General features: G+C 35.3%; 66 protein-coding genes, 2 pseudogenes and 2 riboswitches (2 of these 70 running past the window's edge). Of the genes and pseudogenes, 34 read left to right on the top strand and 34 right to left on the bottom strand.

Translation table 11 applies throughout. From position 1 onward, the window contains the following. Together JFU23_RS11990 and JFU23_RS11985 are read left to right on the top strand one after the other, a co-directional pair. On the top strand, window positions 1–531 hold the 3' portion of the coding sequence (locus JFU23_RS11990; protein WP_000041840.1) for a response regulator transcription factor. Its footprint begins 159 nt before the window's first position; only the last 531 of its 690 coding nucleotides appear in the window; its start codon lies beyond the left edge, outside the window; its stop codon occupies window positions 529–531. Continuing rightward, the gene (locus tag JFU23_RS11985) at window positions 528–2381 is read left to right on the top strand and encodes a sensor histidine kinase (protein WP_201031965.1); all 1854 of its coding nucleotides are present in this window, start codon (window positions 528–530) and stop codon (window positions 2379–2381) included. Before JFU23_RS11990 ends, JFU23_RS11985 begins: the two co-directional genes overlap by 4 nt. A 221-nt stretch (window positions 2382–2602) precedes the next feature. Here JFU23_RS11985 and thiT read toward each other — a convergent pair whose 3' ends face one another. Continuing rightward, window positions 2603–3226, bottom strand: coding sequence for an energy-coupled thiamine transporter ThiT (gene thiT / locus JFU23_RS11980; protein WP_201032278.1), 624 nt, complete (start codon window positions 3224–3226; stop codon window positions 2603–2605). A gap of 65 nt (window positions 3227–3291) precedes the next feature. Beyond that, window positions 3292–3393: riboswitch (TPP riboswitch) on the bottom strand. A gap of 194 nt (window positions 3394–3587) precedes the next feature. Between thiT and JFU23_RS11975 the strand changes: the two genes are divergently transcribed. From JFU23_RS11975 to JFU23_RS11965, 3 genes are read left to right on the top strand one after another with little or no spacing between them, the layout of a single operon-like run. Further along, on the top strand, window positions 3588–3815 hold the full coding sequence (locus tag JFU23_RS11975) for a FeoA family protein (RefSeq protein ID WP_201031964.1): 228 nt from the start codon (window positions 3588–3590) through the stop codon (window positions 3813–3815). Beyond that, on the top strand, window positions 3812–5800 hold the full coding sequence (gene feoB / locus JFU23_RS11970; RefSeq protein WP_201031963.1) for a ferrous iron transport protein B: 1989 nt from the start codon (window positions 3812–3814) through the stop codon (window positions 5798–5800). Before JFU23_RS11975 ends, feoB begins: the two co-directional genes overlap by 4 nt. 16 nt (window positions 5801–5816) lie before the next feature. Next, on the top strand, window positions 5817–5984 hold the full coding sequence (locus JFU23_RS11965; protein ID WP_033708410.1) for a FeoB-associated Cys-rich membrane protein: 168 nt from the start codon (window positions 5817–5819) through the stop codon (window positions 5982–5984). A gap of 35 nt (window positions 5985–6019) precedes the next feature. Here JFU23_RS11965 and JFU23_RS11960 read toward each other — a convergent pair whose 3' ends face one another. Then, window positions 6020–6598, bottom strand: coding sequence for a lipoprotein BA_5634 family protein (locus JFU23_RS11960; RefSeq protein ID WP_201031962.1), 579 nt, complete (start codon window positions 6596–6598; stop codon window positions 6020–6022). Between the two features lie 402 nt (window positions 6599–7000). On the opposite strand from JFU23_RS11960, the gene JFU23_RS11955 reads away from it, so the two are divergent. From JFU23_RS11955 to JFU23_RS11940, 4 genes are all read left to right on the top strand, one after another. After that, entirely contained in the window at window positions 7001–7666 is a 666-nt protein-coding gene (locus JFU23_RS11955; RefSeq protein ID WP_002015754.1) for a PspA/IM30 family protein, read from the top strand. A 230-nt stretch (window positions 7667–7896) separates the two neighbouring features. Further along, window positions 7897–8301, top strand: a complete 405-nt coding sequence (locus JFU23_RS11950) for a DUF350 domain-containing protein (RefSeq protein ID WP_137058501.1) — start codon at window positions 7897–7899, stop codon at window positions 8299–8301. Between the two features lie 21 nt (window positions 8302–8322). Continuing rightward, entirely contained in the window at window positions 8323–8829 is a 507-nt protein-coding gene (locus JFU23_RS11945; RefSeq protein WP_201031961.1) for a DUF4178 domain-containing protein, read from the top strand. Between the two features lie 13 nt (window positions 8830–8842). Beyond that, window positions 8843–9661 (top strand): DUF4247 domain-containing protein, encoded by an 819-nt coding sequence (locus JFU23_RS11940; protein WP_002129590.1) that lies wholly within the window; start codon window positions 8843–8845, stop codon window positions 9659–9661. Between the two features lie 729 nt (window positions 9662–10390). Here JFU23_RS11940 and JFU23_RS11935 read toward each other — a convergent pair. Further along, window positions 10391–11263 carry a YitT family protein gene (locus tag JFU23_RS11935; RefSeq protein WP_002138778.1) on the bottom strand — a complete coding sequence of 291 codons (873 nt, stop codon included), beginning with the start codon at window positions 11261–11263 and terminating at the stop codon, window positions 10391–10393. Between the two features lie 187 nt (window positions 11264–11450). Then, window positions 11451–12485 carry a YdcF family protein gene (locus JFU23_RS11930; RefSeq protein ID WP_201031960.1) on the bottom strand — a complete coding sequence of 345 codons (1035 nt, stop codon included), beginning with the start codon at window positions 12483–12485 and terminating at the stop codon, window positions 11451–11453. A gap of 744 nt (window positions 12486–13229) precedes the next feature. Between JFU23_RS11930 and JFU23_RS11925 the strand changes: the two genes are divergently transcribed. Both JFU23_RS11925 and JFU23_RS11920 read left to right on the top strand, forming a co-directional pair. Continuing rightward, window positions 13230–14042 (top strand): S-layer homology domain-containing protein, encoded by an 813-nt coding sequence (locus tag JFU23_RS11925; protein ID WP_016092497.1) that lies wholly within the window; start codon window positions 13230–13232, stop codon window positions 14040–14042. A gap of 84 nt (window positions 14043–14126) precedes the next feature. Next, the gene (locus tag JFU23_RS11920) at window positions 14127–14360 is read left to right on the top strand and encodes a spore germination protein (protein WP_002015747.1); all 234 of its coding nucleotides are present in this window, start codon (window positions 14127–14129) and stop codon (window positions 14358–14360) included. Between the two features lie 165 nt (window positions 14361–14525). Here JFU23_RS11920 and cydB read toward each other — a convergent pair whose 3' ends face one another. Both cydB and cydA read right to left on the bottom strand, forming a co-directional pair. Further along, the gene (gene cydB, locus JFU23_RS11915; protein ID WP_002164909.1) at window positions 14526–15554 is read right to left on the bottom strand and encodes a cytochrome d ubiquinol oxidase subunit II; all 1029 of its coding nucleotides are present in this window, start codon (window positions 15552–15554) and stop codon (window positions 14526–14528) included. Beyond that, a complete protein-coding gene (gene cydA, locus JFU23_RS11910; protein WP_201031959.1) occupies window positions 15544–16893 on the bottom strand; it encodes a cytochrome ubiquinol oxidase subunit I in 1350 nt (449 codons plus the stop codon). The genes cydB and cydA overlap by 11 nt, the downstream gene beginning before the upstream one ends. Window positions 16894–17117: 224 nt before the next feature. Between cydA and JFU23_RS11905 the strand changes: the two genes are divergently transcribed. After that, entirely contained in the window at window positions 17118–17681 is a 564-nt protein-coding gene (locus JFU23_RS11905) for a beta-class carbonic anhydrase (protein WP_002089163.1), read from the top strand. Here JFU23_RS11905 and yidD read toward each other — a convergent pair. Next, window positions 17678–17914 (bottom strand): membrane protein insertion efficiency factor YidD, encoded by a 237-nt coding sequence (yidD, locus tag JFU23_RS11900; RefSeq protein ID WP_137058126.1) that lies wholly within the window; start codon window positions 17912–17914, stop codon window positions 17678–17680. The genes JFU23_RS11905 and yidD overlap by 4 nt on opposite strands. A 128-nt stretch (window positions 17915–18042) precedes the next feature. On the opposite strand from yidD, the gene luxS reads away from it, so the two are divergent. Continuing rightward, on the top strand, window positions 18043–18516 hold the full coding sequence (luxS, locus tag JFU23_RS11895) for an S-ribosylhomocysteine lyase LuxS (protein ID WP_001141371.1): 474 nt from the start codon (window positions 18043–18045) through the stop codon (window positions 18514–18516). A 64-nt stretch (window positions 18517–18580) separates the two neighbouring features. On the opposite strand, the gene JFU23_RS11890 is transcribed toward luxS, so the two are convergent. The 6 genes and pseudogenes from JFU23_RS11890 to ytzI all read right to left on the bottom strand — a co-directional run bounded on the left by JFU23_RS11890 (window position 18581) and on the right by ytzI (window position 20275). Further along, window positions 18581–18811, bottom strand: a complete 231-nt coding sequence (locus JFU23_RS11890; RefSeq protein WP_201031958.1) for a YczI family protein — start codon at window positions 18809–18811, stop codon at window positions 18581–18583. An 11-nt stretch (window positions 18812–18822) separates the two neighbouring features. Next, window positions 18823–19046: pseudogene (locus tag JFU23_RS31055) on the bottom strand (hypothetical protein). A gap of 29 nt (window positions 19047–19075) precedes the next feature. Beyond that, window positions 19076–19309: a hypothetical protein gene (locus JFU23_RS11885; protein ID WP_201031957.1), complete on the bottom strand. Its 234-nt coding sequence runs from the start codon at window positions 19307–19309 to the stop codon at window positions 19076–19078. Window positions 19310–19649: 340 nt separating this feature from the next. After that, complete coding sequence (locus tag JFU23_RS11880) at window positions 19650–19880, bottom strand: DUF3953 domain-containing protein (protein ID WP_201031956.1); 231 nt, start codon at window positions 19878–19880, stop codon at window positions 19650–19652. Window positions 19881–19893: 13 nt separating this feature from the next. Further along, window positions 19894–20124, bottom strand: coding sequence for a DUF3953 domain-containing protein (locus JFU23_RS11875; RefSeq protein ID WP_201031955.1), 231 nt, complete (start codon window positions 20122–20124; stop codon window positions 19894–19896). Between the two features lies 1 nt (window position 20125). After that, window positions 20126–20275, bottom strand: a complete 150-nt coding sequence (gene ytzI, locus JFU23_RS11870) for a YtzI protein (protein WP_201031954.1) — start codon at window positions 20273–20275, stop codon at window positions 20126–20128. A gap of 83 nt (window positions 20276–20358) precedes the next feature. Between ytzI and JFU23_RS11865 the strand changes: the two genes are divergently transcribed. From JFU23_RS11865 to JFU23_RS11855, 3 genes are all read left to right on the top strand, one after another. Beyond that, complete coding sequence (locus JFU23_RS11865; protein WP_002089150.1) at window positions 20359–20676, top strand: hypothetical protein; 318 nt, start codon at window positions 20359–20361, stop codon at window positions 20674–20676. An 84-nt stretch (window positions 20677–20760) separates the two neighbouring features. After that, window positions 20761–21240 carry an antimutator 8-oxo-(dGTP/GTP)ase gene (gene mutTA, locus JFU23_RS11860; protein WP_002015736.1) on the top strand — a complete coding sequence of 160 codons (480 nt, stop codon included), beginning with the start codon at window positions 20761–20763 and terminating at the stop codon, window positions 21238–21240. A 112-nt stretch (window positions 21241–21352) separates the two neighbouring features. Beyond that, a complete protein-coding gene (locus JFU23_RS11855; RefSeq protein WP_078184686.1) occupies window positions 21353–21889 on the top strand; it encodes a DUF3267 domain-containing protein in 537 nt (178 codons plus the stop codon). Between the two features lie 89 nt (window positions 21890–21978). Here JFU23_RS11855 and JFU23_RS11850 read toward each other — a convergent pair whose 3' ends face one another. Continuing rightward, window positions 21979–22653 carry an HAD family hydrolase gene (locus JFU23_RS11850; protein WP_085312584.1) on the bottom strand — a complete coding sequence of 225 codons (675 nt, stop codon included), beginning with the start codon at window positions 22651–22653 and terminating at the stop codon, window positions 21979–21981. Between the two features lie 93 nt (window positions 22654–22746). On the opposite strand from JFU23_RS11850, the pseudogene JFU23_RS11845 reads away from it, so the two are divergent. Further along, window positions 22747–23864, top strand: a pseudogene (locus tag JFU23_RS11845) (recombinase family protein). Window positions 23865–24090: 226 nt separating this feature from the next. Continuing rightward, window positions 24091–24318, top strand: coding sequence for a hypothetical protein (locus JFU23_RS11840; RefSeq protein WP_060750083.1), 228 nt, complete (start codon window positions 24091–24093; stop codon window positions 24316–24318). Between the two features lie 34 nt (window positions 24319–24352). Here JFU23_RS11840 and JFU23_RS11835 read toward each other — a convergent pair whose 3' ends face one another. Genes JFU23_RS11835 through JFU23_RS11825 form a run of 3 tightly spaced genes read right to left on the bottom strand, consistent with a single transcriptional unit; the run spans window position 24353 to window position 26935 of the window. After that, a complete protein-coding gene (locus JFU23_RS11835) occupies window positions 24353–25159 on the bottom strand; it encodes an ABC transporter permease (RefSeq protein WP_002138764.1) in 807 nt (268 codons plus the stop codon). After that, window positions 25152–25916 carry an ABC transporter ATP-binding protein gene (locus tag JFU23_RS11830; protein ID WP_201031953.1) on the bottom strand — a complete coding sequence of 255 codons (765 nt, stop codon included), beginning with the start codon at window positions 25914–25916 and terminating at the stop codon, window positions 25152–25154. The genes JFU23_RS11835 and JFU23_RS11830 overlap by 8 nt, the downstream gene beginning before the upstream one ends. A gap of 11 nt (window positions 25917–25927) precedes the next feature. Next, window positions 25928–26935 carry an ABC transporter substrate-binding protein gene (locus JFU23_RS11825; RefSeq protein ID WP_201031952.1) on the bottom strand — a complete coding sequence of 336 codons (1008 nt, stop codon included), beginning with the start codon at window positions 26933–26935 and terminating at the stop codon, window positions 25928–25930. Window positions 26936–27055: 120 nt separating this feature from the next. On the opposite strand from JFU23_RS11825, the gene JFU23_RS11820 reads away from it, so the two are divergent. From JFU23_RS11820 to JFU23_RS11810, 3 genes are all read left to right on the top strand, one after another. Beyond that, on the top strand, window positions 27056–27352 hold the full coding sequence (locus tag JFU23_RS11820; protein ID WP_002112440.1) for a DUF3986 family protein: 297 nt from the start codon (window positions 27056–27058) through the stop codon (window positions 27350–27352). An 11-nt stretch (window positions 27353–27363) separates the two neighbouring features. Beyond that, complete coding sequence (locus JFU23_RS30560; protein WP_201031951.1) at window positions 27364–27594, top strand: hypothetical protein; 231 nt, start codon at window positions 27364–27366, stop codon at window positions 27592–27594. 193 nt (window positions 27595–27787) lie between these two features. Next, window positions 27788–28411 (top strand): YwbE family protein, encoded by a 624-nt coding sequence (locus tag JFU23_RS11810; protein WP_201031950.1) that lies wholly within the window; start codon window positions 27788–27790, stop codon window positions 28409–28411. Window positions 28412–28476: 65 nt separating this feature from the next. On the opposite strand, the gene JFU23_RS11805 is transcribed toward JFU23_RS11810, so the two are convergent. From JFU23_RS11805 to JFU23_RS11795, 3 genes are all read right to left on the bottom strand, one after another. Then, a complete protein-coding gene (locus JFU23_RS11805; RefSeq protein WP_201031949.1) occupies window positions 28477–29358 on the bottom strand; it encodes an IS3 family transposase in 882 nt (293 codons plus the stop codon). 8 nt (window positions 29359–29366) lie between these two features. Beyond that, window positions 29367–29663 (bottom strand): transposase, encoded by a 297-nt coding sequence (locus JFU23_RS11800; RefSeq protein ID WP_201031948.1) that lies wholly within the window; start codon window positions 29661–29663, stop codon window positions 29367–29369. A gap of 94 nt (window positions 29664–29757) precedes the next feature. Next, window positions 29758–31011, bottom strand: a complete 1254-nt coding sequence (locus JFU23_RS11795; protein WP_060750080.1) for a glycosyltransferase family 39 protein — start codon at window positions 31009–31011, stop codon at window positions 29758–29760. Window positions 31012–31302: 291 nt separating this feature from the next. On the opposite strand from JFU23_RS11795, the gene JFU23_RS11790 reads away from it, so the two are divergent. Together JFU23_RS11790 and JFU23_RS11785 are read left to right on the top strand one after the other, a co-directional pair. Beyond that, on the top strand, window positions 31303–33369 hold the full coding sequence (locus JFU23_RS11790) for an LTA synthase family protein (RefSeq protein ID WP_201031947.1): 2067 nt from the start codon (window positions 31303–31305) through the stop codon (window positions 33367–33369). A gap of 152 nt (window positions 33370–33521) precedes the next feature. Next, a complete protein-coding gene (locus tag JFU23_RS11785; RefSeq protein WP_307838750.1) occupies window positions 33522–33806 on the top strand; it encodes an ABC transporter permease subunit in 285 nt (94 codons plus the stop codon). A gap of 49 nt (window positions 33807–33855) precedes the next feature. Here JFU23_RS11785 and JFU23_RS11780 read toward each other — a convergent pair whose 3' ends face one another. Then, entirely contained in the window at window positions 33856–34665 is an 810-nt protein-coding gene (locus tag JFU23_RS11780; protein WP_201031946.1) for an alpha/beta fold hydrolase, read from the bottom strand. A 21-nt stretch (window positions 34666–34686) separates the two neighbouring features. Then, window positions 34687–36714, bottom strand: a complete 2028-nt coding sequence (locus JFU23_RS11775) for a catalase (RefSeq protein ID WP_201031945.1) — start codon at window positions 36712–36714, stop codon at window positions 34687–34689. 172 nt (window positions 36715–36886) lie between these two features. On the opposite strand from JFU23_RS11775, the gene JFU23_RS11770 reads away from it, so the two are divergent. The 4 genes from JFU23_RS11770 to JFU23_RS11755 all read left to right on the top strand — a co-directional run bounded on the left by JFU23_RS11770 (window position 36887) and on the right by JFU23_RS11755 (window position 41020). Then, window positions 36887–38116: an ATP-binding protein gene (locus JFU23_RS11770; RefSeq protein WP_201031944.1), complete on the top strand. Its 1230-nt coding sequence runs from the start codon at window positions 36887–36889 to the stop codon at window positions 38114–38116. A 25-nt stretch (window positions 38117–38141) separates the two neighbouring features. After that, the gene (locus tag JFU23_RS11765) at window positions 38142–39359 is read left to right on the top strand and encodes an ATP-binding protein (RefSeq protein WP_201031943.1); all 1218 of its coding nucleotides are present in this window, start codon (window positions 38142–38144) and stop codon (window positions 39357–39359) included. A 318-nt stretch (window positions 39360–39677) separates the two neighbouring features. Next, window positions 39678–40001: an iron-sulfur cluster biosynthesis family protein gene (locus JFU23_RS11760; protein WP_002089124.1), complete on the top strand. Its 324-nt coding sequence runs from the start codon at window positions 39678–39680 to the stop codon at window positions 39999–40001. A 113-nt stretch (window positions 40002–40114) separates the two neighbouring features. Further along, window positions 40115–41020, top strand: coding sequence for a DMT family transporter (locus tag JFU23_RS11755; protein ID WP_201031942.1), 906 nt, complete (start codon window positions 40115–40117; stop codon window positions 41018–41020). 28 nt (window positions 41021–41048) lie between these two features. Here the strand turns inward: JFU23_RS11755 and JFU23_RS11750 are convergent, their stop codons facing one another. Next, window positions 41049–41270: a hypothetical protein gene (locus tag JFU23_RS11750; RefSeq protein ID WP_002034446.1), complete on the bottom strand. Its 222-nt coding sequence runs from the start codon at window positions 41268–41270 to the stop codon at window positions 41049–41051. A 292-nt stretch (window positions 41271–41562) separates the two neighbouring features. Between JFU23_RS11750 and JFU23_RS11745 the strand changes: the two genes are divergently transcribed. Next, on the top strand, window positions 41563–41946 hold the full coding sequence (locus tag JFU23_RS11745) for an ATP synthase subunit I (RefSeq protein ID WP_002129542.1): 384 nt from the start codon (window positions 41563–41565) through the stop codon (window positions 41944–41946). A gap of 472 nt (window positions 41947–42418) precedes the next feature. Here the strand turns inward: JFU23_RS11745 and JFU23_RS11740 are convergent, their stop codons facing one another. After that, a complete protein-coding gene (locus JFU23_RS11740) occupies window positions 42419–42616 on the bottom strand; it encodes a hypothetical protein (RefSeq protein WP_078180110.1) in 198 nt (65 codons plus the stop codon). Between the two features lie 313 nt (window positions 42617–42929). Further along, a complete protein-coding gene (gene pckA, locus JFU23_RS11735; RefSeq protein ID WP_201031941.1) occupies window positions 42930–44516 on the bottom strand; it encodes a phosphoenolpyruvate carboxykinase (ATP) in 1587 nt (528 codons plus the stop codon). 228 nt (window positions 44517–44744) lie between these two features. Then, a riboswitch (SAM riboswitch) is annotated at window positions 44745–44866 on the top strand. A gap of 169 nt (window positions 44867–45035) precedes the next feature. Here pckA and metK point away from each other — a divergent pair. Beyond that, window positions 45036–46235, top strand: coding sequence for a methionine adenosyltransferase (metK, locus tag JFU23_RS11730; RefSeq protein WP_002015707.1), 1200 nt, complete (start codon window positions 45036–45038; stop codon window positions 46233–46235). Between the two features lie 191 nt (window positions 46236–46426). Here metK and JFU23_RS11725 read toward each other — a convergent pair whose 3' ends face one another. Together JFU23_RS11725 and JFU23_RS11720 are read right to left on the bottom strand one after the other, a co-directional pair. Beyond that, window positions 46427–46609: a hypothetical protein gene (locus tag JFU23_RS11725; protein ID WP_201031940.1), complete on the bottom strand. Its 183-nt coding sequence runs from the start codon at window positions 46607–46609 to the stop codon at window positions 46427–46429. 6 nt (window positions 46610–46615) lie between these two features. Continuing rightward, window positions 46616–46795, bottom strand: a complete 180-nt coding sequence (locus JFU23_RS11720) for a hypothetical protein (protein WP_201031939.1) — start codon at window positions 46793–46795, stop codon at window positions 46616–46618. 237 nt (window positions 46796–47032) lie between these two features. Here JFU23_RS11720 and JFU23_RS11715 point away from each other — a divergent pair, with 237 nt between their 5' ends. The 3 genes from JFU23_RS11715 to JFU23_RS11705 all read left to right on the top strand — a co-directional run bounded on the left by JFU23_RS11715 (window position 47033) and on the right by JFU23_RS11705 (window position 48720). After that, a complete protein-coding gene (locus JFU23_RS11715; protein ID WP_016102921.1) occupies window positions 47033–47176 on the top strand; it encodes a hypothetical protein in 144 nt (47 codons plus the stop codon). Between the two features lie 435 nt (window positions 47177–47611). After that, entirely contained in the window at window positions 47612–48121 is a 510-nt protein-coding gene (locus tag JFU23_RS11710) for a MogA/MoaB family molybdenum cofactor biosynthesis protein (RefSeq protein ID WP_085312575.1), read from the top strand. Beyond that, window positions 48118–48720, top strand: a complete 603-nt coding sequence (locus JFU23_RS11705; RefSeq protein ID WP_137058693.1) for a molybdenum cofactor guanylyltransferase — start codon at window positions 48118–48120, stop codon at window positions 48718–48720. The genes JFU23_RS11710 and JFU23_RS11705 overlap by 4 nt, the downstream gene beginning before the upstream one ends. Window positions 48721–49001: 281 nt before the next feature. Here the strand turns inward: JFU23_RS11705 and JFU23_RS11700 are convergent, their stop codons facing one another. The 3 genes from JFU23_RS11700 to JFU23_RS11690 form a co-directional block, all read right to left on the bottom strand. Next, the gene (locus JFU23_RS11700; protein WP_201031938.1) at window positions 49002–50144 is read right to left on the bottom strand and encodes a glycosyltransferase family 4 protein; all 1143 of its coding nucleotides are present in this window, start codon (window positions 50142–50144) and stop codon (window positions 49002–49004) included. Between the two features lie 12 nt (window positions 50145–50156). After that, the gene (locus JFU23_RS11695; RefSeq protein ID WP_061688339.1) at window positions 50157–50687 is read right to left on the bottom strand and encodes a phosphatase PAP2 family protein; all 531 of its coding nucleotides are present in this window, start codon (window positions 50685–50687) and stop codon (window positions 50157–50159) included. 145 nt (window positions 50688–50832) lie between these two features. Further along, window positions 50833–51345: a gamma carbonic anhydrase gene (locus JFU23_RS11690; RefSeq protein ID WP_002015678.1), complete on the bottom strand. Its 513-nt coding sequence runs from the start codon at window positions 51343–51345 to the stop codon at window positions 50833–50835. A gap of 74 nt (window positions 51346–51419) precedes the next feature. Here JFU23_RS11690 and JFU23_RS11685 point away from each other — a divergent pair, with 74 nt between their 5' ends. After that, entirely contained in the window at window positions 51420–52223 is an 804-nt protein-coding gene (locus JFU23_RS11685) for an alpha/beta hydrolase (protein WP_002129529.1), read from the top strand. A 37-nt stretch (window positions 52224–52260) separates the two neighbouring features. After that, window positions 52261–53325, top strand: coding sequence for a tetraprenyl-beta-curcumene synthase family protein (locus JFU23_RS11680; protein ID WP_201031937.1), 1065 nt, complete (start codon window positions 52261–52263; stop codon window positions 53323–53325). Window positions 53326–53359: 34 nt separating this feature from the next. Here the strand turns inward: JFU23_RS11680 and JFU23_RS11675 are convergent, their stop codons facing one another. The 4 genes from JFU23_RS11675 to JFU23_RS11660 form a co-directional block, all read right to left on the bottom strand. Beyond that, a complete protein-coding gene (locus JFU23_RS11675) occupies window positions 53360–54661 on the bottom strand; it encodes a PepSY-associated TM helix domain-containing protein (protein WP_201031936.1) in 1302 nt (433 codons plus the stop codon). A gap of 155 nt (window positions 54662–54816) precedes the next feature. Continuing rightward, window positions 54817–55491, bottom strand: a complete 675-nt coding sequence (locus tag JFU23_RS11670) for an aspartate/glutamate racemase family protein (protein WP_201031935.1) — start codon at window positions 55489–55491, stop codon at window positions 54817–54819. Window positions 55492–55515: 24 nt separating this feature from the next. After that, complete coding sequence (locus JFU23_RS11665; RefSeq protein WP_201031934.1) at window positions 55516–56196, bottom strand: ABC transporter permease; 681 nt, start codon at window positions 56194–56196, stop codon at window positions 55516–55518. Between the two features lie 18 nt (window positions 56197–56214). Further along, window positions 56215–57026 carry the 3' portion of an ABC transporter ATP-binding protein gene (locus JFU23_RS11660; protein WP_002034419.1) on the bottom strand. It continues 22 nt past the right edge of the window, so the window shows 812 of its 834 coding nt (coding positions 23–834); the start codon falls outside the window, past its right edge; the stop codon is at window positions 56215–56217.

Here is a 57026-nt window from a genome sequence, read left to right as displayed (position 1 = left end):
ATTATGTTGCCGGAACTTGATGGATGGTCTGTTTGCCGAAGGATCCGTAAGACGTCCGGGGTCCCAATTATTATGCTGACGGCACGTGTAGATGAAGATGATACGTTACTTGGATTTGAGCTTGGGGCAGATGATTATGTTGCGAAACCATATAGTCCGCCTATTTTATTAGCGAGAGCGAAACGATTATTAGAAAGTAGACAAGCATCAAAGAAACCTTTAGAAAATGAAGATGATACGTTATCAATTCATGGCATTCACGTCCATTTTCCGTCACGTACTGTTACTGTTGATGAGGCAGACATTACTTTAACACATACAGAATTTGAAATATTAGCTTATTTCATGAAAAATCAAGGGATTGTTTTAACAAGAGAACAGTTAATTTCAAGAATTTGGGGGTACGAATTTGCTGGCGATGATCGAACGGTTAATAGTCATATTCGTAATTTGCGAAATAAATTAGGAGAGAAAGCAAAGTACATTACAACTGTAGTGCGAACCGGTTATAAATTCGAGGGGAACATATGAGAAAAGGGATTGTACTTAAATTATTTACCCTTACAACAGCTCTATGTATGTTGATTTTAGCGACGATATTTATTGGTCAAACGATATTTTTTAAACAATATTATGCGAACCGAAAAGTAGAAGATATTAAAGTGAATTTAAATTCCTTTGAGAAGAATTATTTGAATTATGTAGGAAATGCAGAAGGAATTCAGAAGCTGGAGCAAGATTTTTTAAGAGAAAATAATACGTGGATTACGATATTAGATCAGAATGGGAATTTAAAACATGTGGATGATTTTTATTTTGAAGTAACGATAGACCGTAGGCAACAAAAGAGCTTTGGACAACAAATATTCAAGATTCCCTTAGGTAATCTCGTCAATATAGAGGAGATTGATAATAAATTATCAGAGAAGTTTTTAGGACAAGAAATTTATTTTTCTGGAGTGAGAAAAGAAGAAAGTTTTATTCCATTCTCTTTCTCGTTAGGTAAGCAAAATTTAAGTGGATCTAATAAACCGTTAGAAAAAGCATTTAATGAGAAAATGCTTAAATTAGATCAGGAGAAAAAGAAAGCAGCTGAGGAACAAGTTGTTAAGGAAAAGAAGCCGGCCGTTCAGGAGCAAGCTGCTCAGGAATTAGATGCTGTCATAGTAGGACGTGTTACGAAAGTACAGTTCCCCGATGTAAAAGGTCCTGTGAATCCAATTTATAAAAATAGTTTATTCTTAGATAGCATAAAGGAATTTCAAACTGATTTATTATTAAAAGAGAATAATCATATACAGTATTCAACACAAATAATGGACTATGAAAAAAATGATATAAAATATAAATTATTAATTAAACCAAAAAAAGAAAAAGACGGATCGGTAACATATATATATGCGATGGCTTCTTTACAGCCTGTAGATGAGGCTGTACAAATGGTGCAAGATTATTACATCTATATTGTTGCATTTGTAGTCATTCTAATTTTTCTAGCTTCGTTTTATTACTCAAAACAAATTGCAAAACCGCTACTAAAAATAAATGATACAACGAAGAAAATAGCTCATTTGGATTTCACAGAAAAAATTCCGATTACTTCAAAAGATGAAATTGGTGATTTATCGCAAAATATTAATACATTATCTAATAAACTACATTCACATATTGGACAGTTAGAACAAGATATTGAAAAAGAAAGAAAGTTAGAAAACACAAGGAAAGAATTTATTGCGGGTGTATCGCATGAACTAAAAACGCCGCTGAGTATTATGAAAAGCTGTATTTCCATTTTAAAAGATGGGGTAGCTGAACATAAGAAAGACTACTATTTTCAGGCGATGGAAAAAGAAGTAGACAAGATGGATATACTAATTTTGGATATGCTTGAATTAGCTAAATTTGAGTCTGGCACATATAACATGAAGATGGATTCTTTCTATATAGATGGAGTGATTGAAGAAATATGTGAACAGCTTTCAGCGGAGATAGAGAAAAAAGAACTGAGTGTGCACAAACATATATGTCCAGCAGAAGTGATTGGGAATCAAAATAGAATTGAACAAGTAATTGTGAATTTTATTACGAATGCAATACGTTATACACCAGAAAAAGAAGATATTATTATTTCCACAATAGACGGGAAGGATCATATAAAAGTATGTATTGAAAATAAAGGTGCTCACATTGAAGAAGAACAATTAGATAAAATTTGGGATCGTTTTTATCGGGTGGATGCGGCACGGAAACGTTCACAAGGTGGAACAGGGCTTGGTCTTGCAATTTCAAAGAATATTTTAGAATTGCACGATGCTGAATATGGGGTGAAGAATACCGAAGATGGTGTGTTATTTTACTTCTATTTACCGAAAAAAGCGTAGATAATACATGTTACGCTTTTTTTAAGTTATTTTCATATTATCTTTACCTAATCTTTATTTTTAAGCAGTATAATTTGGATAGAAAATGAGGTTATGTAAGGAGTAGATTAGCCATGAATAGCAATTTACTAGGTGTGATGGTATTTATTTTCTTTTGTGCATTTATTGTATTTATTATTGATATTACTCATTGAGAGCTTTGATAAAAAAAAGAGCGCCATTTAGGCACTCTTATTTTTCTTATTCATTTGATAAGTACCAATGCTTTTGAATAAGCGTGGTGAAGTTGTAAATAAAAGGAGTAATAATACAGTACATAATGTGAAAGAAGCGAGCATTGTACTACCGTTTACAATTAATGAATATAAGACGGCTGATTGCCCTTTTGGTGCATATTGGCCCCAAAAGATAATACCTGCAATAAAGTGCCAGAAATAACGTGCAAGGCTACCAATAAATGTAGCAAAAATAATATAAGCAATGGTTTTCTTTCTTTGATTATTCATTAATGTTTGCTGAATGGGCTTATAAAATAGTCCAGCAAATCCAATGAATGCAAAGGCAACGAAGTATTCAATTATTGTTTGAGTCGGTGTGACGATAATTGCATCTCCAACAACAATTTGTAATAGTCCCCAAATTAAACCTCCTAAGAAAGCCGTTTTGAAGCCCCAGCGGTATGCGATAATAAAAATAGGAATCATTGCAAATGAGATGGAACCGCCTGTTGGAAGTTTAATTGATAATGGTAGAATGTCGATAATCAAGGCGAAGGCTGCAAGAATAGCAGATTCGATCATCGCTTGTAAATTGGTGTTACGCATGTTGTCTCCCCCTATATCCAAGTTGCACAAAAAAGAACATTATCATAGGAGGATACGAAATACGTAAATAAAAAAAGAGGTGTGTATTTCGGACGTTTGCACAATTCCTGCGTTAGCATTAACTAACAGGTTCAAAGGGTCGGAACGAATTGTTCCCTCTCAGCGGTAAGGCTCCCCCTGTGATAACGAGATTCTTTATTTGCTATTGTTCATTGTAAGCGAAATGGATGAGAATGGCAAATGAATACCGTATGACAATTATTGAAATAGAATTGTAGCGAAATGTTAATAAATATGAAGCAAAAGGGTATAGTCCAATTGAAATAGAGTATGATATAATTTTTCTGAAAATAATTATCATTCTCTTCTGAGGGGGAAGGTTATGAGCTTAGTAGATATTAAAATTGGCGAGAAAGTCTTAGTAAAAAGTATTCAGTCGTTAGATCAGTTATTAAAGCGTAGACTAGCTGCCTTCGGTCTCGCGGAAGGAAGCGAACTTCGCTTGAAACAGAAAGCGATGTTTAAAGGTCCTTGTACATTGGAGTGTCGTGGACAGTTAATTAGTATTCGTTATTGTGACGCGAAAATGATAAAGGTGGAATTAGCGTGAATAAGGTTGCTTTGCTAGGGAATCCGAATACAGGGAAAACATCATTATTTAATGCACTTACTGGTTCTTATGAATATGTAGGAAACTGGAGCGGTGTAACAGTAGAAAAGAAGGTTGGTAAATTAAAAGATAAGCAAGGAACATTAATTGATTTACCAGGCGTTTATGATTTGAATCCAGTTTCACGTGATGAAGGTGTCGTTACGAATTTTCTACTAACAGATGAATTTCATCATATGTTAAATATAGTGGATTCTTCTCAATTTGAGCGAAATATGCATTTAACATTGCAATTACTTGAATTTGGTAAGCCCGTTTCAATTGGTTTAAATATGATTGATGTGGCAAAGCAAAGAGGAATTGTGATTAATGTAAAACGGCTATCAGAAATATTAGGTGTAACAGTCGTTCCTGTCATCGCAAGAACCGGAAAAGGCTGTGAAGAATTACTTACTACTCTTCATGAAGAGAAACAAAAAGAGAAAAAACCATTCATTATTTCATATGGTGTACAAATGGATGAAGGAATTGGAGAGGTAATCGCTCTTTTAGAGACAGCGAATTATGAGCATCCGAGATGGTTAGCCCTTCAATTTTTAAGCAATAACGAAGTAGTAGAAAAAGAAATGAAAGCATTACCAATTTATAAGGAACTTATAGCCATTCGATCTCGTTTAGATGGAAAACTTGATTGTACGTTGGAAGAGCACATTTACAAGACTCGTGAAGCGTATATTGAAAAGTTAAAAACAAATGTTATGCAACATGAGAAAGAAGAGGAAATTCCTTTTTCAGAAAAAATTGATAGGTTAATTACACATAAAATTTTAGGACTTCCAATCTTTTTAGCAGTTATGTTTTTTATTTTTCAGGTTACGTTTACGTGGATTGGTACACCTTTATCTGATATGCTTGATGGATTTTTTGGCGGACAACTTACTGATTGGGTTACAGCTGGGCTCACAAGTGTTGGGGCTTCTGACTTTATTCAAGCACTCGTTACAGAAGGTATTATTGCTGGTGTTGGTGCGGTATTAGTATTCGTTCCACAAATCTTTGCACTATTCTTCTTCATTTCATTATTAGAAGACTCAGGATATATGGCACGAATTGCAGTTGTTATGGATAGAATTATGGAGTTTTTCGGTTTAAACGGAAAAGCATTTATTCCGATGATTATCGGCTTTGGATGTAACGTTCCAGGTATTATGGCAGCGAGAACGATTGAACAAGAAAAAGAAAGGTTACTTACAGTTCTTGTAACACCGTTTATGTCTTGTTCGGCACGTTTACCTGTATATGCACTATTTGCGGGAGTATTCTTCCCTAATAGTCAGGCGACTGTTGTGTTCTCTTTATACATTGCAGGTATTGTTCTTGCATTACTCGTTACAAAAATTATGTCACTTACTATTTTAAAAGCGGAAAAATCTATTTTTGTAATTGAGCTACCGCCTTACCGTGTGCCACAAGCAAAAACGTTATGGCTCAGCACGTGGGAGAAAGGTGAAGGATTTGTTCGTAAAGCGGGTACATTCATCTTCGGTGGTTCTGTTGTCATTTGGTTATTAAACTATGCAGGTCCATCAGGATTTGGTGTTGATATGGGAGACAGTTTCTTAGCGATGATTGGTGGATTTATCGCACCACTATTTGCACCGCTCGGTTTTGGAACGTGGCAAGCTGGGGCATCCCTTTTAACAGGATTTTTAGCGAAAGAAGTTGTCGTTTCTACAATGGCAATTATTTATGCGGTTAAAGAAGATGTGCTAGGAAATGTAATGGGAGCACATTATACTGCGCTATCAGCATATGCATTTATGTTCTTTGTTTTATTATATGTTCCTTGCTTAGCGACAGTAGCTGTTATTAAACGTGAAACAGGATTGATGAAATGGACAGTTTTCTCTGTCGTTTATCCGCTCGTTGTTGCTTATGTATTAACGCTCATTATATACCAAGTTGGGTCCTTACTCGGATTCTAGAAGGAGATGTATTAGGGTGATGGTCAATATTATAATTGGAGCTATCATTTTTGGTTATGCAGCATATACGTTAGTTAATTTTGTAAAGAGAAGTAAAAAGGGAAAATGCGCAGCATGCTCTTTAAGTAAGTCATGTCAATCGCAAACTTGTAGTCCAGATATGGAGCAAATTGCTCAGAAATAGAAAAAAGCTTTGCGCATTTCGCAAAGCTTTTTTGTTTACTTTTTAATTTTTACAAGTTGAGAAGCTTCTACGCCGTTGTAGCCAGGGAATTCTTTACTAGGGTCTTTATCAAATTTTAATACCCCAACAGATTTTTCATCGCCTTTTACATTTACGTAAGTTGCATCATCAACAATAGCGAACATGTCGGCATATGCACGGCCACTTCCGATAATTGTATTGCTTTCGTATTTTAATTTTGCTCCATCAAGTGTAGCATTTTCTACTTTTTCTTTAGCAAATAATACACCTTGCTCTGCTGTTACAGCTGGTAATTTATCAAGTGGTTTCGTGTCGTCTTTTTCATTAACTTTGCTAAGTAACTCTTTCTTCACCAGTTCTTCACCAGTTTTCTTATCCATGACAAGAACTTTTTTACCCTCTAATGTTGTCATTTTCATTTTATAGAAGTCTTTTTCTTTCACTTCTTTTTTATTTTGATCTGTAATTTTCTGAACTTGCTCATCTGTTCCATATAGTACAAAGCCGTTCGCTTTTTCTCCTAATAAAGAACAACCTGATAATGCTCCGAATGAAATTGCTGCTGCTAATCCGATTCCTACTAATTTTTTCATGATGATTTCTCCTTTTATATGTTTTATAGTAAATACATTTTTGTATTAGTTCTGAAATGATGAGAAGCTTGTTCGTTGCTTCTGGTATTAGTGTATAAGAAATATTGCAACGTAACTATCGAGTTAGCTTACAGTAACATTACAATAATGTAATTTAGTGAAATTGCATAAAAATAAGTCAATTCTGAAGAGGGTTAATGAGAATATATTAGGAATACAATGTTTTATCTAGAATGTCATATTATATTGGCTGTATTTTGGAAATAACATGTAAGGACATATTAGTTTTGTTATAATAAACACATAGGCTGTAAAAATGAATATTCTTTACTGTTAAGGGAGATTTTTCAGTTTTCCAAGTAGTGAATTTGAAATATGAGGTATATCATAGGAGGAATTTGGATGTCTGTATTTAAACGATTAAGAGATTTAACAATGTCGAATGTGTATTCATTAATTGAAAAAGCGGAAGATCCAGTTAAGATGACGGATCAATATTTACGCGATATGCAAGCGGATGTACAAGAAGCTGAGAAAAGTGTAGCAGCTCAAATCGCACTTGAGAAGAAATTTAAAATATTATTTGAAGAGCAAGAAGCACTTGTGAAAAAACGTGAAGAGCAAGCTCATATGGCTGTTCAAGCTAGTAACTTAGATCTTGCGCGCCGTGCTTTAGAAGAAAAACAAAATGCAGAGCAAAAGATGAATGAGTATAAAGCAAGCTATGAGCAAAACAAAGCTGCTGCTGATAACCTTCGCCTTAAGCTAGAAGAAATGCGTAAACAATTAACAGAGCTGAAAAATAAGCGTGAAACACTTGTAGCACGTGTAAATGCAGCGAAAGCACAAAAGAATATTAATCAGGCGATGTCTGGATTCGATTCAAATTCAGCAAAAGCTGGTTTAAGCCGTATGGAAGAGAAAGCACTTCAATTAGAGGCTGAAGCAGAAGCAAGCGGTGAAATTTACAAGAAAGAAAAGTCGTTAGATGATGAATTCGCAAGCTTAAACAAAAATTCTGTTGTTGACGATGAATTAGCTCGTATTATGAAGCAGTACGAGAAATAATATAGAATAGACAAAGAAACCGACATGTCTGAAGAGAATTCATGTCGGTTTTCTATTACCCCGCTATTTGCGGGCAAAGACTCCCACCTCAACATTTTGTGAAAGCAGAGAGATTGGTGGGAGTCGGGCTGCCCGTAAATGCCCGATTGGTGTGGGCTAATAATTAGTAGGGGATGGAAAACTCCCCACTGATTAAAGTTTCACTTTACTTTTTTAGAGGAGGTTTTGTAATGACGTGGATGAATGTTTTAGCTATGCTTGTATGGACTGGAGCGAGTGCAGTACTTTTATTTGCAATTATGTGGGTTGATTCGATTTTTACAAAATACAATGATTTAAAAGAAATGAAAAATGGAAATACAGCAGTGACAACGCGTTTCGTTATGAAATTATTTGCGCAAGGGTACATTTTATCTCAATCTATAACGAAAGCGAATGACTTATGGCAAGCGCTTCTTGCCTCAGCAGTTTCATTCGCTATTTTATTAATTGTAGAAATGTTCATTGAGTTTGTGTTAAAGAAAGTGTCTGGTTTAGATTTAGAAGAAGGAACGAAAGAAGGCAGCGTAGCACATGCGTTGTTAGCTGGTTCATTACATATCGTTGGTGCACTTATTTTAGGTGCTTGTTTATAAAGAGAAAAGGAGGGGTAGATTGTGAGTTTATTTAAACGTATTAAAAATATAATGAAGAGTCCGGAGCCGCCAAAGCCAGAAAAGAGTCTTTTAACGTTGGCTCCTGGCGATATGATTGAAGTCTCGTTAGTCATGTACGAATTAACTGGGAAAACGAGCATGCATTCTCGCAAGGAGATTATTTTAACTTTGCAGGATGGGAAAGATATTCGTTATTTGAAAATCGAAGACCGTGAAAATACGTATTACAAATTGTATACACCGATTGATGGTCGTTTAGATTCAATCGATGAAATTCCGACGACGATTGAAATGGATAATATAGAGTATCATATGGAAGAACAATATAATGGACGTGTTGTTGTTATGGGGAAAACACCATTCGCTGCTTCAGAAGAACAGTACGTATGGGAATTCCAATCTGATAACCGCAAATTATTACGTGTTGAATGGCAAAATGGTCGCACAATGATGTATGAGGGAGAAGTAATTATTCCTGCTGATGTACAAATCATAAGAGCAACATAAGGGGGGCGTAATCATGTCAAACCGATTGTTTACCATGATTAAATCGTTCGTGATCCCTATACTTGCTATCGTTACATTACTTGTTATTGCCGGTTATGCTTTATCGGGCTGTCAAAGTGGTCAGGCGAAGTCAATTCAGGACCGTTACCCACTAGAGTCTGTCGCAAAGGATGGTAAACAAGAATCTTACGTGTATAGGGCCGCCAATCGGTCAGTTCCTGAAGTTGCAAAGGAACTTATAGCCGAAAGGAAACCGAAGCAAGCATCTAAAGAAGACGAAAATCAAATGTTCCTCGTTTATTCTGATAAAATGTATAATTTACAAAAGGATAAAGAGAAACCATCTGATACATTAATTGAAATAAGTAATGAAGAATTTGTCCGTCAAAATTACCAACCATCCTTCTTACAAGGATATATTATGGGGAGTATATTAAACGATATATTTGGTTCACGCAAATCATCATACGGTGATTATCGCGGATATAATGACAGACAAAATCATAAACCGGTGATCCCAGAAAGACCACCTACGAAAGAGGAAAAGAAAACCCCGCCTCCAATTACGAAGGAAGGGAAAGGATCTATTATTAAGCGAGGCGATAATGTAGATCCGAAATCATCTGTAGGTGATAAAGGAAGTATTACGGAAAAAGGAAGTAAAACGACGCCACCGCCTTCTACCGGAAGCAAGGGGAAAATTACGAAAAACCCGGGTGGCTCGAGTGGATCTGATGTGAAGCCGAAATCATCCATTAAAACCCCACCAAAGAATACGTCGCCCCCGAAAACAAGGGTTGGCGGTTCAGGGAAAATTATGAAGAGAAGATAGTATAGAGACTGAAAAGTGGAATTTGCTTTTCGGTCTTTTTATTATGGGAATTAATTCCTTATAGCTGGTACAATTAAGTTATAAGGAGGAGATTATTATGACTATATATAAAAGGTTTAGTTTGATTATGTTCCTCGTCTTATTCCTCAGTTTGTTTATTAGCACAACGATGAAATTTCACTTTATCCCGCATTAACGGGCAGTAAAACTCCCACCTCAAAATTCGGTTGGAGCAAAGAAGTTAGGTGGGAGATCAACTGCCCGTAAACGCCCGATTGGTTCAACTAATAATCAGTGGGGGATGAACAAAACCCCCACTGATTATAGTTTCACTTTATAGTAGGTATTCTATGGATACTGTGTACATGTACTCTCTTTCTATATATTCCGCTTCGCTTTCAACATGAAGTGAACGCCTTTCAAAAGTACGTCGATTGGATTAAAAGCGGGGGGAGATGGAGGGAGTAAAATATATCAACGGTTTTTCGATTATATCTATCGTAGCTCAAAATATATCAACGGTTTTTCGATTATATCTATCGTAGCTCAAAATATATCAACGGTTTTTCGATTATATCTATCGTAGCTCAAAATATATCAACGGTTTTTCGATTATATCTATCGTAGCTCAAAATATATCAACGATTCGAAAAGGAATATCGATTTACCAACTTCATAATAAAAAGAGGCTGAACCAATATTTTGGCACAGCCTCTTTTTTCATAATGATTAATGAATATCACGTTTCTTAAAGTTACCGCCTTTTACTTCAGCTACGTCATAAACTGTAATAAAGGCATTAGGATCGATTTCATTAATCAGGTCCTTCATTTTACTTTCTTCTAAACGGTTAATTACACAAGAAATTTCTTTGAATTTCTCTCTTGAATAACCACCGTATACTTCGTTATACGTTGCGCTTCGGCCTAAACGATCGCGAATTGTTTCTACCATTAATTCAGGCTCTTTCGTGATGATTTTAAATGTTTTCGAACCACTTAAACCAACTTCAACGATATGAATCACTTTCGAAGCGATAAAGTAAGCAATTGCCGAAAGGATAGCCCCTTGAAGACCAAATACTGTTGAAACAAAAATAAAGACAAACATATTTAAGAACAAAATAAGGTCACTTGTTCCAAAAGGTAACTTACGAGAAAGTAATACAGCTAGCATATCGATTCCATCTAATGCGCCGCCGTTACGTAAGGCTAGTCCCATACCGAAACCGATAATAATACCACCAACAACTGTAACGAGTAGTGTATCACCTTCAATAATAGTTGGTATTCCGTGCATGACAACGGTACCTATTGCTAATGAAGCAATCCCGATGATGGAATAAATTGCAAAGCTTTTACCGATTTGTTTATATCCTAACCAAACGAAAGGAATGTTAATAACTGCGATTAGAGCTCCTAATGGCAATCCAAATAATCTTGAACTAACGATACTTAAACCAGTCACACCACCGTCGGACACGTTATTTGGAATTAAGACAGCTTCTAATCCGTACGCTGTGATAAATGCCCCAATAATAATCATCAAAGCTTTTGAAGCAATTTTTAGCTTATTGGGCTTACTCTTGACAATTTTCTTCATGTAATTTCCTCGTTTCAAACTAGTTTCTTATTTGTTACGTAATTCACACCTAAATTTCATTTTAACATTTAATTTGAAAAAATTCTCCTTTAATGGATGTATGCAGGGAATATTATCACCATATTACCTTTAAAATATTTTTGAAATGAGTATAAGAAATCCCATCCTTTCAAAGGATGGGAGGGTATTAAGAAATTATAAAACTAAGCACGGATAGGAATAAAGCGAATCCTAAAATAGCTCCGCAAACTTTCATATGACGTTTACGTCCCATTACGACAATCGCAACATATTCACGAATCATTGCGTTAGGCCAGTAATAAAACGCAGTTTTGGAGCCAATTCCTTGGCTATTAAGACCAGCTTGTCTTGCATATATACCAGCACGGAAAAGGTGGAAATTGTTCGTTGTAAAAATACTTTTATACTTACCTTCAGGCTTTAAAGAATCCATAATTTCTTTAGAGAACGACATATTTTGATATGTGTTTACAGAGCGATTTTCTTGCACTGTATGTTCAAGAGGAATTCCGTTTTCAACAGCGTACTTTTGCATCGCTTCTGCTTCTGGAAGGCCTTCATCCGGACCTTGTCCACCAGAGAAAATGATTGTTGGTGGTGTATTCACAGCAGCTTGTTTCCAATAAAAGTCGATTGCTTTATTAATACGACTTGCAAGTAAAGGCGGTACTTTATCATTAATTAAGCCGCTACCAAGAACGATGATGAAATCTTGATTACGTCTTGGTCTGTTGAATTGGTATAAAAAATAAGCGGTTAAGAAGTTAGATAAGTGTATAAAGAAATATAAAGTTATAAGAGAAATACCAGTGAAAATAGGCCTTAAATGTGATGAGAATAAACTTGCTGGATTTATAATAGGGAGTAACATCAAGAATAAAATCCCTAAAGCAGCAATGAGTGTTAAACAGTTAGTGAAACGTCTTCCTTCTCGTTTCATTAAAATTCTTGCGTTAAGAAATAACCCAAACATTAAAGCAACAATACCGAAAGGAATCATAATGATAAGTGCTAAAATAGGTAAAAACATGATGTAGTGTAGAGTATCATTACCTGAGTCATAAGCTACAAGCATACAAAAAATAAGGGAAAAACAGAAAAAGGCATTAAATAAAAAGCCGTTTATTATTTTTCGTGGATCCTTTAAGTAAGAGATAAGAAAAATAATAAACAATATAAGAGGAATAATTCCGAAATACATAAATATAGTACACCTCAATTTGTATAATGTTTTATTGCATCCTTAATATTACATGATTTTGAAGATGTTGATAAAAAAATAACGATTTCGAATTTTCTAAACAACAGATATAGTTAAATATGGTAAAATGTATTCAAAGCGATATATTAAAAGTAAAATGGTTGAGGAGGCACTCTGTGGAGTGTCTTTTTCTTTTTGGTATGTAATTATGCATATTATGTTTATTTTCAAGAGAAGAGGATTAAAATATAAGTTGTGGATACACGCTATAAAGCAGAATTTTATATTAATATTTACCTCTACTCTTTTTGTACCTAACAATCTTGTAATAATTCATGATTCTGTTTTCTAGTGTGTGTTTACAAAAAGCGGGATGGGGTATATATAAACAGGGGAAAGGACGTCTTCTTGAAAGGCGTCTTTTTGTTTCTTAGTATAGATAATTTCCACTATTAACGTAGTGCAAACTATCTATACTAAACATTAGCAATCTTCCGTATAAACATTATCAATTTACTATATATTCCAGTGGTGTTAAGTTAAATATGAAAGGCTTTCTTTTTCAAAATATTACCCCTAATAAATTTTTGAAAAAGTCAACTGTCTCCAAAATTGCCATTTGTGCTTAGCAAAAAAGAATCCTTCGGGGTTCTTTTTTGTATTCGACAGAATATGACAAAATGAAGCTATATAATTTGTTATATTGTTAAATGGTTATTATGGAAAAGAGAAGGAGACTTAAGTATGGGATTTAAAAAATTACTTTTAACAGGTGCAATTGTTGCAACTACAGCATTTACTTCAATCGGGACAGCGCAGGCAAGTATAGAGTTTAAAGATGTTCCAAACAATCATTGGGCTTATAAGGCAATTATGGATTTAGCAAATAAAAACATTGTTGCTGGATATGGAAATGGAATTTTTGGATTTGGTGATGATGTAACTCGTGAGCAAGTTGCAGCCCTTATGTTCCGTCAATTAAAGCCAGCAGTAAAAGAACAGTATAATAATCCGTATAAAGATGTTACTGATCGTTCGACTCAGTTTAAAAAAGAGATTCTTGCTTTAACAGAGATCGGTGTATTCGCTGGAGATGACACAGGGAACTTTAGGCCGAAAGATTCGTTAACTCGCGATGAAATGGCACAAATTTTAACAAAAGGGTTTCAATTGCAAATTAGAGGGGATCATAATTTCCCGGATGTAGATAGAAATGGATGGGCGAATCCTGCGATTACTGCAGTTAAATCAAATTATATTACAGCTGGAACTGGTGATGGTAAATTCGCACCTAGAATGCATGTAAGTCGTGAGCAATATGTTCAGTTCTTATATAACGCGACATTACCACTTGAAGAAAGACCAGGAGCAAGACAAGAACAACCACAACCAGAGGTGAAGCCGGAACAAAAGCCAGAACCAAAACGCTTTGCTAACTGTAAAGAAGCAAATGATGCTGGAGTTTACGATATTACAAGAGATAGTCCGTATTACGGTAAGCATTTAGATCGTGATGGCGATGGAATTGCTTGTGAGAGAAAGAAGAGCGGTAAATAAGAAAAAAGCACTCAGCCTGAGTGCTTTTTTCTTATTTACACATGCTATTTTTGTAGGCGTTTCTCATAGAATGGGAGTAACGAAATGAAAGTAGGTGACAAAATGCCAGCTATTGTGGAAGGGGTTATTATTGAGAACTGTAACGGGACAATTAACTTAGGTGATAAATATAACGTACATCCAATTGAAAAAACGAAAGCTTATAATGGATCTGGATCTTCAAATACGGGACTAAATGTGAGGACATTCAGTGGTATTAGTACGGCAGATGTAACGGATAACGATGTGTATGACCAAGTAATTCAATCTACGTTATAATTTTTGTATGTAAAATTGCATAAAATGATGTGCTTGCCCTGTGATACAATTTAGTTGTGAGCTGTTAGTGATTCTTCTTTATCATAGTTGTTAGATTAGAAATGTAACATCTTATCGAAAATCATACGTAAAAAAAGACACTTCAAGCGAAGTGTCTTTTTCATTTTAGTGATATCCTTTAGCAGAGTCTTTATGAATTTTATTTTTAAATATGCTGTAGCTCCAAAGCTGATATCCAATAACGATTGGTACCATGACGATTGCAACGAAGAACATAATTTTTAAGTTTAATTGACTACCAGCTGCGTTATATAACGTTGTACTGTATGCGTCGTTAATACGTGATGGTAACATTCTCGGGAACATACCTGCAAAACCGGTTGTCATAAACATTGCGATTGTTAAGCAAACGAATGTGAAGGCAAGGCCGATTTTATGTTTGTACACCATAATAAGTGTGAGTACACTCATTAACATTGCAAGTACTGGAAGAATGAATAGTACAGGATATTCCGTGAAGTTTTGGAATAAATTTGTACGATTTGCAGTTGCTACGTAGAAAATAGCTAAAATGATAGCAGCTGCCATTGAAAATGGTCTTGCGATTTTATAAGCACGATCAGATACTTCGCCAGTTGTTTTAATCATAATCCAAAGGGCACCAGATACGACGAATATAGCAGTGAAGAAAAGACCACCTAAAATACCATAATGGTTTAGTAAGCTAAGTAAAGTTCCTTCATAACCATCTTTTCCGATTTGCAGCCCGTAATATAGGTTAGCGAATGTAACGCCGAATAAGAAGGCGATTAGGAAACTACCAATTGTAAATGCCCATTTACAAGTTTTTTGCCAAATTGGTGAATCGTCTTTATGCATAAATTCAAGTCCAGCGGCACGAGCAAATAGTGCAAGTAATACTAAAAACAGTGGTGTATATAGGTAACTAAACATATTTGCATATGTGATTGGGAAGGCAGCAAATGTTGCGCCACCAGCTGTAATTAACCATACTTCATTACCACCCCAGAACGGGCCGATAGCTTCTTGTAATTGATTTCGTTCTTGTCGGTCTTTCGCCACGAATGGGAAAATCATCCCGTTACCGAGTGCGTAGCCATCAAGAATGAAGTAAACTGTCCAAATTACGCCCCATAAACCGAACCAGATAATTGCAAGCATATCATGAGACATGAGCCGCACCTCCTTCAGTAGCAGGCTCTTCTAATGCAGCAGGTCCTTTTTTCGCGAACTTTAGCATTAAGTATACGTCTGCAATTAAGAGTAAAGTGTAGAACAATATTAAACTAATTAATGAGAACCAAATTTGTGGAACTGATATAGGTGACACGGATTCTGCTGTACGCATTAGTTTATAAACTGTCCACGGTTGACGACCTACTTCAGCGACAATCCAGCCAGCGTTAATTGCGATATATGGAAATAAAACAGACCACATTGTAATTTTTAAATAACGTTTTGAGTTTTCTAGTTTTCCTTTTCGGTTTAAATAGAAACCGTACCAAGTTAATGCCATAAAGAACATGCCAAGTGCAACCATTAAGCGGAAGCTATAGTACACGAGGTTAACATTTGGACGATCCTCTTTTGGAATATCTTTTAAACCAACAATTTCTCCATCAAATGAGTTTGTATAGAAGAAACTTCCGAGCTTTGGAATAGTAAGTAGTTCAAAGTTTTTTTCATTTTTCACATCAGGAATTTGAATGATTGAGAAGCCTTGTCCTTTTCCGGTTTCCCAAACAGCTTCCATCGCAGCTCCTTTTGCTGGTTGATATTTAGCAGCTGATACACCGGATTGATGGCCCATAAATGGTGTAATTGTTGCGGCGAATAAACCTAACATTAAACCAAATTTAAATGATTTTTTGAAGAATTCCACTTCGTTTTTACGTAGTAAGTGATATGCACTAATTGCCATAACGAAGAAAGCACCGACAATATAACAACCAATTACAGTGTGGAAGAACATATTCCATGCATATGGATTTGTAACAAGTGCCCAGAAGTCATTTAATTCAGCGCGGCCATTACGTACTACGTACCCAACAGGATTTTGCATGAATCCGTTTGCAGTAATAATCCAAAGGGCAGAAATATTTGTTCCAAGTGCAACCATCCACATACAGAAAGCACGGAATTTTGGTGAGATTTTGTCTTTACCGAATAACCATATTCCCATGAAAGTAGATTCTAAGAAGAAGGCAACGAGTGCTTCGATTGCGAGAGGTGATCCGAAAATATCCCCCATATATTTGGAGTACTCAGACCAGTTTGTTCCAAATTGGAATTCCATCGTAATCCCAGTTATAATCCCCATTACGAAGTTAATTGTAAAAAGTTTTCCCCAGAAATTTGCCATTTTGCGGTATGTTGGATTCAATGTGCGGGCGTATTGAGTTTCCATACATGCTACTAAAATAACAAGTCCGATTGTCAAAGGTACAAATAAAAAGTGATAAAAAATAGTAATTGCAAATTGAAAACGACTTAGTAACAGAACGTCGGACATAATAAATATTCACTCCTTTTTTACATTATCTACAATCAGTTTATAGTGAAAAAACGTTTAAAGTATGTGAGACTTGTTACAAAGGTGTGTGTATATTTTGAAAGAATTATGTCGATTATCTGAAAAAATCCTATTTTTACTATAAAGCAATATCCTTTTTGAGTTTTTCAAATTTTGGTACACTATATATGTAGTGTAAATGAGAGAAAAGAGGGTTCTTTACTATGAAGTCATTAGAAGAGATTTTACAATACAATGAAAAATTCGTTGAAGAGAAAAAATACGAAGAGTATGAAACAGGAAAATTTCCAAATAAAAAAATGGTAATTATCTCTTGTATGGATACTCGTCTTGTTGAATTATTACCGAAAGCTATGAATATGCGTAACGGTGATGTAAAAATTATTAAAGTAGCAGGCGCTGTTATTTCACATCCATTCGGAAGTATTATGCGTAGTATTTTAGTCGCTGTATATGAGCTTGGAGCTGATGAAGTATGTGTTGTCGGTCATCATGATTGTGGTATGGCAAAAATTCAAGCAAGCAGTACAATTGAGAAAATGAAAGAGCGCGGCGTAACAGAAGAGAAATTAGATACACTTCGTTATTCTGGAATCGATTTAGAAAGATTCCTACAAGGGTTCTCTAGTGTAGAAGAAAGTGTAGAACATAGTGTGTCAATACTTCGCAACCATCCGTTACTTCCGGAAGAAGTACCTGTTCACGGTCTTGTTATAGATCCTGACACAGGAAAATTAGATTTAGTTGTAAATGGTTACGAAAATTAAGAATTTACTTTGTCATCCTTTTTATCTGGGACAGGATCAAATCCTCCTGGATGGAAAGGGTGACATTTTAATATACGCTTACATGTAAGCCAAAATCCTTTTAGGGCACCGTGTTTTTGAAACGCTTCTAATCCATAATGAGAGCAAGTCGGATGAAAGCGGCACGTTGGCGGTGTCATCGGAGAAATGAAATTTTGATAAAAGCGTATAATACTGATAAAAATCTGTTTCATAATGGTCTCCTTTTCAGCATAGTCTTAAAGTATTATAGCACGACAGTACATAATTCTTTACTAATGTCGATTTCCGTTATATCATATTGGATATAACGGAATTAAATTAAAAGCGGGAGAGATGTTGTATGCCATCAGTAGAAAGCTTTGAATTAGACCATACGATTGTAAAGGCGCCTTATGTAAGACATTGTGGAGTCCACAATGTAGGTAGTGACGGTATTGTAAATAAATTTGATATTCGTTTCTGCCAACCGAATAAACAAGCAATGAAACCAGATGTTATTCATACGTTAGAACATTTATTAGCATTTAATTTACGTAAATATATTGATCGTTATCCGCATTTTGACATTATTGATATTTCGCCAATGGGCTGCCAAACAGGATATTATCTTGTAGTAAGCGGAACACCAACAGTTCGCGAAATCATTGATTTATTAGAACTAACATTAAAAGATGCGGTTCAAATTACAGAAATTCCAGCTGCAAACGAAACACAATGTGGCCAAGCGAAGCTTCACGACTTAGAAGGAGCACAACGCTTAATGAACTTCTGGCTAAGCCAAGATAAAGATGAACTTGAAAAAGTATTTGGATAAGAATGAAAAACTGCCTGTGAAAGGGCAGTTTTTTTATTTTGTTAAGAGAAAACTTGCTCTTCTTTTATGAAAGTATACTAGACACTGCAACATATAAAATAAAGACAGAACCGAGAAAATAAACAAATGCTTTTGCTTTTTGCCGCTCTTTTATTTCATCAATTCCAAAAAGGATAAACATAATACTTAAAAGGATAAATATGAATGGTAAAAGCATAGAGAAGTTTGAAAAGAGGCTAAATAGGGCGAGAATAAGAGCGATAGTCGCTATTATAATTCGAATGTTTTTTAACATGAAATCCTCCTTTAGAAGAACAGTATAAATGGAATGACAAAAATAATGGTAAACATACTTAAACCGATGCTAATAGCTCCAATTTGCTTTTACTGCTTTTGAATCATCTCAATTCCTACTAAAATGCCATACAAATGGTAGGTGAAAAGATTTGAAAGTTCATTGTAAATGTACTGTATAAACATAGAATCAAAGTAATAAAAACGATGATTAGTTGTATTTGTTTTATGTGCATTTTAGCCCCTTTTAAGTAGAAAGAGTTAGTTACCTGGAGATAATAATTATAATAGCGACGATTAAAGTAAATACGCCAGAAAAGAAGGAGAGTGTACTATGTACTTTCTTTCCTTTCTGTTTTTCTTCTGCGCTCATGATGAAAGTCATAATAGATAAGGCAATAAGCATATAGGGCATCGTAACAAGCGGGTTTGTAGATATTCTATATAGAGCGAGAGAGATGACAATAAGAGCGGATATGATGCGAAATGTTTTTAGCATACTACCACCTATCTTCTTGTAGTTTTAAATTAGCCTTCAATGTAATAACAGTTCGTAGTTGGTATTTAAAGTTTCATTCTACATGTAACGAAGGTAGTTCGATATTACAATGAAGAGCATAAGAATAGAAACGAAAAAATGCGAGATACCCATTGATTTTCTTCCGGATTTCAGTTCATTAATTCCTAGAAGAATAAAGAAACAACTGAGAGCAAATTGCATGTATGGGAGAAGTGTGAAATTATCGGTAGCAAGAGAATAAGTGCAAAGAGAGATTGTGAGAAGCATGAAAAAATAGCGTATTCCAGTTAGCATCGAATTCCTCCTTTAAAGAGACTATTTATCGAAATATTTCTGAGAAGCCAAGAAATAAAGCAACAGCTCCTGCTAACAGAGCAAGTATGCTACCACCTTTTTGCTGTTTCAAGATTTCCTCTATACTAATAATGAAAGCCATCCCCCCTAAAAAGATGAACATATAAAGCATGATTTCCCTATTACCAGTAAAAAAGCTATAGATTGCTATAGATAAAGCAATAAGTGATAAAGTAATCCGTAATCCTTTCAGCATAAAAGACCCTCCTCTATTTTATGTAGGTAATGATAAAAACAAGCCAAATGAAAGCACCAGCAACAATGCAAATAAATCCGGTTCCTGAATCCTTCTTTTTTATTTGCTCAATTGCGATGAGAAACATTAAAGCTCCTAATAGAAATTGTGAAAGTGGTAGAAAGTTATTTTGACCTGTATAGAGCCCAATTGCCGACATAATTATCACAGTGAGTGCGAATGCGATGCGAAGTATACGAAGCATACTATGATTCCTCCTTATTATTTTTCGAGTAAGGGTTATCTTCGGGCTTATCAACAGAATGTTTATATGCGTAGCCTTTATTAATCGTCATAACGGAGAGTACTAATATGATCAGTACGATTATAATGCCGATAATTAATATTTTGAACATGAAATCCCTCCTTTTCTTTATTTTACATAATTTTGTAATTGATGAAAACAATAGAAATTAAAAGGATGAAAGAAGGGTGTTACATGGAGAATAAAAAAACATATTATATATCAGTTGGAAATGGTCAAATTTCGCAAGTGAAGACGGCGGATACGTATAATTTTGAAATTTATGCAAATGACGAAGAGATTACGGAGTTAAGAGAGTATTTTGATCAAGCGTATGAAGAGGACTTAGGTTCGTATGTACGCTCCCACGTTCCATTCGTTGAGTATCATCACGATTCGAATAATGATCGATATGATGAACAACTACAAAAAGCATATAAAATGATTTATGATCTAGGGAATCATGAAACGAAAGAATTAGTCGCACAAATGGGAATAATCAATGGATTGTAATTGGATAATATTATGCAGAAAAGCGAGAATATGCTACAATTTGTGGTAGGAAAAACTTGTAATCATCAATAGGGGAGTAATGGCATGTACAAATTTAAAGATTATTACCACAACACTGTACAATTATCGTTTGAACGTTACCCATTTTCTCCTGAGCCAAAGCATGTTTGGGTTGTATGCCGGTACGGGGATCAATGGTTATTAACGCATCATTTACGCCGTGGTCTTGAATTTCCAGGTGGTAAAGTAGAACTCGGGGAAACACCGGAAGAAGCGGCAGTTCGAGAAGTTCATGAGGAAACCGGCGGCATAGTTTCTGATTTAACTTACTTAGGGCAATACAAAGTATCCGGAAAAGACAAAATAATCATTAAAAACATTTATTTTGCAACAATTAGTGCGGTAGAGCAACATACGCATTACGAAGAAACGAAAGGGTCTGTTTTATTAAAAGACATTCCTGATAATATTAAAACTGATAGAAAATTTAGCTTTATTATGCGCGATGATGTATTAGCGCGTACGATGAAACATATAGAAGAAATCGGCTGTTTTACGAAGTAAAATGGCCGGTTTCTTTTTTATGTGTAAGAATGAATGTAAATATGTCTTTATATCGTTTTAGATATATTATACAATTTCATAAAGGTATATTTACATTTTAGGAGGTGAAAAGGTGGATAACAGAAAAGAAACAACTGTCTCTGTTTCAATGGTTAAATTAAATGTTTATTCATTTTTTATAATATTCGCTCTGGCGATTGGAATTGGTTATTTACATGCGCTTTTTTCAGGCGAGTTTCAAATTGAAATTACATTGCCGATTATGTTTCTTTTGATTATTGGAATGATTATCCTCGTTTGTATTCATGAGGCAATACATTTAATTGGATTTCGTTATATCGGAGGTGTTCCGTGGAGTGAACTAAAATGGGGCGTCAATTGGAAATTAGGTGCTGCATATGCTCATTCTAAACAGGTGATTACAGTAAAGCAAATGAAGACAGTGTTAATGCTTCCGTTTTTACCAACTGGAATTTTACCAATTGTATTGGGATTAGCTATGAATTTGGAGCCACTCTCATTTTTAGGGATTCTACTAACAGCAGGTTGTATCGGTGACATTGCTTTATATAAAAAAGTTTCAAAGTTTCCAGATGATGCGCTAGTTAAAGATCATCCGAGTAAACCGCAGTTTACAGTATATGAATAATAAAGGAAGAGGAGGCGTTTTTGAACAACGGCCTCCTCTTTTTGTTGGTAAATCGATATATTTCAAAAATCGCTGATATAATTTATTTACTATTGTATTGTTTTTACCTCCACCTCTAAAAACGAAAGCACCTCTAATAAATCATCCACGACACGTGAATGTTCAAAGTCACCCCAAAATGAATCTCTCTTCCAAACGCCAAGAATCCCTACTTGTTCAGAACCAAGCACATCATTTTCTGGATGGTCCCCAACGTAAAGGCATTCTTCTGCTTTTACGTTTAGCTTTTGTAAAGCCCGTTCGAAAATCTCAGGGTGAGGCTTTTTAATTCCTTCTGCTTCTGAAACAAGAATCGTGCTTGTATACGTATGTATGTTTAGTGCTCGAAGGTTGCTCATCTGAAATGTAGTAAAGCCGTTTGTAATAATACCAATTTTAATGTTTCGCTGTTTTAATTGTTGAAGTAGTTCATGCATGTTTTGGAAAGGAATACAATGATGTTGGAAGTTTGTAATGTAGTCGTGCAGCAGTTGCTCTTGCGTTAAAGTGGTAATGTTGTATTCGCAAAGGAGAGTGGAATATACCTTATCTTTCCACGTGTAACCATTATTGTCGAGTTCGAGAAAACGAGAGCAATACTCGAATTTTTCTATGTTTATCAAATGAAAGGCGAAGCGATTATATTGATCACGAATAAATTGCTCTAAAGATTGACGACGATCTAATAGTGTTCCATCTAAGTCAAATAAGACTGCTCGAATCATGGGAAACCTCCATACAGTTTTTATAATTAATTATCGCATATTCGTTAAAAAATGATTATGATATTTTTGTAGAATGGAATAATGGAGGGGCGTATGAAGAAACTGTATGGCAAGTTAATGTGTTTTATGATTTCAATGGGCTTAGTAGCTGGATGTGATATGTCGGAGCAAACTTCGAAAAGAGAGAAAAAAGATGTGTGCGAAACGACAGAAGAATGCACACAAATAGGTGATAAAACACTTCAAAAAGTATATAAAAAGATAGATGGACTTTCAGAACTTGAAGTACTAGAGGATTATGATTTAGAAGGACATTCAAGTAACGATATGAAAGAAGCAGAAATGAAAAAAAGGATGATGAAAATTATTTCTTTTTAGCTTCTTATTATATTGATGGTGATGAAATTGTAGATCCTTATTTCGATAAACTAGATCGCAAACGATTGAATAAGGCTTTTGCGGAGGATAAGGACGCGAAAGAAGAAGTATTAAAGCAACGTCAAGATAGGGATTATCATGAATCGTTATGGGAGATGTATAGCACGCTTATTCCTGCTAAGTATCGCACTGACATAAAAGAGTTTGATATGGTAACAGATGGATACGATGGAATTGTCGCTCATGTTATGCCGAGTATGGAGTATCCGAAAGAGTGGACCATTAGCTTAGATACGCTTGATTCTGCAGTAAATATCGATCAAGTGATGAAAACATTAATACATGAGACGGCTCACGTATTGACACTGGGACATAAACAAATACCAGTAAATGAAAAGTACTTAAAGGCTTTTGAAGAAGATAAAGATATTTCATCATACAAAAATAAATGTAAATCTCTTTTCTTACAAGAAGGATGTGCGAAGGAGAGCTCTTATATAAATCAATTTTATAATTCTTTCTGGAAACCAATTGACCAGGAGTGGACAGAAAAGAAAGTGGAAGAAAGCGAAGAAGCTCAAATTGAATTTTTTAAGGAAAAGCATGGTGAGTTTGTTTCACTGTATGGGACGACAAATGTAGCAGAGGATATTGCGGATACATTTACAGCGTTTATTTTACAAGATTCAAAAAAGGTGAAAGAAGGAATAGAATTAAAATATAAAAAAATTGCCTTCTTCTATCAATTCTCCGAGCTTGTAAAAATGAGAGCGGAAGTGTTAGCTGGGTTATATGATGTGTCGAAAACGATGGAACAACCAAGTGGACACTAATGCGAATTATGTGTTCGATATATTTTAGCCAAGGGAAAACGCGAAGAATTGTAGTTCTTTGCGTTTCTTCATGTTGATAAAATTGAAAATTCTGTCTTTATTAAAAAAAGAAGAAGGAACTGAATCATTAAAATAGAATTAGTATAAAAACGTCACAAATTAGACACAATTATAATGCGCATAGTATAGGGGCTATAAGTTTACTCTCGAGGAGGTAATGAAACGTATGAAAACGATTCTTGCTGTTGCTGGTCTCATTTGGGTAATGTCTCACGGTTTTCCGATTTTTGAAGGGGAGCAAATTCGTAGTGCATTAAATAAAGAGTTTAATGATTATCATATTATTGATCGAAAAGATAATGTCGTTACGGTGCGTGTGAAAGATTGTTTCCATACAGTTACGGTTGCTAATGGGAATATTGCAGATGATTCTAAAATTTGTGATAAAAGGTAGAAGAAAGAAGCTGACTCTAGCATAGCGCTCTAAGTCAGCTTTTTTTTCGTTTTCCAATAAGGAGTTTTTCAAATGCCTCGACAAATACATACATAAGAGTTGCGAGGACGCAAGTGAGCAATACACTGAGCAAGACGAGTGTGAAGTTAAAGACTTGGAATCCGTAGCTAATTAAATAGCCAAGTCCTTGTTTAGAAACGAGGAGTTCCCCGAAAATAACACCGACCCATGATAAGCCAACATTCACTTTTAACGTTGAAATAATTGCAGGGAAAGATGAAGGGAGAATAACGTGCTTATAGCATTGCCATTTATTTGCGCCGAATGTGTCCATGACCTTAATATAGTTGGAATCGACTTCTTGAAATGCGCTGTAAATAACGAGAATGGTAATGATGATAGAGATGATTACCCCCATTGCGATAGAGGATGAAATATTTGGACCGAAAATAACAATGATGATTGGACCGAGTGCAACTTTTGGCATTGCATTTAGGACGACGAGATAAGGATCAAGTACGCGGGCCAAAAGTGGCATCCACCAAAGGAGAGTAGCAATAATAGCTCCAAGTACAGTTCCGAGAATAAAACCTACTCCTGTTTCAAGTAATGTCGTCCATATGTGGACCCAAAGTGAACCGTCAATCCATTTCGTTAAAAAGAGATCCCAAATACTTGAAGGAGAACTAAAGAGTAAAGGATCAATCCATTCTTTTTTACTAGCTATTTCCCATAGTGCAAAGAAAAGAACAAGAAGTACAAGTTGTAAAGAGCGAGCTAACCATGCATGTTGTCTTTCTTTTTTTCGAAACTGTTCATGTAGTTGTTTTATATTATCCAAGTCGTTCCAGCTCCTTCCATATTTCTTGGAAGAGGGATGGGAAGTCATGGTGGTGGCGTGCTTCTAACGGCGATAAGGAACGGATACTTTCTGGGACGATGAATGTTTTTGCGATTTTTCCAGGGTTCGCCTGCAGTAAATAAATACGATCACTCATCGCAATTGCTTCTTCAATATCATGTGTCACAAGTAGGGATGTTTTCTTATAGTTACGTAGTAATGTGAAGACGAGATCTTCTAGTTTTAATTTTGTTTGATAATCAAGAGCGGAAAATGGTTCATCTAACAATAAAATTTTTGGGTCGGTCGCTAATGTTCGAACGAGTGCAGCACGTTGGCGCATACCACCGGATAGTTCACGAGGGTATTGCTGTTCTATATCATATAGGCCGACTTGTTTTAAAAGCTTTAATGTATGTTCTTTCGTATTTTCATCATAAACCTTCCGAATATGAAGTCCGAGCATAATATTTTCTTCAATTGTTTTCCACGGAAACAAGTAATCTTGCTGGAGCATATAGCCCATAGAGGGGGTCTTACTTGTAATCGGTTCACCATCTAAAAATACGATACCTTCAATTGGATCAAGTAGACCTGCGATGATGGAGAGGAGCGTTGTTTTTCCGCAACCACTTGGACCAAGGATTGAAATAAATTCGCCTTCTTCTACTTGCAAACTCATATCTTCAAGAATAAGTTTGGCATTTTCTTTTGCAAAAAAGCAGTGAGAAACGTTACGTATTTGTAAAAAGCTCATACACTTCGCCTCTATTTCTTAATAACGCTTTCGGCAATTTTTGTATTGACGAGCGCTTCATGTGGAACTTCTTTTTGTAATTCACCAGATTCTTTCATAATCGTTTGGAGTTGTTTCCATTCTGCCGCATCTAATAATGGATTTGTCGCATATGAATGTTGTTTTTTGTAGCGTTCAATTACTTTTACTGAAATGTCTTTTGAAGTGTCTTTAAATAGTGGTGAAACGGCATCGGCAATCTCTTCTGGACTATGTGTATCAACCCATTGCTGCGCTTTATATAGTGCGCGCGTGAATTTTTCTGCAGCAGCTTTATCTTTCTGTAAGAAACTTTCTTTTGCCATAAACGTTGTATAAGGAACAGTACCAGATTCAGCTCCGAAAGACGCGACGATATAACCTTTTCCTTCTTTTTCAAGTATACTTGCAGTCGGTTCAAAGAGCTGTACAAATTCTCCCGTACCAGATGCAAAGGCATTTGCAATATTAGCAAACTCGATATTTTGAATTAAGTTCGTATCTTTGCGAGGGTCAATGCCATTTTTCTTTAAAACGTATTCACCAACCATTTGCGGCATGCCGCCTTTACGCTGTCCTAAAAATGTAACGCCTTTTACGTCGTTCCAATTAAAAGAGTCTAATTTTTTACGGGAAACTAAAAATGTACCATCTGTTTGTGTAAGCTGCGCAAAATTAATGACAGGATCTTTTGCTCCTTGTTGATGAACATAAATAGACGTTTCTGAACCAACGAGAGCAATATCAATTCCGCCAGATAAAAGGGTGGTCATCGTTTTATCTCCGCCAGCTGTTGTTTGTAAGTCAATATTTAAGCCTTCATCTTTAAAAAATCCTTTTTCAATTCCAACATATAATGGTGCGTAGAAAAGAGAGTGTGTAACTTCGCCAACGCGAATTTTTTGAGCTTGTTCTTTCGTACTTTCCTTTGTACTACTACAAGCAGCGAATGTGAAAACAGCTAGTAACATGATGCAAAAAACGGTTATTAAATTTTTCACTATATGACACCTCCTAGAAGTCAATCTACAAGCATAATATGTAGGTAAGTGCCCATATGTGAGTATATATAGCAGGAATTTTTTGGGTAGTAAAGAAGTACAAATATAAGGGGTGATAAAATGGATTACGAATACGATGATAGCGTACATTTACATCTTGATTATTTCGGAACTGAATGTGATATGGAATCGATTGCTTATAAGAGGAAGCATGAAGACGTGTGGGATGTGTATTTTAATTTTGGAGTATACGGTATTCAAAAAGATGATGTAGGGGCAGGGATGTTTATGGACGAATATGCCGGTTATTACGTTTTTTCTGTACATGCTCGTGATTTGAGCTGGGAATTTGGAAGTGCTCAATTTGAGGAATGGGTTTTGAAGAACCATATAGTAGAAAGAACGCTTCAAAAATAGGGAGGAATTTTGTGTTTGAATTTCTCATCTTATTGCTTATTTGCGTAATTGGAATTTACATTATGCAAGTGCTTACTTACCGATTCGCAAAGAAAAATGTTCATAAATATAAGGAAATGAAATGGATTTATATGTGGCTAGACATGACTATGAAAAAGGGTCCGAGATTAGATTTGTTTGATTTTGTACTTATAGTAATCGTAAGTATCATATGGAAAATATGGATGCTTCCTCTTGTATAGTAAACATGCTAATCATCGTATCCTAATAAATAACGAGAAGAACCTGTCACACGACAGGTTCTTCTCTATTTGGAGCATGTAGTGTTACATGGAAAATCCAATATATACGACAAATTACGACAAAGGGATTCATACATATTTGTTATTCTATTAAAGGTCATTATTTGCAATGTATATATAGGAGGATTTTTTAATGTTAAAAAAATTATTATTATTTTTACTTACGGGCTTATGTGTAGTTGTTTTAACAGCTTGTAAAGATGAAGAGGAAAAGCTGAAGGTAGCGGAAGAACAGAAAATAGATGAGAAGAAAGTTGAAGAAGATAAGAAGGTAGAAGAGGAAAGCAAACAAGAAGAGCAGCAAAAGGAAGAGGAAGAAAAACGTAAGCAAGAAGAGCAGCAAAGAGTAGAGGAAGAAAAACGTAAGCAAGAAGAGCAACAAAGAGTAGAGGAAGAAAAACGTAAGCAGGAAGAGCAACAAAGAGTAGAGGAAGAAAAACGTAAGCAAGAAGAGCAGCAAAGAAGAGTAGAGGAAGAGAAACGTAAGCAAGAAGAGCAACAGAAGATTCAGCAACAACAGTCTGCACGACAAGAGAGAACACAAAAACAAGAAAAAACAACAGAAGCAACAGGTGGTAAACCGACAAGATCACAAATTTCGGTTGGTTCACATGTAGTTATTCAATTAGATAAAGATTATAGTAAAACAGTGAGCGGTGTTGTGAAAGATATTTTAACAAACACGGCAACACATACGTACGGAATTAAGGTTCGATTACAAGATGGACAAATTGGCCGTGTTCAAAGTGTTGGATAAATAAAAAAAGAGGTCGTCCATTTTGCAGTGACCCCTGTCAAGTAGACAGTATTAAAAAAGCGCAACTAAGCAACCTGAGTTCTATATTTATATGGACTCAGGTTATTTAATTTCTTTTGAAATCTTTGATGATTATAAAAGTACATATATTTACGCACGGCAAGTTTGACCTCATTCGCTTTATGGAAGGAGTGTAAATGAAAACACTCTGCCTTAAAGTGACTGAAGAAGTTTTCCATACAAGCATTATCCCAACAGTTGCCTCTTCGAGACATACTTGCCTTCATCTGATATTTTTTAAGTAATTGATTATATTGACGAGATGTATACTGGGACCCTTGATCACTATGTAAGAGGATTCCCTTCACATTTCGTTTTTTCTTTGCCTTTTTAAGTGTATCTAACACAAGTTTTAAGTCGTTTCTACGACTGGTTTCATAGGCAACAATTTCATTATTGTATAAATCCTTAATAGCGGATAAGTACAAGCGCTGTCCATTGAAAATCAAATAGGTAATATCGGTTACCCATTTCTCATTCGGTTTTGAAGCTTGAAACTCCCTATTTAGATGGTTCTCTGAAATCACATAAGCTTCTTTTTTTCCGTAATAAGGTCGTTTTTTCCTAATTACGGCTTTGATACCTAGTTCACTCATCAATCTTTGGATGCGTTTATGATTCAAATGAAGGTTATATGTGGCTTTCAGCCAAACTTGTATTCTTCTATATCCATAAATTCCTCTTAATTTTTTATGACACTTCAATATCTTTTTCTTAATTTCGATATCCTCTGATTGTTTTTTTGAAGGCGTCGTATGCCGTTTTATCCATTTGTAGTACCCACTTCTGGTTACACCAGCAATATCGCATAGAATGGTCACTGTATAACCTGTTTTTGTCATTTCATGGATGACTTCGAATTTTTTTATTTTGGATACGACTTTCATTCCTCCTTTTACATCCCTAAGAGCTTTTTTAACATTTCATTTTCCGCTTCTAATCGTCTGATCTTAGCTTCAGGATCTTCGGGTCTAACCCTTGGTCTACCTAAACCTGGTCCTTTCGCTTTACCGCGTTTTTCTTCTAGTCCTTTGATTCCTTCAGCTTCAAAGTGTTTCACCCAACGACTTACAACCGAGTGATGAATACCTAATTCTTTCGCAATGGTTTTATAGCTCATGCCTTCTATTAAGTATAAATCTATAGCTTGTTTCTTAAATTCTACATCGTAAGTGACTCTAATTTTTCCCATGAAAAAATCCCCTCCATAGTAAACAGGTTAATGTGCTTTCTTTTTCCTGTCTACTATAAGGGGATCATATCATTTTTGGACGACCTCTTTTTTATTATGCTTGGCTAGTGCGGAAAAATGGAAGCTTCTGCACAGCGTAAACTAACCCGTATGCAAGAATTAAGCACATAAGAGGGTTAATGAAAAATCCGTAGCGATTAATTGCTAAGAATAAGTTTGAGAAGATGATGTAAATAACAGAACTTGCTACTAGCATCATAACGCGCTTATGCTTAAATGAATTTAGCATGAAGCAGAAACTGCTCAAGAATGTACCGATGATAAAGACTCTATGACACATTTGTATAAAGTTATGAATACGGTATTGGTCTACAGCAGGAGCTGTTTTGAATAACTCAATTGTTTTACCGACAGTGAACCAAGAGAACCAATATGTGAAGTCCGTTTTAAATCCATTTTTGATTAAATCTTTTGCGTATGCATTTTTATCATCTAAGCCCTGGGCTTTCATTTGGTTAACTACATTTTCATAGCCAATTTTGTTAAATGGATCTGCACCGGCAATTAATGGGTCCGCACCTTGGGTTGAGAATAAGATAAATTGATTGAACGCTAAATAGTTACGAACAACCCAGGCACCGATAATAAAGAACGGGCCAATGAACCATAATAATCCAATTCGAATGGAGTCTTTAAATCCATATGTGAACAAGACGACAAGAACAGGAATGAGCATCATTGGAGCTGGATTTGGGCGGAACATAAGTAAAATGGAAACGACAATTCCAAACCATATATGGAATTTTGCTTTATTGTATTTCCATGCGAGAACAAATACATACACGCTTAACGATAATAAGAATATTGAAGGAACTTCTGTTAGTAATGTACGGAAGTATGTATAGTTACTTGGATAAATAGCATATAAAATACTCGCAACAATTCCATAAATATTCTTTTCAAATAACTCTTTCCCTATTAAGAATACTAATAACACTGTGCAAAGGTTTAGTATCATATTAATAACAGTTGCTACGTAATAGTAAGGAAGTGATGTAACATCAGAAATAATCATAGCACCAGCTAATAATAGCGGCTGACCTGGTGTGATATATGCATTTTTTCCAGGCACTTCACTAGGTTCTAAATAAACATAGCCAAATACACCATGTTTTAATAATTGTTCAGCTGTTAACGAATAGTTAAAGGCATCATTTGCACCATATGTTACTTTGACTAACTCTCCATCTAATCCTGGCTGTTTTACTAGACAAAAAACGTGCAGTAGGAAAGAAAGCGCCAAAATTGCATATACCGCTTTAGGTAGATTTTTAAACTTATTTAGCAAAAATGAGCATCTCCTTTTTTATTGTTTCTTTCGTATTTTCATGATAAAACCCTATTAGTATTAAGGTTTTCCAAAACATAGTTATTATATCATAAAGTGGAATGAAGGAATTTAGTTTTTTAAGAATGAATAGTTAGCATTCCAAAAATTAACTATTGATTAAGGGAGAATTAAGAAACTACAGTTATAGTAGAATCCAGTGTGAAGACGAAATGCATGAAGTATGTTATCTTAATAGAAACTGTTTTTACGGTGCGGGGTGAAATTAATAAACAGAAAAGAGGGAATGAATTGAGGTGTGATTTTTCATTTCATCAGCCAAGAAGAAGTATATTAATTTCAGCGATGTTAAGTGGTCTAGTAACCCTATATGTAATACCCACACTTTTCTTGATTTTAAAATATTTTAGTTTAGATACGATGAAAGATATGTTAAATCAAATAATTGTCTTAAGTATAATGACAATTTTGATGTGGATTGTACTATTGTATGTTGCGCATTTGAATAAAGATATTGTTAATAAATTCAAACGGATTATTAGGATTTATATTAGAATGTTTTTAGTAGCGCATGTGGTTACTTTGCTTTTTATTTTCACGCAAAATAATATGAATCTCGTAAATACACTGAATTGGATTTACAATTATAACGCACAGTTTATATTTAGTTTAATTGTAATTTATGCGATATATGTTTTGGTGTATAACGTGCTTGGGAAAGTTTTTTTGAGTACTATTTTGACAAGCATTTTGCTAATCATTTTGGCTATTGTAAATCACTTCAAAATTGTTTTTAGGGGAGACCCATTATATCCTTCTGATTTTACACAGATTGGACATATGCAATCTGTTATACCAATGGTGATGGATTATTTTAGTTGGGGTTATATTCTTCTCGTTATTGTAAGTGTTGTTGTCTGTATTTTGGCGGGGATGTATGTGAGGAAGTATATTCAAAATGTAAAAGTTCATGCAGGCGTACGAGTTCTATTTATAATAGGATCCGTTTTTATTTTATATGTGTATGGTAATTTTACGAATACGTTTATGAATAAATGGTTTCAAAAGTCAGGTATAGAGTTCGTTTTGTGGAATCAAAATGAAAATTATGCTTCAAATGGTTTTGTGCTAGGATTTATAAGTAATTTAGATACGACAGTCATTGAAAAGCCGAAAGATTATTCAAAAGAAAATATGCTTCAAATAGCAAACGATATAAAGAAACAATATAGTAGCAATATAGGGGCGCAGAAGCAAAAAGAGAAACCGAATATTATTTTTGTAATGAGTGAATCGTTTTGGGATCCAACGAAGTTAACGAACCTGTCCTTTAGTGAAGATCCTTTACCTAATTTGCATCATTATATAGAAAGTTTTCCTGGTGGACAAACTATTTCTCCTGCATTTGGAGGAAATACTGCAAACGTTGAATTTGAGGCATTAACGAGTTATTCAATGAGTTTGTTAAAACCAGGCTCAATACCATATCAGCAAGTCGTTACAAATAAGAAAGAAATTCCATCAATTCCTCGAGCATTGAAAAAAGAAGGGTATTATACAAGTGTAATTCATTCGTTCGGTCGCTCATTCTTTAAACGGGATGATGTATATAAAGTGTTAGGATTTGATAAGTTTAATGCACAAGATACGATGGAAAATGTAGAAGTTGATGGAGATTATATTAGCGATCTATCTATGAGTAAAGAGATAATAGCTGAATTAGAGAAGCAAAAGAAACCTACGTTTGTTCATGCAGTTACGATGCAAAATCATTTTCCATTTACAGAAGGAAGATTTGGTGAAAATCAAATAGAGATTAGTGGATTAGAAAATGAAGAGTCGAAGGCTGAATTAGAGACTTATACAGAAGGGCTAAGACGTTCAGATGAAGCTCTTCAGTATTTAATAGAGGAGCTAGATAATTTAGATAGACCTACATTATTAGTATTTTTTGGGGACCATCTCCCATCACTAGGAACAAATAAATCTCTTTATAAAGAGACTGGTTATATAACAAATGAAAAAACGCCAAGTGAACGATTAGCGATGGCGCAAACGCCGTTATTAATGTATGCAAATTTTGATATGCCAAATGACAATTTAGGTTTAGTAAGTCCAATCTATTTTTCAAATCTTGTCTTTGATTATGCTGGATTAAATAAGGTACCGTTCTATCAATTTTTATCGAAGTTATATGAAGAAATTCCCGTACTTCGTGATGAATTGAAGATAGGAAAAGACGGAGAAGTAATAAAAAATTTAACAGAAAAACAAAAAGAAATGTTAAAGCAATATGAGTTTATTCAATATGACTTACTCATCGGAAAGCAATATAGTAAGGATATATTATTTAAATAGGCGACAAAAAAGAACTTGTATACGATACAAGTTCTTTTTTCATAGTATTTAACGGGATAACCAGACAAGCTAGGTTTAGGGAGTATTACTTGTACATTTAGTATAAATTAAAATAGAGTCGTTTTAATAATTGATTTGTGAGAAGTATGTGAATTTTTCACCTAGTATATAATTGGACAATTTGTTTAATTTTAATAGAATCAGTTCCAGATTTGTTATTAATTTTTAGTTTGCAATTATTTGTTGTATGGATTTATAAACAGACAGGATTTCGAGTTGTTAGTATTTATGCGTTTAACGATGAGCGTGTTTATTTTTTATCTATTCTTTGTATGACAATTGTTCCAACTCTTCATTTTTTCCGCATTATCGTTTTATTTTTAATGGAAGAGAAGAATAAGTCATATGTGGAATTTGCTCGTGCAAAAGGTAGTTAAGAAAAAAGAATTTGCCGTAAGGGAAAATTCTTTTTTTACTGTAAAGGAACTATGAATTTAAAAATTTTATTAGTCCCTTATTTAATTCATCCGCTTGATCGATTGGAGAGCCGTGGCCACTATTTGTAAGAGGATATAGTTCAGAGTTTTTAATTCGCTCTTTTGTTAGCTCAGCACTTTTATAAGGGATGAGTTGGTCGTGAACACCGTGGAATATTTTTGTTGGGACGTTAATTTTACTCAAGTCCTTCGTTACGTCTTCGTTTGCAGCAGCTTGCAAAATTTTGATGAGAGCATAAGAAGCGGACTGCATACCGAGATAAGAAAACCATTCTAACGTGGCAGCTCCTAAGTTTCTATTAAAAAATGATAAAGATACATCATTAAGAAATTTAGGCAAATTTGCATACATTTGAGCAATCAGAGCATCTGCTTGTTCTTTCGGTACGCCGTAAGGGGATTCTTGGTTTTTCACGAAAGAAGGAGAGACAGCATCCACTAATGCAAGTTTGGAAATACGACGACCATTATATCGTGACATATACCGAATAGAGAGAGCGCCACCGACTGAGAAGCCGACTAACGTAGCATTTTCTATTTGAAGTGCTTCTAATACAATTGCGATATCATCAGCTAAACGATCATAAGTGTAACCAGTCCATGGTTTATCAGATTGCCCGTTTCCGCGAATGTCCATAGCGACGCAGCGAAAACCGTGCTGTGGTAAAACATTGAATTGATATTGAAACATTTGGTGATTTAAAGGCCAGCCGTGTACAAAGAAAACAGTTGTACTGTCAGGACCTGGGTTCATATCTTGCACAAAAATGTGTACATCTTTTTCCACTGTAACGAACATGACGTATCCTCCTCATGTATTTTAATAGGCTCTTTCCCAAAATCGCTGTTTTGTCATTGCCTGAATAAATTCATTCGCAAGTAAGGTAGGATTTTGTTCTGTTATAACGCCAGGTTTTCCTTCGATGTTTAAAGATTGAACAATAGTAGTTCCATTTTGGAAAGCGCCAATTGGCTTAAAGTGATTATACGATTCTACGACGAATGAACTTGCCTTGTTAAGAAAATGATCATTAATATTTCCGCCAATAAGAAGTAGCCCATCATAAAGAAGTGGTGATCCTGTTAAGAAAGTATCATTCACTTCCCACTGTCCATTTTGAGAGCCTTGCACAAAACCTAATCGTTCGGAAATAATAACGGGCTGAAGACCGGCTTGTTTGAATTGATTTATAATATATTGTGCGTTTTGACCGTCATATCCGTTTGCGACAATGACGCCTACTCGTAATGTATTTGGGCTGAATGTTGTATGTTCCATACTTAGTGCTGGTGAGGATTTTGTAACATTTGATTCTTGAACATTTGGCACTGTTGCCCCGACTGCTTCAGCTACTAAAGTAGCTAATTCTGTACTTATATGACCAATCATACCTACGACTTGTTGGCGAACTGATTTACTTTTTACTTTTCCTAATTCAAAGGAAAAGGCCTGCATAATATGGATTTTTTCGACGTGGCTCATACTATTCCAAAATAAACGGGCTTGTGAGAAATGGTCTTTAAAACTAGCGGCTGTTTCTCTTGTTTTATGTCCAGAAACAGTAGAAGGATATGTAACGAAACCGCCTTTCGTACCAGGTACAGTAAAGGGAGAGTTATTAGCTAAAGAGTTATTATGGTAAGCGACTTTTCCTTTATCAATTATATATTTAGACGCACCATCTCTTTGATTGTTATGAAAAGGACATACCGGACGATTAATCGGTAACTCTTGATAGTTTGTACCGACGCGTGCTAATTGTGTATCTGTATAAGAAAATAGTCTACCTTGTAAGAGAGGATCATTTGTAAAATCGATACCGCGGACGATGCTTCCAGGGTGCAGTGCGACTTGTTCTGTTTCCGCAAATACGTTATCAACGTTTCGGTTTAACGTCATTCTTCCGATGATCTTAACAGGGAAGTCTTCTTCCGGCCAAATTTTTGTTGCATCTAATATATCGAAATCGTATTTAAATTCATCCTCTTCTTCTAAAATTTGAACGCCAAGTTCGTACTCAGGATAGTTTCCGGCATTAATATTTTCCCATAAATCACGGCGATGATAATCTGGATCAGCGCCGCCTAGTTTTTGAGCTTCATCCCAAATTAACGAGTGAACGCCAAGCTTTGGCTTCCAGTGGAATTTTACGAATCGTGACTTTCCTTGTTTGTTAACTAAGCGAAATGTATGAACGCCGAATCCTTGCATCATTCGAAAACTTCTCGGAATTGTGCGATCTGACATAATCCACATCATCATCGCAGCTGATTCTTGATTATTGGCGATAAAGTCCCAAAAAGTATCATGTGCTGTTTGCCCTTGGGGAATCTCATTATGTGGCTCTGGTTTAAGCGCATGAATAAGATCCGGAAATTTAATACCATCTTGAATGAAGAAAATCGGAATGTTATTACCCACTAAATCGAAATTTCCTTCCTCTGTATAAAACTTAACAGCGAATCCTCGTACATCTCGGTTCGTTTCATTTGCACCTTTTGATCCAGCAACTTCAGAAAAACGAATAAAAATAGGTGTCTTTTTAGATGGGTCTTGTAAAAAATGAGCCATTGTTAAGTCTTCTAAAGAATCATATAGCTCAAAAACACCATGTGCTCCGTAACCGCGGGCATGAACGACTCTTTCAGGAATTCGTTCACGGTCAAAATGAGCGAGTTTTTCTCGCATCAGGAAATCTTCTAAAAGTGTAGGACCACGATCGCCGGCGATTAAAGAGTTTTCATCATTTGAAATTTTGACACCTGTATTCGTTGTCATCTCTTTTCCTTCATTGTTTTTCGTAAAGGATTGTAACTGTTCTATCTTCTTATTTTCACGACCGTCCATATAAAGCACCTCCCATATTATACGTATTATTGTTCATGGTTTTTATGCTTACATATGGTGTGGGGAAGTATATTATCTATGGATTGATTTTCCTCATTTGTTCAATTTATCTTTGTTTGTCTATGAAAATCATTTATTATAATAAATGGTATTCTTTTGAAGGGGTGTTGAAGTGGAAGAGAGTTTTCTATCAGCTAAAGAAGAAAAGAAAAACGCTAAGATTTTCTTATGGGTAATACATGTTATTTTAATTGTATACGAGGTTGCATACGCGATTATATTAGAAGATACAATGCCTTTAGCAAATTGGCATAAAGGGATATGGAAGCTTGCATATATTATGGCTATATTAGGTATTAGTGTTTACTTATTTGAGAGAGAAAAAGCATATTTAGTTAAATATACATATTTATTTGCATACATGATCGCAGAGACTTTTAATATTGGATGGTATGCTTTTCATAATACAATAGCATTTGATGAAGGGAATGTAATTGAATATATTTTCATTTTCTTCGTACCGATCTTTTTGAGTAAAAAATATTTATTTGTCTTAGCTCCATTCCTTATAGGGAAATATATGATATACCTATTTGTATTTGGAGAACTTAACCTGTTTATGTCTCTTGTTATAAATATGGTGTTACTTTTCGTGTCATTTATTATTTTAAATCGATTTTTACAATATCTTTCAGCAGTAAAGGGACGTATTGCAGAGGCAAGTCAGTCACAAAAATTGGCGGTTATCGGAAAAATGGCAGCGACAGTCGGACATGAAATTAAAAACCCACTTGCTTCACTAAAAGGGTTTACGCAATTACAAAAAGAGAAACACGAAAAAGATGCAACATATGAACAAATGATTCTCGAAATCGAAAATATGAATAATATGATTAGTGAATTAATGGAGATTGCTGCATGTAAACCTTCTGTTTATGAAAAACACATTGTAAGTGATGTTTTAGTACAAGCGGTAGAAAACATGCGCGGGAAAATGAATGAGTTAAATATAAATTGCACCTTTAATGAAGAGCAAAATAGAAGTGAAATTGAATGTGATAAACGCAAATTAAAAGGAGTATTTTTGTATGTTATTAAAAATGCTTTAGAGGCAATGGAACATGGCGGAACATTAAAAATACAAGTTGAAAATAAAAAAAGAGATTATGTAATAGTAAGTATAGTAGATAGTGGTTTTGGGATAAAAAAGGATAATTTAGGACGAGTTAAGGATGCTTTTTATACAACGAAGCAAGATAGAATTGGATTAGGTCTTACGGTAGCAGAGCGAATTGTGACAGAGCATCTTGGAGAATTACACATTTCTAGTGAAGTAAAGAAAGGAACGAGAGTAGAAATACTGCTCCCGAAAAAATGTGAGCGTAATGTGACACAAGATTAAGAGGTGTTGTTAAAGGAGTTATCATATGGAAAAAGGCAATATATTTGAAAAAGAAGAGATAAAGGCATTAATAATATTTTTAAGCTTATTCTTCGTTATATTTTTTGCGTATGATTTTGCTGAAAAAATTATTGTCCTTTTATCAGATGAAAATCAAAAACTAGCAGATGCTTTTGGAGAAGGATTAGGTTTATGGCTATATAGTTTGATGGTTGGATTATTCTTTATAGGATTTTATTTTATGAAATGGAAAAAGCCGTATATTGTGAAGTATATTATTTTAATTGGCTATAATATATTGGATTTTATTCATAACTTCATTATTTATTACGGAAGTGATGCGGAATTTGATGGCGGGAATATAGTAGAAGGATTCTTTATTTTATTTGCACCGATATTTGTGAATAAGAGGTACTTTTGGTTAGTTGCCGGAACTATTGTTGGAAAATATGCACTTATGGGATTCGTTGTTCAATCCTTTATTGTTCTTATCCCAATAGCATTATATAGCGTGTTTGTTATTATATGTTGGATTATATTTTTAAGATTCCAATCTTACGTTCGTACACTTGAAATGATGGATAAAGAAATACGAAATGTAGAGAAATTAGCAATGGTTGGAAAAATGGCGACAGTAATTGGCGATAAGATTAGAAGACCGTTAGAAAAATTGAAAAAACTTGTGAATAAGCAAGCGAAAAAATATCCAGAAGATAAAATTTATAGTGAAATTATGAGACAGGAAGTAGAGCGAATTCATACAATTGCTACAGAACTAAATGGGTTTGAGAAATCTAAATCGGTAGAATCCGAAACGCATAATATTAAAGAAATCATCTCTTATGTTATCAGGGTTATGGAAAAGCCAGCTTTAGAACAAGGGATAAAAATGCATGCTATTTATAGTAAAGATATACCATCAATTACATGTGAGGAAAAACGATTGAAACAAGTATTTTTTAATTTAATAAAAAATGCGATTGAAGCAATGTCAGTTGGCGGAACTATTACTGTAAAAGTTATAGTGGAAGATGTGATCATTGTTCAAATTATAGATGAGGGATGCGGCATTCCGAAAGATAAAATTCCGAAGCTAAATGAAGCTTTTTACACAACGAAAGAAACTGGAACAGGCTTAGGATTAGTAGTTACGGAAAAAATTATTAAAGATCACCACGGTAAATTGAACTTTGAAAGTGAAGTTGGAGTTGGAACGACTGTTGAGATTATGTTGCCGATTTAATGATAGTGTAAGAGATAAATAGAAAACATCACTTAATCAAAAGTGATGTTTTTTAAAATTGATTTATCCCGCGTTAGCAGGTAGTAAGACTCCCACCTCCAAATTAAGCTGGGACAAAGAAGTTAGGTGGGAGTCGGGCTGCCCGTAAAAGCCTGATTGGCGAGGGCTAATAATCAGAGGGGGATGGATACCTCCCTGATTAAAGTTTCACTTTATCACATATATTTTATAGTAGTCTTAATTTTCTGCATATAAGATTCGAGAAAAATGGTGGTACAATATATAAATGATACGAGAAGAGAGGATGTAGGTTAACACATGTACGTTACTGTAACAGAGGCAGCATATAAAAAGATTATGGATACGATTCCAAGTGAAACGAAATATATAAAGTTATTTTATGATAATGAAGGTTGCGGTTGTGTTATGAGCGGGATTATTGATTTAGTAGCCGTTTCAGAGAAAGATGAGCGCGATGTAGATATCGAATCAAGCGTACTAAACTTTATTGCAGATCGCACAAAGCTTGTATTTATGGATGATAAATTAACAGTTGATTGGCATGAAGTTGGAGGGACTTTCCAGCTGAAGAGCCCAAGCCAGTTTTATAATCCGAATATGAAGTTACATGTTCGAGTATAATGAAGAGAGAAGGAGTATATAATATGCTCCTTTTTCTTATGGATTTTTTCACATAATGAAATGTACATATAGTTGAATTTTCTGTATAATTCTCTTTGCGGAGGGGGTTGCGCATGAAAAGATGGGGAATTGAGTTATTAATTTTAAGTGTCGTTATTATTTGGGGGATTAACTATACGATTGCGAAATATGGACTTTTAGAATTTACAGCAATTGAGTTTACTGCAGTTCGAATGATGACAGCAGCACCACTACTGTTATTACTTACGTTCTTTATCGAAAAGTCACTTTATATGGAGCGAAAAGATATACCAAGATTAATCATCGTTAGCGTTGTAGGTATTGTACTGTATCAAACGTTATTTATGGAAACTGTAAAATACACATCCGCTACAAATGCTTCTTTACTCATATCTATTTCACCTATTTTTACAACTGTATTTGCGATTTTCTTGAAACAAGAAAAATTTTCTTCTCGAAAGTTAGTTGGTTCCATGATTGCCTTTATTGGTGCTACATTAGTTTTAGTAGCGGGGCATTCACTCGCTAGTTCTTTCTACGGAAATGGGATTGGACTTATTACATCAATATGTTGGGGACTTTATCCCGTTTTAGCAGGGCCGCTTATTAAAAAATACTCAGCATTACGTGTTACTGCATGGTCGACATTAGTTGGAGCGATTCCGCTCTTATTGTTAAGTGGCCCACATGTATTTGTCATGCCATTTCACATTATACACGGAATGACATTGTTTGCTTTACTATATTCTATTTTCTTTGTAACAGTATTTGGTTTAGTCATGTGGTATGTTGGTGTTCAAAAAATTGGAGCATCACATACGATGGTATATATGTATATTACGCCGCTCGTAGCGGTTTTATTTGCAGCAGTATGGGCAAATGAATATGTATCGTTACAACAAATAATCGGTGGAATGATCATTTTCTTCGGTCTATGGTTTGTGAAATCAGAGAAAGTAGAAGCGCATTCTATCGTGCAAGAACCTATATCAAAATAGGAAAACAGATCACCTATGATCTGCTTTCCTATTTTTTTATTTTTGGTAAAAATACGAGGAATAAAATGGCAGTAATAAGTGGGATTAAATTAAGAAAAGGAATGCGGAAGAGTGTAATTAGAATAATTCCTGGAAGAAGAACACCGAGGACAGCATAGAAAATACTATGTTTTTTCGTGTACCAATACAAGGAAAGTCCAATAAGTGCAGGAACAATGAGATGAATGAGAGCCATTAAAAAATAAATCATTAGACGCCCCCTTTATTTATGTGCTTATTACATCATATCCGTATGTTCATAGATTGATATCAATTTTTTCATAATTGGACGAAAATGTTTTGAAAAACGTCACATTTATGAGGGATTCTATATTAAAAATCTTGTATAATATTATTTCCTAAAAGCATTTTAACAACATAAACATACCGTTTATGTTGTTTTTAATTTGAATGAAATAGATTTTAAGTAGTATGGACTCGAAAGAAATGAGTTATACAGCTTTTGTTGGATAAATAGAAAAAACATTGAAGGGGAGTACAGCATGATTAGTTTGTCATTAAAATCGTTTAAAGTTCAATCATATTATCTACTAGGTATTCTGTTATTAGGCTGGATGTTAACACCGTTTTCAGCACATTTTCTAGGTGCAGGAATTGGACTTATTGTAAGCATGTATTGTGTTTGGATTTTAGGAAGGCGTATCGAAAAGCTTGGAGATAGTATAGTAAAGAAGACGAAAGCACCGACGCTTGGTATGTTTAATCGCTTTGCAGCTGCAATTTTGGGTGCTATTATCATGTACGAAATTGAGCATCATATGGTAATGTGGGCATTTGCAGTAGGTATTCTGGGTGGTTATTTCTTAATCGTTATTAATTTAGGGTATTATAGTATGAAGGATGAGGAAGAATTAACAAAGGGTTAAAAGAGCTAAAAGAGCTAAAAGAGCTAAAAGAGCCTCTTTTTAGATGGAATAGAGGATCCAGCGACGGATAGAAGCGGTTAGGGCTTTTTTAGCCACATGCGGTGTGAAACCAGAAGGAGCAAGTGAGCGAGAGATCTCTTTATATTTTCAAAGCCTTGATTTGTATGTGTGAAAATCCGAGTATATCAATTGAAAATTAGGTTTGGAACTTTTTTAGATGGAATAGAGGATCTGGCGATGGATAGAAGCGGTCAGATCCTTTTTTAGTCCCATGCGGTGTGAAACCAGAAGGATGTAGTGAGTGGGAAAATAGTTTATATGTTTGAAGCCGTGGTTTGTATGTGTGAAAATCCGAGTATATCAATTGAAAGTTGCTTTACTCTGGAATAGAGGATCTGGCGAGGGGTAGTACAACAGGAAGCGTAACTTTGCATAAAATGCAGGTTTCTGCTCCCAATAAGTTAACATGCAATCACGTATTAGTATGACTCTTAGGTTCTTTAAAAAAGTTGGATACAATACAACAAACTATTCCGGTAATTAGAATAACGTATTTTATCGTTTCACTTGTATGCTCAAATAAATTAACGTTAAGCATTACAAGTCCCCAAAACATTTGAATCGCTCCATAACTGAATAAAATTTTTCCTGTACGAGAAAAATTTTTCATAGGCCTCACCCTTTCCTGTATATGTCAATTTTATCATAAAAAACTAAAAATGAATGATTATAAAACGAATTTTCTGTAAGTTTATGAGTGTTGGTATGCAATTTTATGAGCTAAGTCGCAGATGAAGAGATTAACGTTTCACTTTATATAAGATATAGAAAGAAGCTTACGTTTTTTTACGTAAGCTTCTTTTTATGTAAGTGTGTGTAACCGTTAAGCCGCATTGGGTTTTGTCGGTGAGTACGCGGAACTTTACGGTTACACGACACTTATTCATATGAGTAAAAGGGTTATTCCAACAGAAAATTTTAACCTAAGCGATTGGACCGCCTAAGTTAATAATATCTTCAGAAACACTATCAAACTTTTTGAAGTTCTCTTTGAATTCGTTTGCAAGCTCAATTGCTTTCGCTTTGTAAGCAGCTTTATCAGCCCAAGTTTGTTCAGGCATTAATACTTCGTCAGGTACACCTGGAACGTGACGAGGTACTTCAAGGCCAAAGATGTCGTGTTTTGCAGTTTCAGCCTTAGCAAGTTCACCGCTTAGTGCTGCTTGAATCATTGCACGAGTGTAACCTAAGTTCATACGTTTACCAACGCCATATTCGCCACCAGTCCAGCCAGTGTTTACTAAGAATACTTTTGCGTCATGTTTCTCGATTTTTTCACCAAGCATTTCAGCATAACGAGATGCATCAAGCGGTAAGAACGGTGAACCGAAGCAAGTAGAGAATGTAGCTTGCGGAGATGTAACACCGCGCTCTGTTCCTGCTAGCTTACTAGTGTAACCGCTTAAGAAATGGTACATAGCTTGCTCTTTTGATAACTTACTGATTGGAGGCAATACGCCAGATGCATCAGCAGTTAAGAAAATAATTGTATTTGGATGTCCTGCAACACTTGGCAGTACGATATTGTCAATCGCATGCATAGGGTATGCAGCACGTGTATTTTCTGTTAAAGTAGTATCGTTATAGTCAGCGATGCGTGTTTGACCATCAATGACAACGTTTTCTAAAACTGAACCAAATTTGATTGCATCGAAGATTTGTGGTTCTTTCTCATGAGAAAGGTTTACACATTTTGCATAGCAACCGCCTTCAATATTGAATACGCCGTTATCAGACCAACCGTGCTCATCGTCACCGATTAATTTACGGTTTGGATCAGCAGATAATGTTGTTTTGCCTGTTCCAGATAAACCGAAGAATAGTGCTACGTCGCCTTCTTCGCCTACGTTTGAAGAGCAATGCATAGAAAGAATGTCTTGTTCAGGTAGTAAGAAGTTCATAATAGAGAAGATTGATTTTTTCATTTCTCCAGCGTATTCTGTACCACCGATTAGTACGATACGTTTTTCGAATGAAACCATAATGAATGCTTCAGAATTTGTACCGTCAATTGCTGGATCTGCTTTGAAGTTTGGTGCAGAAACAATTGTGAACTCTGATTCGTGAGTTGCTAATTCTTCTTCATTTGGACGAATAAATAATTGATGTACGAACAAATTATGCCATGCATATTCGTTAACAACTTGAATTGGTAGGCGATAGTTGCGATCAGCGCCAGCAAATCCTTTGAAGATGAATAACTCTTCTTTTTCTTTTAAGTATTCTAAAACTTTTATATATAATTTATTAAAATGTTCTTCAGAGATCGGTTGGTTCACGGCTCCCCAAGCAATTTTGTCAGCAACCGATGCTTCCTTCACAATAAATTTATCCTTAGGAGAACGTCCTGTGTATTTTCCTGTTGAAGCAGAAACGGCACCAGTAGAAGTTAATTTCCCTTCGTTTCGCATTAATACTTTTTCCACTAATTGCGGAACACTTAATTGAATCTGTGCATTGCTTCCGTTCAATAATTCATGTAAACCAATTTGGACATTCACAGTACTCATATTTATATACCATCCTTTTCATTTAATGAAATATTTCTCGTAATCCCCATCAATAGTATAACACAATTATATAAATAATGTATACTATTTATTTATTTTTGTTTGTGTGAATGTATCATTTCCCTATTAATATTTCATTCTATGGGTATTGAGAAAAACTTTCAGGAAAATGTGAATATTAATTGACAAATGAATATCATTTCTTTAGTATAGGTTGGGACGGATACTCTCTTATCCCGAGCTGGCGGAGGGACAGGCCCGATGAAGCCCAGCAACCTCATTTGTAGTGGTAAATACAGGTGAATAGGTGCTAAAACCTGTGCGAGGCTAACGGTCTCGAACGATAAGAGCAAAGGGCAAAAAGCAGTATGCAAGTAGCAAATTAAACCTTTCCTCTATGTTAAGTAGGAAAGGTTTTTCTGTATGCTTGTGTGGGAGAATAAATGTATGTCGCAGTTTGTGGCAAATTAAGGATGAGTTCCGTACAATATATACAATTACTGTAGGGAGGTTTACCACATGACAAAAAAACGTCATCTGTTCACATCTGAGTCTGTAACTGAAGGACATCCAGATAAAATTTGTGACCAAATTTCTGATTCAATTTTAGATGCGATCTTAGCAAAGGACGCAAATGCACGTGTAGCTTGTGAAACAACTGTAACAACTGGTTTAGTATTGGTAGCGGGGGAAATTACGACTTCTACTTACGTAGATATTCCAAAAATCGTTCGTGAAACAATTCAAGGCATTGGTTACACACGCGCAAAATACGGATTCGATGCAGAAACTTGTGCAGTTTTAACATCTATCGATGAGCAATCTGCTGACATCGCTATGGGTGTTGACCAAGCACTAGAAGCACGCGAAGGTCAAATGACTGACGCTGAGATTGAGGCAATTGGTGCGGGAGACCAAGGTTTAATGTTTGGCTTCGCATGTAATGAAACACAAGAATTAATGCCACTTCCAATCTCGCTTGCTCACAAATTAGCTCGTCGTTTAACTGAAGTACGTAAAGATGACACATTATCATACTTACGTCCGGATGGAAAAACGCAAGTTACAGTTGAGTATGATGAAAATGGTAAACCTGTACGTGTGGATACAATTGTAATTTCTACACAACATCATCCAGATGTTACGTGGGAAGAAATCGATCGCGATTTAAAAGAGCATGTAATTAAAGCTGTAGTTCCAGCAGAATTAATGGATGGAGAAACGAAATTCTTCATCAACCCAACTGGCCGCTTCGTAATTGGTGGACCACAAGGGGATGCTGGTTTAACAGGACGTAAAATCATCGTTGATACTTACGGTGGATACGCTCGCCATGGCGGTGGTGCATTCTCTGGTAAAGATGCAACGAAAGTTGACCGTTCTGCAGCATATGCAGCTCGTTATGTTGCGAAAAACATCGTAGCAGCTGGTCTTGCTGACAAAGCAGAAGTACAACTTGCATACGCAATTGGCGTAGCACAACCAGTATCAATTTCAGTTGATACATTAGGCACTGGTAAAGTATCTGAAGACGTATTAGTAGAACTAGTTCGTAACAACTTCGATCTTCGCCCAGCTGGTATTATTAAAATGCTAGACTTACGTCGCCCAATTTACAAACAAACAGCAGCTTACGGCCACTTCGGACGTACTGATGTAGATCTTACATGGGAACGTACAGACAAAGCAGCTACTTTAAAAGAGCAAGCTGGTCTATAATATATGAAAAAAAGCTTTGCGCTGTGTGCGCAAAGCTTTTTTTATTTGGTTTTATCCCGCATTAACGGGCAGTAAGCCTCCCATTTTAAAATTCGGCTGTAAAGCAAAAAAGTTAGGTAGGAGGCTAACTGCCTGTAAAAGCCCGATTGGTTCAACTAATAATCAGTGGGGAAGAACAAAATCCCCACTGATTAAAGTTTCACTTTATTTACTACTTGAATGCAAGAACTACAATAAACTTCCCCGTCTAGCTCAATATACTTCTTCATATTTGTCATCCCACTTGCCGGAAATGGCATATGAATCCACGCTTTTTCATACGTTTGTATTTCCTTTTCACATGATTTACAAAGGTGTGGTTTCTTACGGAACATAGACGGTCACCCTTTCAGTTGGTGTGCTTTTCCTGCGCAAAAAGCACTGCTCAGTAAAAATAGCGTTGCGAATATAATACTCACTAATGTAGCATATGGAATCGCGCTTTTTAAGGAAAAGCCGACAGTGATGGAAGCAACAAATAAGAGAATGAATGTTGTTGTTAATTTTTTATAAAGTTCCATAGTAATTTAAGCTCCTTATTAAGAATTAATATGTTTGAAAACAAGATTTTCTATGATGAGAAAATATGTTGCGATTAATTATAACATTCAAAATATTTCCGACTATATATTTTTACTCATTTTAGTTTATACCAGGAATATGGACGTGTTTTTAGTAATAATTAGGAATGTGAAGTCTAAAAAACGGTATGTTAATTTAAAGTGTGTAAAGTCAATTTTTGAAGGGGGTATTTTGAAATGAATATATTTAATATTGTAACAAGAGTAATAGCGCTTGTATTATTAGGGATTATAACTATAGTTTTTATTAATCTAAATAAACTATTGACTAATATGGTGGAAATTTTAGGGGCTCTACTTAATGCGTTAGGTGGTTCGTGAACCGAAGTTGAATTCTCGCTTAGGAGATATTTTCAGATGGAAAATTAGAAATTATTAGAGAAGGTTAATGGTAAAATTTGAGAAAGACACTTAGAGATGGTTAGGGTATTGACTCGACCATCTTTTTATTGTTGATTAATAAAATGCTACTGATATTTGTTATCCAAACTATTTTTATGTAAGATAAAAAATGATTCTCTAAGTGTGTAGTTTAAATAGATATATGGTTAATGAATTTAAGGGGAATGGCTATTTCTGTCAATAAAAGTAATTATTTTACTTAATTGTAACAGTTTTAATTATTTGGATTTTATTCTTAGGATCTTAAGGAAGTCATTATTAAGATAGGGTCACAATTTTTATTTTTTTACTTGTAACAGTATAAAGATACGTATAATAAAGTGAAGGGAAATTTTTAGGAGGGAAAGATGAGACATGAGCGTAACTGAACATAAAAAACAAGCTCCAAAAGAAGTGCGCTGCAAAATCGTGACGATTTCCGATACACGTACGGAAGAGACAGATAAGAGCGGACAACTATTACATGAATTATTAAAAGAAGCAGGACATAAAGTGACCTCTTATGAAATTGTGAAAGATGATAAAGAAAGTATCCAGCAGGCTGTGTTAGCTGGTTATCATAGGGAAGATGTTGATGTCGTGTTAACGAATGGCGGAACTGGTATTACGAAACGTGATGTAACGATTGAGGCAGTTTCAGTGTTATTAGATAAAGAAATTGTTGGATTTGGTGAGTTGTTCCGTATGATTAGTTATTTAGAAGATATCGGAAGCGCTGCGATGTTAAGTCGAGCAATTGGCGGTACTATTGGAAGGAAAGTTGTCTTTTCGATGCCAGGATCTAGCGGAGCAGTTCGCCTTGCAATGAATAAATTAATTTTACCGGAATTAGGTCATATTACATTTGAGCTGCATCGCCAATGAGTAAGTGTGCTGGAATTGTATTAGCAGGAGGTATGTCGAGCCGATTCGGTGAGCCGAAAGCGTTAGTAGGCTGGAAAGAGAGTACTTTTATTGAGCATATTGTGCAAGTAATGGAAAGTATTTTGCAAGATGTTGTTGTTATTAGTCATACTGATATAAAAGAGAGAGTAGAGCAATTAGTACAAGTTCCAGTTATAGAAGATATGTCGCACTATAAAGGAAATGGGCCACTTGCTGGAATAGTGTCAGGAATGGAATACATAGATTCAGATTGGTATATTATCATGCCTTGTGATGCACCGAACGTTTCAAATGAATGGATTACCATTTTATTAGAGCAAACGAGCGATGAATATGATGCTGTTGTCCCTATTATTAATGGAAGAAAACAACCGTTACTTGCAGCGTATAATAACCGCGTGAAAGAAAAGATTTATGCTTTGCTTCAAGAAGAAAAAAGAAGTATGGGCCAGCTTTTATCACAATGTAATGTGAAATATATTGCTGGTGAAGATGTACAAGCGAATGTAGATTGGTTTATAAATGTGAATACGAAAGAAGAATATGTGCAGGCTCAAAAAGACCTTTCAAATGAATGAAAGGTTTTTTGATATACAGAAATTGGGGAACAATTGCTGTATAAAGGTATGTGAGTAAGTTGATTTTAAGGGGATTCTTAAAATCACCATACAGTAAAAAATACTGTATAACCATATATTAATTTTTATGGGTTTTTATTACAAGTCTGTTTAGTTATGTATCTTTTTGTTATAATGAATATAGGAATAAAATGATATTTCACCTTATGTATCATTTATTAAACTAAAATTTATAACTGTGTAATAAACTCCCTTCGTTTTTTGGAAGGGAGTTTTTCTGTTTAAGCGAGTAATTCTGATGCAGTGTGCTGAAGGACTTCTTCATATTGGTCAAGTAAGCCACGAAAGATCTCATCCCAGCTTTTTGATTTAGCATAAGACGAAGCTGCTATGCCCATTTGCATAAGCTGCTCTTCATTTTGCAATAAAGAATTGATGGAGGATAGAAAGGAATCTATATCTTTTGGTGGACAAAGAATTCCCGTTTTTCCATCTGTAATAATATTTTTAACCCCGCCACTATTCGCACCAATAACAGGTGTACCACATGCGAGTGACTCCAGCACGACGTTCCCAAATGTTTCAGTAGTAGATGGAAATACCATTAGATCGGAGGAAGCATAGACTTCAGCTAAATCTTTACCTTGTAAATATCCAGTAAAGGTTACATTTGTTTTTGGAACATTTTCATGCAGGCCCTTGGCAAGAGGTCCATCTCCAGCGATGAGCCAATGAATATCGTCACGTTCTTTGTTTGTCGTTTGAATAAGTGTTTGAAGAGTATCGATATCTTTTTCAGGAGCAAGGCGCCCGACGTAGGAAAGAATATATTTCGCTGTAATATTATATTTTTTTCGGAATAGGTCTTTATTGTAAGTTGGATGAAAGAGAGTACAATCTACACCACGTCCCCAAATATAGAGCTGTTGAAATCCTTTTTTCTTTAATTGATGTAATGTTTCAGGAGAAGGAACAAAGTTTTTTTGCATATGACTATGAAACCAGCCTAAATAGTTCCATAGCATATTGGAGAGAAATTCGATTTTGTAATAGCGTAAATAGGCGTCAAAATCAGTATGATAAGAACCGACAACTGGGATATTTAACTTTTTGGCATAATATAACCCACAAAGTCCCATATTGAAAGGCGTAGCGATGTGAATGATATCAGGTTTAAAGGCAAGAAGTTCCCGCTTAATGCGCGGAGTAGGAAAGGCAAAGCGACATTCTGGATATAATATTGTTAACGGGATACTTCTCATTTTGTTCACATTCGCTACGAAATTATCTTCTGCCGTATGCTGAGGGGCGAAAACAGAATAGGCGATATTTTCTTTTTGAAAATATTTAGTTAAACGTTCCAAAGTTTTCGCCACACCGTTGACTTGTGGTGTAAATGTATCGGTAAATATGGCGACTCTCATCATATCGCTCCTTTACATGAGTGGAATGAGTTGATAAAAAGAGACGATGCCAGAGCAAGTGCCAAGGCACATGCCTACAAATACATCTGACGGATAATGAAGCCCTAAATAAATACGGGAAATACCGACGCATAATGCTAACGGTAATAGAAAAGCAAGCAAGTTTGGATTATAGCAAATAAATGGAATGAGGACAGAGAAAACAGCCGTTGTATGTCCGGATGGAAAAGAATGATCTTTTAAAGGCTGTACTGGATATTTCGCATCTTGAATTGTTAAATAAGGACGTTTTCGTGGATACCATCTTTTTAATATTTGCACAGGAATATGGCTAATTGTTAAAGAAATAGCAGTTGCAATTGCAGCTTGATGCAAATTCCCTGTTGCGAAAATTAAAAAGAATAGGGTAAGTGCAATGGAAAAACTTGCACCACCGATATGGGTAATATTGCTGAAAAAGATGTTTAATGTTTTTTGATCAAAGTAGCGATTAATTCCTTTGAAGATGTAACATTCTATTTTATATAGTCCACTGACCTTCATGAGATTTTTCCTCCCTCATTTACATATATATGGAGTTATTAACTTCTATTTTAATAAGATTTTATTGAGGGGATAATAAGGTTTTGTAAAGAAAAAGTTAGATTTTTTCATAAAAAAAGCTGCCAGTCTTATGGCAGCGATAAAATCACTTTTGTAACGATTTATAATATTGTCCTTTTTCAACGTATTGTGTGCGGATACGTTCCATATCTTTACGGTCTTCTTCTGTTAATTCGCGAATGACCTTCGCAGGGCGCCCGAAAGCTAACGTATTAGGAGGGATTTTCTTTCCTTGTGAAACGAGACTACCAGCACCGATGAAAGCTCCTTCACCAATTTCAGCGCCATCTAATATGATAGATCCCATTCCGATTAAAGCATCTTTTTCAATTTTGCAGCTATGTAAAATAACTTGATGCCCAACGGTAACGTCATCTTCTAAAATAAGAGGATACTGGGGGCTTTGGTGAAGTGTACATTGATCTTGTACATTTACTCTATTTCCAATTATCGTTGGTGATACATCACCGCGGATGACTGTATTAAACCAAATGCTAGATTCTTCGCCAATTGTCACATCGCCTGTAATGGTAACATAGTCAGCGATAAAAGCACTACTCGCAATTTTCGGATTTTTTTCTTTGTAAGGATATATCATGTAAAGCCTTCCTTTCCTAGAGACTAGTTTTAGTGTATCAAATTATGAGAAAGAGTGAAATGGAGGAGGTCCGTATGTGGAATTATGAAGCAGAGGAAGCGAAAGCTGTAGTCGTTATCGTGCACGGCGCAATGGAATATCACGGACGTTACGAAGCTATAGCGGAAATGTGGAATCATATCGGCTACCACGTTGTGATGGGAGACCTTCCATCACATGGAACGACTTCGAGAAATAGAGGACATATTGATTCATTTGATGAATACATAGAGGAAGTTAAATTATGGGTGAAAGAGGCAAGGAAGTATCGATTACCTATTTTTATATTTGGTCATAGTATGGGTGGTCTTATTGTCATTCGTATGATGCAAGAAACGAAGAGAGAAGATGTAGATGGTATTATTTTAAGTTCACCATGTTTAGGTGTATTAACTGGACCTTCTGCTCCGCTTCGAGCTGCCTCAAAAATATTAAATGTTGTTGCTCCAAAATTGCAATTTGCAACGAATCTTACAGTGGAAATGTCAACTCGTAATCATGAAGTGAGAGATGCGATGGAGAATGATTCATTGTTCTTGCGCAAAGTATCAGTACGTTGGTATAGTGAATTGATTAAGTCTATCGAAATTGCGCATAAAAAAATAGGCGATTTTCCAGACGTTCCACTCTTGCTAATGCAGGCTTGTGAGGATAAACTTGTAGATAAAACACGTGTCCGTACTTGGTTTGATAATGTTAAAATAAGTGATAAGGCTTTTAAAGAATGGCCGAATTGTTATCATGAGTTATTAAATGAGTATGAGCGTGATGAAATTTTGAATTATATTCAGTCATTTACTGAAATACGCATCAATAACATAATAGAAACAAATAAGTAAATTATTTGTACATTGAATAGAGGAGATGAAGGAAGAAGTGAACGTACCGAGTAATCCCATAACGCTCATGGCGAAAGTATACCGTGATGTGTTTCCGGTAGTACACCATGAGCTAGCGATGTGGAAAGAGCGTGCCTACCATATTCCGAATGACGAGCTTCATAGTCAGGCAATCGCAAGTATTGAGAATAAAACGTTTCATTGCGAGGGCGGTGGCATTTTAGCGCTACTAGCAAATGAACATCGTGAGGAATGTATTCGTTTTATCGTAGCTTATCAAACGATTAGCGACTATTTAGATAATTTATGTGATCGTAGTACATCACTTGACCCGAAAGACTTTGCGGCTCTTCATGAGTCGATGGTAATGGCATTAAGCCCTGAAGTTGAAGGGGGCGGTAACTATTATCGTTATCGTGATGATCAAGATGATGGTGGTTATTTAGATGAGCTTGTTGAAACATGTCAGGATGTTTTAAAGAAAACGAAGCATTATGATAAAATTGCTCCAATTCTTCATGAACTTGCTTGTTATTATTGTGATTTGCAAATTCATAAACACGTGAAGTTAGAAGAAAGAGAACCACGCTTAAAAACATGGTTTGAAGCGCATAAAGAAAATTTACCACCGATGAGTTGGTTTGAGTTTTCAGCATGTGCAGGTTCTACGCTTGGAATTTTCTGTCTTGTAGCATATGCATTTCATGATGAGTTACATGAAGAAGATATTGTGAAAATTAGACAAGGGTATTTTCCATACGTACAAGGACTTCACATTTTACTTGATTATTTCATCGATCAAGAAGAAGACCGTATCGGCGGAGATTTGAATTTCTGTAGTTATTATGAAAACGAGCAAGCTATATTAGATCGTATGAAACATTTTGTAGAAGAAGCAGAGAAGAGCATTGATGATTTGCCTCATGCGAAGTTTCATCGTCTCATAAGCCGAGGATTACTTGGTATTTATTTATCAGATCAAAAAGTATCAGCGCAAAAGAATATGCACAAAATGGCACGGCGCATTGTAAAATACGGAGGGCTTACTTCACGATTCTTCTATTGGAACGGGAAGATGTACCGAAAGAAAATGGCGCAGTGATGAAGAAAACCACTCATGTTGAGTGGTTTTCTTATTATGATCGTATTTTTGAAAATACATATATGAGAAGTTCAATCGCGAGAATAACTAAAACAGATAGTCCGAATAAAGGCATGACAGCGCCTAGTATAACCATCATGATAAAGAAAACGATTATGCTTTTTTTATCTCTTTGTTTTGGCGGTGCTGCTAATTTTCCTTTCGGCTTTCTTGCTAACCACATTTTTATTCCGTAATAAATAAGAAGTAATAAAGATAATGTCGTTAGTAAGCATAATATTTTATTTGGCCATCCGAATAAATGTCCTTCGTGAAGCGGGATACCGTAAGTGAACCATTGTGCAAATAATCCATAATCACGATAGTCCGTTTTCGAAATGAGTTCTCCGCTATATTGATCAAAGTAAGCTGTTATTTCTTCATTTGGTGCGACATGCATACCTGTAATACCGGAACCGCTTGATTTCGAAACGGTGAATACACCTTTCGGATCAGCCGGTAGTGAGATAACATATGGCTTCTTTATTTCAATTCCTTTTTGTAATTCATCGACAGAAATTGCTTTTGGCTCATTTGAATTCGATTCAGGAGGAGCTTCTTTTCTAGTTGCCCACGGTAATTCTTTTACCTTCGATTCAGGCGGTGCCATATACAATGTCGGATATCCAATCGATTCATTCGACGATGCGATTTTATAAATTTGGTTCCCCATAAATCCTGACCATGGTAATCCAGATGCGACTAACAAAACGAGTGGAATTGTAAATATAATACCGATAATAGAATGACGTCGTTTTGCTTTTTCTCGCTTAGTGGATGCGGGTGTGTTTTTGAATTGGCGTATACTCATATACAATCCAGTCACAATTAAAAAGATTGTCCAGCATGCCGCAAGCTCTACAGTATAGTTGACGACAGTGCCACCAACTAAAAGAGAACTATGTAATTCCCGCATTATATTGGCAAAAGTTTCACTTGCATTTTGATCTCCAACAATTTGATTATTGCTATCTAAATACACATATTTTTGTTGCCCAGTATATTCATTAGCAATCGTAAGCCTAGTATTATAATCCCCATTAAACTCACTAATTTTCGTCACGCTATAATGCGGATATTTTTTCTCTGTTAAGAAAAGCGAATCAGACATCGAAATAGATTCTGTTTGGGCGCTCTTCCCGAAATATAAATCTTTATAGATGAAATCTTCAACTTCTTCCCGAAATAAATACCCAATTCCGCTCAGTGACAAAGTAATAAGAAGCGGCGTAATAAAAAGCCCGGCATAAAAATGCCAACGCCAAAAAATATAATGAAGCGAACGATTTTGTTTCATACGACAGTTCCCCTAACCTTCCCTATATGAATAAACTACTTATTTAATATAGCGAGATTAAGTGTGATTACTTTGAAAGAATTGTGAAAAAAGTTAAAAGTTTTGGTTGTTTTTATCAAACATAAAACACATTTTAAAAAGGATGTGTTCTATGTTTATGAAGACTTTTTTATATTGGATGCATAGATCCTAACAACTGCTTTCGCAAGACATTGAGCGGAATCAACAAAGTCCTCACTCACCACCACATTCAAATCGGAACATGCGATAATAGCGGTATCTACTTCGTCTTTTAACTGTAAAACGAGCACACTCCATAATTTGCGAGCTTCTTCAACTTCTCCGCTTTTAATACAAGTAATAATTTGATTAATCATTGTCTGCCATTTTTCATGATGAATATACTCTATATTACGTTTTGCAATCCCATCTTGGTAAATACCAGCTTGAATAGTCGCTTCTGTTGCAAGAAGAGCGACTCTTTTTGTATTTTCAGGAATTGCTTTTAACGTCTCATCGACTATATTCAAAATAGGAATGGTAATAGAACGCTTTAATTCCTCGAAATAAAGATGCGCTGTATTACATGGCATTGCGATGAAATCTACACCAGTACTTTCAAGTTTTTGCGCTCCTTCAATAATCGCTTTTTTCATCGCCGCATGATCAATAGGGCGATCCATATAAAACGGTGTTGGGCACGAATAAATCATCATATGAGGAAAGTCAATATCATGCTTTGCTCCGTATATTGTTTGGCACTCTGCTACAACTGTATCGACGAATGGTCCGGTTGATTTTGGACCCATTCCTGCTAGTATTCCAATCATTGTTTAGTCCCCTTTAATATGTAATCAAAAACGTTTTCTGCGAACGAGAAAAAGAAATAAAGTAAGTAATAAAAATGAATATACAATAGCCCAAGCTGTAAGCCATAGAGTATGAGTAAGTATATTATATTTGTATTGTCCAAGCATTATAAAGCTTTCGACAGGTGGTAAAAACCATAGTAACTCTTTTTTTAACCGGATTGAGGCAATCGTCATAAGTAATATAAATGTAAGACTAAGCCAAGCGGTGCTTGCTTTTTGAATAATATTTCTAGTAAATAATGTTGCGATTGAAATTCCTAGTATAGATAAAGACATGTGAGCGAGAAATCCGACTAGAAATAAAGAAGCTGTCATTTTTTCATTAAACATTTGCAAAATAATTGGATAGATTACGGATATAAAAGATAAAACAGTACAAATAAAAAAAGCCGTAATATATTTACCAACGTATAATGCCGAAATATTATTTGTATGTGAAATAGTGATTTGTTCTTGTACAGGATCTTCAGTATGAAAAATTGTGACTGTAATCCAGGCAGATAATAAATAAAGTGCGAGTGCTGTTTCTAAGTATGTTGGTACAATGGGAGTTGGTTTATATGTATATACAAAAAGTAAGCTTATGCAGTACATCGCAATAGGAGGAATGTACTTATACGATTTCGTGTAGTCGAGAAAATGGTAACGAATAAGCGCAAACATAATAAACCTTCTTTCGATTTAAAAATTAGGCTGTAGCAGTGTGATAGATGCTTTTTTATGTAATAAAAACTGAAGCATTTCGTTTGCATATTCCTTTTCGATTTGTAATTGAATGAGGTTTTGATTTGAATTGTGTGTAACTTGTATAAATCCTGATTGCTTTTGTAGTTCTATAGCTGAAAATGTTTCGTGAACAATTGCCTCAATATAGACCTGTTCTGTTGATTTTTGCACAGAGGTATCTTCCGCAATTGTATGATTTGCTAATGTCACAATTCTATCGGCGAAGTTTTCTAGTAGTTGTTTTTCGTGACATGTGAAGAGTATAGATATGCCTTGTTGTTTTAATGAGAGTAAAATATGCTCTAATTCTTGCTGAGAGTTAGGGTCGAGTCCAGAAAGAGGTTCATCTAGAATTAATAAATGGACGTCCGTAAGTAATGCTTGCATAATGCCTGTTTTTTGTTTCATACCTTTTGAAAAGTTTCGTACAACGTAATGCTTTGCATGATGTAGATGAAAAGATTCAAGGAGCATCGGAATTTTGTTTCTTAAATATTTTGTTGATAAACCGTGAATGTGGCCGAGATGATATAAATAATCCTCTAATGTAAAACGAATTCCTTCAGGAAAATGTTCAGGGACATAACTGATTTGTATATGTTCTTTTCTTTGAAGTGTCCCTGCCGTAGGTGGAATAAAGCCTGCAATTATTTTGAGTAAAGTACTTTTTCCAGTCCCGTTCCCACCAATAATAGCGAGTGCTTCTCCTTCTGGAATGGATAAATCGATGTTGTCTAGTATAAGTGATTTGCCATACTTCTTTTGAA

Source organism: Bacillus sp. TH50 (assembly GCF_016650565.1).
Taxonomy (GTDB): domain Bacteria; phylum Bacillota; class Bacilli; order Bacillales; family Bacillaceae_G; genus Bacillus_A; species Bacillus_A mycoides.
Note: the sequence above shows the minus strand (reverse complement) of the source record. Positions and strands in the feature narration are given on the sequence as shown.

Coding starts and splice junctions, on each gene's coding strand:
- JFU23_RS11665 (WP_201031934.1), bottom strand. CDS start 56,196: ATGTTTGCGCTTATTCGTTACCATTTTCTCGACTACACGAAATCGTAT.
- JFU23_RS11750 (WP_002034446.1), bottom strand. CDS start 41,270: ATGATTTATTTTTTAATGGCTCTCATTCATCTCATTGTTCCTGCACTT.
- cydA (WP_201031959.1), bottom strand. CDS start 16,893: ATGTCCGACGTTCTGTTACTAAGTCGTTTTCAATTTGCAATTACTATT.
- JFU23_RS11710 (WP_085312575.1), top strand. CDS start 47,612: ATGAGCGTAACTGAACATAAAAAACAAGCTCCAAAAGAAGTGCGCTGC.
- JFU23_RS11725 (WP_201031940.1), bottom strand. CDS start 46,609: ATGTTCCGTAAGAAACCACACCTTTGTAAATCATGTGAAAAGGAAATA.
- yidD (WP_137058126.1), bottom strand. CDS start 17,914: ATGAAACAGATTTTTATCAGTATTATACGCTTTTATCAAAATTTCATT.
- JFU23_RS11700 (WP_201031938.1), bottom strand. CDS start 50,144: ATGAGAGTCGCCATATTTACCGATACATTTACACCACAAGTCAACGGT.
- JFU23_RS11865 (WP_002089150.1), top strand. CDS start 20,359: ATGGAGAATAAAAAAACATATTATATATCAGTTGGAAATGGTCAAATT.
- JFU23_RS11810 (WP_201031950.1), top strand. CDS start 27,788: ATGTTAAAAAAATTATTATTATTTTTACTTACGGGCTTATGTGTAGTT.
- JFU23_RS11775 (WP_201031945.1), bottom strand. CDS start 36,714: ATGGACGGTCGTGAAAATAAGAAGATAGAACAGTTACAATCCTTTACG.
- JFU23_RS11705 (WP_137058693.1), top strand. CDS start 48,118: ATGAGTAAGTGTGCTGGAATTGTATTAGCAGGAGGTATGTCGAGCCGA.
- JFU23_RS11675 (WP_201031936.1), bottom strand. CDS start 54,661: ATGAAACAAAATCGTTCGCTTCATTATATTTTTTGGCGTTGGCATTTT.
- JFU23_RS11880 (WP_201031956.1), bottom strand. CDS start 19,880: ATGCTGAAAGGATTACGGATTACTTTATCACTTATTGCTTTATCTATA.
- JFU23_RS11920 (WP_002015747.1), top strand. CDS start 14,127: ATGAAAGTAGGTGACAAAATGCCAGCTATTGTGGAAGGGGTTATTATT.
- JFU23_RS11950 (WP_137058501.1), top strand. CDS start 7,897: ATGACGTGGATGAATGTTTTAGCTATGCTTGTATGGACTGGAGCGAGT.
- JFU23_RS11695 (WP_061688339.1), bottom strand. CDS start 50,687: ATGAAGGTCAGTGGACTATATAAAATAGAATGTTACATCTTCAAAGGA.
- JFU23_RS11670 (WP_201031935.1), bottom strand. CDS start 55,491: ATGATTGGAATACTAGCAGGAATGGGTCCAAAATCAACCGGACCATTC.
- JFU23_RS11885 (WP_201031957.1), bottom strand. CDS start 19,309: ATGCTAAAAACATTTCGCATCATATCCGCTCTTATTGTCATCTCTCTC.
- JFU23_RS11745 (WP_002129542.1), top strand. CDS start 41,563: ATGATTAGTTTGTCATTAAAATCGTTTAAAGTTCAATCATATTATCTA.
- ytzI (WP_201031954.1), bottom strand. CDS start 20,275: ATGTTCAAAATATTAATTATCGGCATTATAATCGTACTGATCATATTA.
- JFU23_RS11715 (WP_016102921.1), top strand. CDS start 47,033: ATGAATATATTTAATATTGTAACAAGAGTAATAGCGCTTGTATTATTA.
- luxS (WP_001141371.1), top strand. CDS start 18,043: ATGCCATCAGTAGAAAGCTTTGAATTAGACCATACGATTGTAAAGGCG.
- JFU23_RS11830 (WP_201031953.1), bottom strand. CDS start 25,916: ATGAGCTTTTTACAAATACGTAACGTTTCTCACTGCTTTTTTGCAAAA.
- JFU23_RS11800 (WP_201031948.1), bottom strand. CDS start 29,663: ATGGGAAAAATTAGAGTCACTTACGATGTAGAATTTAAGAAACAAGCT.
- JFU23_RS11935 (WP_002138778.1), bottom strand. CDS start 11,263: ATGAAGAAAATTGTCAAGAGTAAGCCCAATAAGCTAAAAATTGCTTCA.
- JFU23_RS11890 (WP_201031958.1), bottom strand. CDS start 18,811: ATGTTAAAAAACATTCGAATTATAATAGCGACTATCGCTCTTATTCTC.
- JFU23_RS11760 (WP_002089124.1), top strand. CDS start 39,678: ATGTACGTTACTGTAACAGAGGCAGCATATAAAAAGATTATGGATACG.
- JFU23_RS11960 (WP_201031962.1), bottom strand. CDS start 6,598: ATGAAAAAATTAGTAGGAATCGGATTAGCAGCAGCAATTTCATTCGGA.
- metK (WP_002015707.1), top strand. CDS start 45,036: ATGACAAAAAAACGTCATCTGTTCACATCTGAGTCTGTAACTGAAGGA.
- JFU23_RS11975 (WP_201031964.1), top strand. CDS start 3,588: ATGAGCTTAGTAGATATTAAAATTGGCGAGAAAGTCTTAGTAAAAAGT.
- JFU23_RS11925 (WP_016092497.1), top strand. CDS start 13,230: ATGGGATTTAAAAAATTACTTTTAACAGGTGCAATTGTTGCAACTACA.
- JFU23_RS11765 (WP_201031943.1), top strand. CDS start 38,142: ATGGAAAAAGGCAATATATTTGAAAAAGAAGAGATAAAGGCATTAATA.
- JFU23_RS11805 (WP_201031949.1), bottom strand. CDS start 29,358: ATGAAAGTCGTATCCAAAATAAAAAAATTCGAAGTCATCCATGAAATG.
- mutTA (WP_002015736.1), top strand. CDS start 20,761: ATGTACAAATTTAAAGATTATTACCACAACACTGTACAATTATCGTTT.
- JFU23_RS11685 (WP_002129529.1), top strand. CDS start 51,420: ATGTGGAATTATGAAGCAGAGGAAGCGAAAGCTGTAGTCGTTATCGTG.
- JFU23_RS11740 (WP_078180110.1), bottom strand. CDS start 42,616: ATGAAAAATTTTTCTCGTACAGGAAAAATTTTATTCAGTTATGGAGCG.
- JFU23_RS11820 (WP_002112440.1), top strand. CDS start 27,056: ATGGATTACGAATACGATGATAGCGTACATTTACATCTTGATTATTTC.
- cydB (WP_002164909.1), bottom strand. CDS start 15,554: ATGTCTCATGATATGCTTGCAATTATCTGGTTCGGTTTATGGGGCGTA.
- JFU23_RS11850 (WP_085312584.1), bottom strand. CDS start 22,653: ATGATTCGAGCAGTCTTATTTGACTTAGATGGAACACTATTAGATCGT.
- JFU23_RS11720 (WP_201031939.1), bottom strand. CDS start 46,795: ATGGAACTTTATAAAAAATTAACAACAACATTCATTCTCTTATTTGTT.
- JFU23_RS11755 (WP_201031942.1), top strand. CDS start 40,115: ATGAAAAGATGGGGAATTGAGTTATTAATTTTAAGTGTCGTTATTATT.
- JFU23_RS11875 (WP_201031955.1), bottom strand. CDS start 20,124: ATGCTTCGTATACTTCGCATCGCATTCGCACTCACTGTGATAATTATG.
- JFU23_RS11905 (WP_002089163.1), top strand. CDS start 17,118: ATGAAGTCATTAGAAGAGATTTTACAATACAATGAAAAATTCGTTGAA.
- JFU23_RS11780 (WP_201031946.1), bottom strand. CDS start 34,665: ATGTTCGTTACAGTGGAAAAAGATGTACACATTTTTGTGCAAGATATG.
- JFU23_RS11955 (WP_002015754.1), top strand. CDS start 7,001: ATGTCTGTATTTAAACGATTAAGAGATTTAACAATGTCGAATGTGTAT.
- JFU23_RS11930 (WP_201031960.1), bottom strand. CDS start 12,485: ATGTATTTCGGAATTATTCCTCTTATATTGTTTATTATTTTTCTTATC.
- JFU23_RS11940 (WP_002129590.1), top strand. CDS start 8,843: ATGTCAAACCGATTGTTTACCATGATTAAATCGTTCGTGATCCCTATA.
- pckA (WP_201031941.1), bottom strand. CDS start 44,516: ATGAGTACTGTGAATGTCCAAATTGGTTTACATGAATTATTGAACGGA.
- JFU23_RS11985 (WP_201031965.1), top strand. CDS start 528: ATGAGAAAAGGGATTGTACTTAAATTATTTACCCTTACAACAGCTCTA.
- JFU23_RS11690 (WP_002015678.1), bottom strand. CDS start 51,345: ATGATATATCCTTACAAAGAAAAAAATCCGAAAATTGCGAGTAGTGCT.
- JFU23_RS11840 (WP_060750083.1), top strand. CDS start 24,091: ATGAAAACGATTCTTGCTGTTGCTGGTCTCATTTGGGTAATGTCTCAC.